Below are 45,112 nucleotides of genomic sequence, written 5' to 3'. Positions count from 1 at the left end.
ATTTTATATACTGTGTGGTTGTGGGGGGCCTGGTTATTTTTGTATAGCAGAGTGTGTTGCGCCATTGCCGCCGTGGGGGCGGGGCAGTTCTTTGCGAACTGCCCCGCCATCACGGGTTTTGCTGGTTGACCGTCCGTCACCACGGGGACGGTTCGTAGTCCTTGAGGAAGCAGCCGTAGAGGTCGATGCCGCGCTCGCCGTCAACGATGGGCTGGTAGACGCGGGCGGCGCCGTCGATCAGGTCCAGCGGGGCGTGCCAGCCCTCGGCGACCATCCGCACCTTCGAATCGTGCGGACGCTCGTCGGTGATCCACCCGGTGTCCACCGCGGACATCAGGATCCGGTCGGTTTTGAGCATTTCCTGGGCGCTGGTGCGCGTGAGCATGTTCAGCGAGGCCTTGGCCATGTTGGTGTGAGGGTGCCCGGCGCCCTTGTAGCGGCGGGAGAACTGCCCCTCCATGGCGGAGACGTTAACGATGTACTTGCGGCGCGCCTCGGAGGCGGCCAGCGCCGGGCGCAGCCGGGAGGCCAGCAGGAACGGCGCGGTGACGTTGCACAGCTGCACTTCCAGCATCTCCAGCGCATCCACGTCGCCCAGGATCTGCGTCCAGGAATTCTCGGTGACCACGTCAGGCACCAGACCGCCGGCGTCGATGGCGGTGCCCGCGGCGATGCGCTCCAGCGAGGCGGAGCCGGCGGTCATCGCCAGGTCCGCGAGCTGCTGCGCATCGTAGCTGCCCAGCGTGCTCGGGGCCAGCAGCGCCGAGTCCTCCAGGCGGAAGGCGCTGGCCAGGGCGCGGGGGTGCTCGGCCGGCGGGTTCGCTTCTCCCCACAGCTCCGGGCCGCCCTGCCCGAAGGCCAGTTCCCCGGCCAGCGGCTGCTGCTCTGATTCGATCAGGTGCTGGTAGGAGTTCGCCGTGCGGCGCACGGTCTGGGCGGCGTTGTTGATCAGGATGTCCAGCGGGCCCTCGGCCGCGACGCGGTCGGCCAGCGAGATCACCTGGGCGGGGTCGCGCAGGTCGATGCCCACGATGCGCAGCCGGTGCAGCCAGTCCGCGCTGTCCTCCAGCGCCGCGAAGCGCCGGGCCGCGTCCTTGGGGAAGCGGGTGGTGATGGTGGTGTGGGCGCCGTCGCGCAGCAGGCGCAGGGCGATGTGCATGCCGATCTTGGCCCGTCCCCCGGTGAGCAGCGCGCGCTTGCCGGTCAGGTCCGCGCGGGCGTCGCGGCGTTCGCGGCCTGCGGCGGCGCAGTCGGGGCACAGGTAGTGGTGGAAGGCGTCCACCGTGGTGTAGCGCTGCTTGCAGATGTAGCAGCCGCGCGGCTTGCGGAATTCCCCGGCGCTCTGTTCCAGGGTCGGAGTGCTCAGATCCAGGCCCAGGGTCTCGTCGTCCAGCCGTTGCGGGGAGCCGGTGGCGGTGCGCTCGATCAGCGCGCGGTCCCCGGCGCTGATCTCGGCGCGCTTCTGGGACTTGCGGTAGCGCTTGGCGGCCTTGAACATGTTGCTGGTCGCGCGGCGCACGGCGATATGCCGTTCGTCCTCGGAGTCCAGTTGATGCACCACGGAGAGCACCTTCAGCGCGGTAGCCAGTTCCTCGGCGGTGAAAAGTTCGGGATCGCCGGCCGCGGCCGGGGAAGTGTGTTCGGTCATCTCAGTCTCGTTAGGGTGCGGCCGGCGGGCGGCTACTTGGCGGCCAGGTCCGCCAGGGTGGCGATGAGCAGGCGGCGTTCGACCACCTTGATGCGCTCGTGCAGGGTCTCTTCGGTGTCGGTGTCCAGAATGGCCACGGCTTCCTGGCGCAGGATCGGGCCGGTGTCCACCCCGGTGTCCGCGATGTGCACGGTGCAGCCGGTCACCTTCACGCCGTAGGCCATGGCATCGCGCACGCCGTGGGCGCCGGGGAAGGACGGCAGCAGGGCCGGGTGGGTGTTGATGTAGGTGCCGTCGAAGGCGTTGATGAATTCCTCACCCACGATGCGCATGAAGCCGGAGGACACCACGTAGTCCGGGGCGTAGGACAGGCACTTTTCGGTCAGCGCGTGGTTCCACTCGCCGCGGTCAGCAAAGTCCTTGAAGTTCACCACGAAGGTCTCGATGCCGGCGGCCGCCGAACGCTGAACCCCGTAGGTGCCGTGCTTGTCGGCGCCCACCGCCGCGATCTGCACATCTGCCAGTTCGCCGCTGGCGACCGCGTCGATGACTGCCTGGAGATTCGAACCGGTGCCGGACACCAAAACCACAATACGCATAGCTTCCATTCTACGGTTGGCGGCAAGCCTGCACCGACCCGGTGCCTGTTGCGGCTTTCGAACTTCGTCACATCGAACCGGCCCCTGTCCATGGGCCGGGCCCGGGCCTAGACTGAATTTCCGGCCGAGCAACCAAGGAGTGGACCATGAGCCAGATCGTCCCGGATGACAAGGACTGGACCTTCGTCCTGCATGAAGTGTGCCCCGAGTGCGGTGTCGACGTGCGCACCCTGTCGGTGCAGGAAACCGTGGCGCAGATGCCGCAGGTGGTCAAGCGCTACCAGTCGGTGCTGGAGCATCCGGGAGCCGCCACCCGCCGCAACCCCGCCCGCTGGAGCGACCAGGAGTACGTGGTGCACGTGGCCGAGATGCTGGAAGTCATGCTCGGGCGCCTGGATTTGATGCTGGAGCAGGCCGACCCGGGCTTTCCGAACTGGGACCAGGATATTGCCGCCGAGCAAGGCCACTACAATACGCTGAGCCCGGAACAGGCGTCGCAGAAGCTGCGCGCGGCGGCCGAGGCCTATGCCGCCAGGCTTGAGAGCATCAGTCCGGAGAAATATTCCCGCAGGGGCATACGCTCAAATGGCGCCACGTTTACGGTGGAAACACTGAACCAGTATGCCTGGCATGACGTGGTGCACCACCTCTGGGATCTGGACGCCTGAACCGATGCGCCTCCGGCGCTAGCCTTCGAGCACCGGGTCGGTTTCGAACAGCGGGGCGATCAGGTAGCCGATGGCGGTGCCCAGGCCGATCTGCAGGGCCAGCGCCCCGGCGGTCACCCAGGCGTGCGGGCCGATCTCGGTCAGCCGGCCGATGGCCAGCGAGCCGGAGGACAGCCACGAACCGGCCAGCGACATCAGGCCGGCCACGATACCGGTGAACACGGCCAGGCAGGCGGTGGAGGCGCCCAGCGCCAGCGCGTTGAACGGGATGCGGCGGGCGAACCAGTCCTCCAGGTGGTTCTCCCCCACACGCAGGAAGTACCAGCCGGCCAGGATGCCTGCCAGCACCGGGATCAGCAGGTAGAGCCACTGGTTGGCCGGCTCGCCGGAAGGCAGCGCCGCCAGCATCGGGATCGAGGGCAGCGGGCCGACGGTGGTTTCCAGCGTGGACAGCGTGCTGCCCGCACCCAGGCTGAACCCGCCGCCGCTGATCCAGGAGAGCACCCAGAACACCGCGTTGGGGATCAGCGCCAGCTGCAGCAGGGTCAGTGCGGCGGACCCGATAGGCCCGGGGCGCAGTTCCTGATAGACGTTGGCGACCTCGGTCCAGTGCAGCCCCAGGGTGATGGTCAGCAGGATGCCGGAGATGCCCACGGCGGCCACGTAGCCCATGAAGCCCGAGACGATCACATGCCAGACGTATGACCCGGCCCAGCGGCGGTGCGGAGAGACGCTGTGCAGGTAGGCGGCGGTGTCCATGCCGAACAGCCGGCCCCAGGAGCCGGCCTCGCGGCGGGCGCCGATGATCAGGCCCAGCGAGGCGATGATCAGCGGGATGAAGGTGGCGGCCAGGATATTGACCCTGCCGTAGTCGTTCGCGACCAGGAAGCCGACGCCGGTGCCGATGGCCCCGTAGGCCAGGATGGCACCCAGCAGGCCCTGCCAGAGCTGGTCGGTGTAGGAGGCGCGGGCAATGCGGCGCCCTGCGCGCAGGCAGAAGAGGAAGGGCAGCAGGCTCAGCCCCAGCGGCATCAGCGTCAGCCAGCCGGTGACCGAGCTCGGATCCGTCTCGGGCCCCAAGTTGAAGACCTCGATGGGCACACCGTGGATGAGCAGCCAGACGAACCCGGCGAACTGCAGGATCGTCTCGAAGGAGTCCTCCAGGAAGCCGCCGCTGAAGTAGACAGCGACCAGCGGCAGGGCAATCAGCGCCAAGGCGAACACGACCGATTGCAGCATCTCGAAGACTCCCTGCAGGGCAAGGGGCATCGGCCAGCCGTTGCGCAGGCGCAACATCACTGCCTTCATGGGTTTCTTTTCGCGGCTCATCATCTTCCATGGTGCCACCATCGGCGCCGACCGATCATGATCGACGCGCAATGATGGCACCTTGGGTAAGGCAGATCGCCTGGGTCAGTAGCTGTCAGGCGTTGCGCCCGAGGCCTCGGCCCGGTAGCTGGCGGCCAGCGCCTCGGTGGAGCGGGCCAGCAGCGCTACGTCCGCGCCGACGCCCACGTATTGGGCCCCGGCTTCGATGTACTTGCGCGCGGTGGCCGCATCGAAGGCGTTCACGCCCACGTACCTGCCGGCGGTGCGGGCCGCGGCAATGGACTTCATCACGCCGGCGACCACCTCGGGGTGGTTCTGCTGGCCGATCACTCCCATGGAGGCCGCGAGGTCCGAAGGCCCGATGAAGATGCCGTCCAGGCCCGCGGTGGCCACGATCGCCTCGACGTTCTCCACCGCTTCGGCGGATTCGATCTGCACCATGACGGTGATGGTCTCCCCGGCCCGGTTCAGGTAGTCGGGGATGCGGTTCCAGCGGGCCGAGCGGGCCAGCGCCGAGCCGACGCCGCGCACGCCGGCCGGCGGATAGTTGCAGGCCGCGACAGCGTTGGCCGCCTGCTGCGCGTCATTGACCATCGGGATGATCAGCGACTGCACCCCCAGATCCAGGTACTGCTTGATGACCACCGGGTCGTTCACCGGCGGGCGCACCACGGGCACCACCGGGTAGCCGCGCACCGCCTGCAGCTGGGCCAGGATGCTGCCCAGGTCGTTGGGCGAGTGCTCGCCGTCGATGAACAGCCAGTCGAAGCCGGCGCCGGCGCAGATCTCTGCGACCAGCGGGGAGCCCGAGCAGACCCACACCCCTGACAGGGCGTGGTCGGCGTCCTTGAGCGCGTCCTTCAGCGAGGCATCGGGTTCTACTCGAAATGGCATGTCACGGTTCCCAGCGGTCCGTAGTCGGCGAAAACGGTGTCGTTTTCGTAGACCCACATCGGACGGGTGAAGGATCCGGCGAGGATGATCTCGCCGGCGTTGAGCTTATCGCCGTGGGCGGCGATCTTGTTGGCCAGCCAGTACACGCCGGCGGCCGGGTGGTTCAGCACGCCGGCGGCGACGCCGGTTTCCTCCACGGTCTGGTTCTTGAACAGGATGCCTGAGACCCAGCGCAGGTCCACGGCTTCCGGACGCACCGGATTGCCGCCGATGACCATGGCGCCCATCGCCGCGTTGTCGGAGATGGTGTCCACGATGGTGCGGCCTTCCATCTCGATGCGCGAATCGAGGATCTCCAGGGCGGGAATGACGTATTCGGTGGCTTCCAGCACGTCGAAGATGTTCGCGTTCGGGCCCTTGATGTCCTTCTTGAGCTTGAACGCCAGTTCCATTTCGATGCGCGGGTGGGTGTACTGGTCCCACTTCACGGTGCACCCGGAGTCCAGGACCATGTCGTCGAAGATGATGCCGTAGTCCGGCTCGGTGATGCCGGTGGCCATCTGCATGGCGCGGGAGGTCAGGCCGATCTTGCGGCCTGCCAGCACACGGCCGTTGGCCTCGGAGCGCTGGCGCCAGAGGTTCTGCACCCGATAGGAGTCCTCGACGGTCATTTCCGGGTAGCGGGCAGTCAGGCGGGGCACCGGGGTACGCGTGACTCCTGCTTGGACCAGTTCATCGGCGATTGCCGTGATTGTTTCCTCGGATAGCATCGACTGCTACACCTTTCACTGGTAGTACAAAGCTGCGCGGGCACCGCCGAACGCCGTCGCGTCGCTGCTCGGCCCACAATCCTTGATGTTATCGGTGTTCAGCAGGCATGGCACATCGTACTAACATTTTCTCCCTGCCCTCGACGAATCCGGTCGAGATGCCGGCAGGCATGGAAAATCCCGCGGGGCACCGGGCTTGGAGCTCGGCGCCCCGCGGGATTCGCGGGTTTCGGGGCTTGCCTAGCTGGCCCCGGAGCGGACGTTGGCCAGCAGCGCTTCGAAGGGCAGGGAGGTCATCTCGTCGTTGGGGTCGGCGGTTTCGCTGACCGACGGGGCGATGGACCGGGTGTCGCCCAGATCGGCGTCGGGCTTCAGCTCCCCGTCGGAGGCCGCCAGGGCCATGGCCACCTCGCGGGCCACGCGCTGCGCGCGGTCGGACAGGGTGCCTGAGATGCCCTGGCCGCCGAAGTCCTCCGAGGTGGCGAAGACCGTGGTGGGCATGACCTGCGCGCGCAGGTAGGCGAAGATCGGCCGCATGGCGTAGTCGATGGCCAGCTGGTGGCGCTGGGTGCCCGCGGTGGCGGCGAGTACTACCGGTTTGCCGCTGAGCGACTTGGGATCCAGGATGTCCAGGAAGGACTTGAACAAGCCGGAGACCGAGGCGGTGAAGACCGGCGTCACGGCCACCAGCACGTTGGCGCCGACCACCGCGTCGATGACCCGTTGCAGGGTTGGCGCCGCGAATCCGGTGAGCATGTTGTTGGTGATGTCGCTGGCGTGCTCGCGCAGCTCGATGTTGGCCACGTCGGCCTGCACGCCGGCGAGCGCCAGCTGCCCGGCGATGGATTCGCCCAGCTGGCGTCCCAGCAGCGAGGAACTCGACGGGCTCCCCAGGCCACCACTGATCACCACAACGGACTTGCTCATGTTCACGCCTTTCCCGAGGTTTAGATGCGTATGCATGTAACAACCCGCAACATCTGGGATCTATTCCCGAGGCCCGAAAAGACTGCCCGCTCGTGCGCGAAAACTGCGAATTTCATTATTGTAACGAGCGAAACGATATTGATACTCTTGTCTCCGTGAGCAAAGACCAGCATGGAACCAATCAGCGCGACATCGAGTCGGGGGTCCGCACCGACTTCCACAACACGATGTCCTACGGCAGCTACCTCGACCTGGAGCGGATCCTCTCCGCGCAGCATCCGGTCAGCGTGCCGGAGCACCACGACGAGATGCTGTTCATCATCCAGCACCAGACCTCGGAGCTGTGGCTCAAGCTCATGCTCCACGAGCTAGTCGAGGCGCGCCGCCTGCTGGGCGCCGACGACATCGGCAAGGCACTGAAGTGCCTGGCCCGCGTCAAGCACATCCAGAAGACGCTGACCGAGCAGTGGTCAGTGCTGGCGACGCTCACCCCGCGCGAGTATGCGCAGTTCCGCGGCTTCCTCGGATCCTCCTCGGGATTCCAGTCCTTCCAGTACCGCGCGGTGGAATTCATCCTCGGCAACAAGCACGCCGGAATGCTCAAGGTCCACGAAGCGGATCCCAAGGCGCACGAGCTGCTCAGCAACCTGCTGAACGAGCCGACCCTCTACGACGTGTTCCTCGCGGCGCTGGCCCGCCACGGCTACGACATCCCGGCAGAGGTGCTCGAACGCGATGTCACCAAGCCGTGGACCTTCCAGGAATCGTTGATCCCGGTCTACAAGGACATCTACGAATCCGAGGACACCTTGTGGAGCCTCTACCAGGCCTGCGAGGACCTGGTGGACGTCGAGGACAACTTCCAGGCCTGGCGCTTCCGCCACCTGCGTGTGGTGCAGCGCACCATCGGCTTCAAGCGCGGCACCGGCGGCTCATCGGGCGTCGACTTCCTCAAGCGCGCCCTGGACCTGACGTTCTTCCCCGAGCTGTTTGCGGTGCGCACCGAAATTGGCAGCTAGCACGCAGCTCGTCGCCTTCACCCTGGATGATTTCGAGGCGCGCACCGGCAGCGCCGCCTCCATCATCCGCACCATCGCGGGCCTGTACCTGCGCCATGAAGCCGCTCCGGTAGCCCGCACCAAGATCCTGGCGCTGGCCACGGCCGCCGGGGTCTCGGCCCCGACCGCGCAGACGGCGATTTCGCGGCTGGCGGACCGCGGCGTGCTGGAGGCCGCCGGGACCTCCAGCCTGCAGGTCACCGCCGCGGCCCACGCGATGTTCGCCCGGGGCGACCGCCGGATCTTCACGCCACGCCAAATGGCGGACGAAGAACTATGGTGCCTGGTGGCCTATTCGCTGCCGGAGACCATGAGACCCCTGCGGCACCAGGTGCGCAAGCACTTCCTGCAGCTCGGCGGCGGCCTGGTCAATGCCGGGCTGTGGATCTTCCCCGGCTACCTGCGCGAGGAAGTGCTCCAGGTCCTCGGCGCGCTGGAGGTCCGCCCCTACGCCACCGTCTTCACCACGCAGACCCCGGACTTCCCCGAGGGCGCCGTGCAGGCCGCACGGCAGTGGTGGGACCTCGGCCGGCTGGAAACGATGCATTCAACCTTCCTGGAGAGCACCGCCGCGCTGGACGCGCAGCCGGCCTCGCCGGCCGCCGCCTACCGCGGCTACGTGGCCATGGTCGACGCCTGGCGGGCGCTGCCCTACCTCGATCCCGGACTGCCTGATGCCATGCTGCCTGGCAACTGGCCCGGCCGGCCCAGCCGCGAACGTTTCCTCGCCCTGTCCCGGGCCTATGGACCCCGCGCGCGGCATTTCGCCACCGCCCTCCTCAAAGGCTAGGCCCACGCGGGCTGGTCCGTGCCGTAGCGCGTCGGCGCCTGCGGATAGTCCAGCTGCGCGCCATTGAGCTCGAAGGGCGGCAGCGCGTAGTCGAGCATGCCGTAGCCGCTCTCCCGGCGGGCGGTCGCTGGGGTTCCGAGCTCCACTGCCGGGGCGGCCGGGCGGCCGAAGTCGAACAGGGCCCGCGCGGTCCTGGCCAGCGAAAACCGCACGGTCCCGGTCCGTTGCCGCTCGGTGCGGGCCCGAAGCAAGGCGATCACCGCGGCCGCAATACCGTATCCGGCGGCGTAATCCAGCCCCTGAACCGGAAGAGCTCCGGGTTTCCCGTCCGGCGTCCGGTACGCGTCCGCGATGCCGGTGGCAGCCTGCACGATGCTGTCGAACCCGCGGCGGGATGCCCACGGACCAGCGAAGCCCCAAGCGCATAGCTGGGCGATGACTAGTTGCGGGTAGCGCTCGCGCAGGCTCTCGGCGGACAGTCCGAGCGTTTCCAAGGCCCCGGGCCGGTATCCCAGGATCACCGCATCCGCCTGCGCCAGCAGCTCGTGGACTGCCGCCAGCCCCGGCGCCGTGGCAAGGTCCAGCACCGTGCTGCGCTTCGCGAATCCTGTGTCGATGTGCTGGTCGGGAAGTTCCGGGATCCGGGGTCCGTCCACGCGCAGCACCTGCGCGCCCAGCAGTGCCAGCGTCCGGGACGCCGTGGGACCGGCGATGACCCGGGTGAAGTCCAGGATTTTCAGTCCTTCCAGGGGCAGCCGGGACTCCGGATGGAACCGCCACACGCCGGTCTCGGGCATTGCGGACAACTCGAACTGCGCCCAGGGTCCTGCCGCTGCCGGCTGCGCTTGCGGTTCGTCGAGCCATTGCTTGCGGCTGCGTACCGCGGCGGCGATGCCTCCGGCGGCCACGATGCGTTCTTGGGCTTCGAAGGCCTCGGACTGCGCGAGCGCGGTAGCCAGCTGCTCAGGGCCGCTGGCATTCATCGCATCCAACAGCGCACGTTCATGGTGCGGGTAGTTTGCATGGGTCCGGATCCATCCCCGGGCGGTCGGGAAGAATCCGGACAGCGGCGCGAAAGCCTGCACCGTGCGCCCCGCGATCTTCAGGTGCCGGAAGGACTCGAAGCCCGCGGCCAGCTGGGACGGCCCACTGCGCAGTTCGCATCGTCCGGCGGACAGCTCGGCGACCGCCTGGCCGACTAGTCCCACGCTGTGGCTCGCCAGCCCTTCCACATCCAGCGCCCCGCACCACCAGCTGCCGGGAGCGCCGCCCCTCGTGCCGGGCCGTTCGAGCAACGCGGATTCTTGGAATCCTGCACCCAGAATGTCCCATTGCAGGGCCGGTTGCGGATGGGTGAAATCGGTTTTCATGACGCCACCATATGCCGCTTTTATACCTTTATATAGCCACCATATGCCGCTTTTATACCTTTATATATAGGTATAAAACGAGTACGCGATTCCAGAGGCTTCCGACGCCTTAAAAGACGAGTCCCACGACCGGCTGAATGCCAATCGTGGGACTCGGGAATCGTTCTGCGAAATTACTTCGTAGGAACGTTCAGGGTCTGTCCGACCATGATCAGGTCTGGGTTGCTCAGCTGGTCGTCATTCAAGACGAACAGCCCGCGCCAGTCCTTGATGTCCAGCTTCTTGGCAATCTTTGCCAGGGTGTCGCCGGACTTCACGGTGTAGTTCTTGCCCGAATCGGTGACGTCGATGTTGAAGCTCACCGGAGCAGGGGCTGCGGCGACGCGCTTGCCCGACGTTGCAGGTGCAACCGACTTGGTCGACTTGACCGACTTGACCGACTGGGTTGGAGCTGCACTGCGCGAAGCAGTGCGCTCGTAGTCGTTCGAGTACGACTTGTACGACTTGGCCTTCTGCGAAGTCTGGGTGCTCGACTTCTTGGCGGTCGAGGTTGCCTGCTTGGTGGCGGTGCCCTTAGGCGAGCCGCTGATGCCAAGCTTGGCGGTGCAAGCTGGCCATGCGCCCCACCCCTGCCCCTGCTGGACCTTGGTGGCCACGCGGATCTGCTCGGCCTTCGACGCGTTATGGGCCGAACCCTTGCCGCCGTAGGCCTTCCAGGTCGACGGCGAGAACTGCAGGCCGCCCGAGTAGCCGTTACCGGTGTTGATGGACCAGTTTCCGCCGGACTCGCACTGGGCCAACTTGTCCCAGGTGCTTGCTGCCGAGGCAGGTGCGGTGGTGGCAACCATGGCGCCGCCGGCAACTGCGAACGCGGCCAGGGTGGCTCCACCGCGACGGACAATCTTCTTAGTCTTCTGCTGGATCATTATTCTCCAGTGCTCTTCCGCACTCAGGCCTTCCAAGACCATCCTTGTGCACCGCTCAGCGTCGCATTTCGACGTTGATTAAGCACTGCCCTGACGAGCGGTTCGGAAGTTCCGGCAGTACCTGTTTCCCCATAACACCGCGAGTGTTATCGAAACGTTATGAAAGACGATAGCGCACCTCCCCGCCACCTTGGCAACTCAGTGAATTCTCAGGGACACTAAAACATGAGGTCAAAGTCAGAAAAAAAATTTAAGAAATCTTCTCCCCAAGCCCTGATTCCCCCATCGAAGCACCCCGAGCGTTATGTTTTCGAAATGGATTCCTGGACCCCAATTGTGATATGGAACCACTTCATTTTGTCTGAGCTATTCAATCCAAGCGGCAAAGGGTTCCCTGCCCGGTATGCCCGACGACACATGCATCTTTTCGATACCGCGCCGCGAGCGGAGAAATGAGTGCCCGATACTGCATAATCCCGTATTTATCCCTAGGCAGGGCGCAGTTGCGGAACGTGCGAATCCGATCTTCTGTAGGCTGAAACCAAGATGCAACGCCAAGAGCCCGGCATTGGGCAACAGAGGAAGCTCATGCCCATGACGAAAAGGTCCGCGAAGGACAGGCTGCGGGAGGCTTACCTCTGCTATCCGCGCGCAGTGCGCGAGTTCTTCAGAAACGATGGACTCGATGGCGGCGCCTCCCTGTCCTTCTACATGGTGCTCGCCATGTTCCCCGGACTTCTCGCACTCATTTCGCTGTTGACGCTCGCGGGCGCCACCGAAAGCGGCACCGAATGGATGCTGGAGGTGCTGCACATGGCCTTGGCCCCGAACGGCGAAGTACTGACCGGCGACTCGAAGCAGCTGCTGGACACGGCCGAACAGCTGCTCGACACCTTGGCTGAACATGCGGCCGGGACAACGCTGGCGATCGTGGCAGGTTCGCTGGGTGCGTTGTGGAGCACCTCGGCCTACGTTGCCGCATTCGGCCGGTCGATGAACCGGCTGTACGGCGCAACCGAAGGCCGGCCCCAGTGGAAGCGCCGCCCGCAGATGTTCCTGATCACCCTGCTGATCGTGGTCTTGGCGGTCATCACCATGGTCCTGCTGGTCGCCTCCGGATCCGTCGCGCAGGCGCTGGGGAACATCTTCGGCCTGGGCGACAGCTTTGTCACGATCTTCAACTTGGCCAAACCTCCCGCACTGCTGGTGGTTTTCCTGCTGGTCCTTGCGCTGCTGTATTACTACACCCCGAACGTGAAGCGCCCGCGCTTCCAGTGGCTCTCGCCGGGCACTGTCACTGCGATGTTCATTCTGGGACTCTCCATGGCAGGCTTCAGCATCTACCTGAGCAACTTCGCCAACTATTCGGCAACCTACGGGGCCATCGGCGGCGTCATCGTGTTGATCGTCGCCTGCTGGGTCAGCAATATCGCCTTGATCCTCGGAGCCTTGGTCGACATCGAATTCATCAGGCTCAGGCAGCTGCGCACCGGAATGCCGTCCGCCGAAGAGGTCCAGTTGCCGCTGCGTGATTCAACGCTGGTGGCCAAGAAGTCCCTGTCCAACTACCGCGACCTGGTCCAGGCCCAGGAAATCCGCATCAAGCACGGCGGCGATCCGCTGCAGGACATGGCGGTGGACCCGGAAGGGAAAACCAAACGCAAGGCCAAGGTCGCGCCGATCGTCCTGGTTGCCGCGGCGGCCTGGGCTGTCACCCGATGGGCGACCAAGAAATCAGTGGGCAAGCATGCCTCAGAAAAGTCCGACTAGGCTGCTCACGGCCCACAGCAACGCCGCAGTCCCCAGCGCCAGCATCACCACAAGCCACAGGGTGGCGAAGGTACCGGTCGCGCGGGCTATCAGGTAGGCATCGGACTGCCCCAGATCGCGCCGCCGCCAGGTGTGCACTCCGATGACCTTGATGAAGTCCTTGACTCCGGCCAGCAGCAGAAAGCCGGCAATCAGCAGCGACAGGTAGACATAGGTGCCGGCCGGGGCGAAGAACACCACGGCCAGGGCCACCGCGGAGGTGACCAGGCAGACCACCACCGCGGGCCAGTTGCGGGCGAAGAACAAGGCCAGCAGGAAGAACAGCGCGTAGATGCCCAGCGCCCGGCCGGCATAACCCTCGGAAATCGCCCACAGCATCACCGCCGACACCCACAACGGCGCCGGATACCCGAAAAGGCCCGAGAAAATGACCGAGAATTTTCCCCGGCCGCGGCTGACCACTTCGCCGGAATGGTCCCATCCCAGACGCAGGCCCATGACGAATCGCCCGGTGAGCATCGCTGAGACAATGTGCCCCATCTCGTGGATGAGTGTTGAGTACAGCCCGGTGATGCGCCAGATGCGGCGCGGCAGGACCAGCAACCCGACGGCGACGGCCAAGGCTGCCCACTGCCAGGCCTGCAGGTCGACAGCAACCGGTTCGGCCAGACGAGCCCATGCTTCGCCGATATTCAGGTTCATTCGCCGCTCTTCCGCTCGGGCTGCGCGAGCCCTGGACTATATTCGGTTCCATTCTTCCAAGCCCGGGCCGGCGAACCGAACCGCACGACACGTGCAGGGAGAAGTTCTATGAATAGTCACAGCTGGCAACCATACGATGGATGAAGCAAAACAACATATCTCACTGGAGGTTCATCGTGTCACGTTTGGCATCAACTGCACTGGCAGTCACCGGTCTGGCTGGCGGCTACGCAACCGGTCGTGCGACCAAGAAGCGTCCACTGGCGGCAGTGGTTCTGGGTGCGGCAGGCGTGGGTGCATTCATGATCTGGAAGAAGGACGCCGGAACCGCGCGGGCAGTCACCCTGGCCTCCGCCTACGTTTCAGGCTTCGGCGCGTCCCACCCGATGGCCAAGTCGATGGGCGCATGGCCTGCAGTCAACACCGTCACCGCAGGCGTCGGTCTGCTCTCGCTGCTCCTGGGCGGCAAGAAGAAAGCCGCTGACCAGTAGGAATCCCAATAATCCTTTTGTCGGGGTCGAGTGCTACGTTGACTAGGTAACTATCTAGTCGGCGAAAGGCACCGGCCCCGTGTTCTTTTTGAACCAGCACTTCGTATACTCGGCCAGCGACCTGTCAATCGCCGTCGACTGCCAGTACCAGTCGCTGTTCCTGCTGGACGTCCGGCTGGAACGCCGAGAGAAGCCGGACGCCGTCACCGACGAAATGCTGCACCGCACCGCGGTGCTCGGCGACGTGCACGAACACCGCGTCCTCGACCAGCTCGTGCAGAGATACGGCGAGTACAACCCGCAGACCGGGACCGGGGTCAAGAAATTCACCGACCGGCCGGAGATGACCGAGCAGTCCCTGCGCCGGGCCCATGAGCAGACGCTGGCAGTGCTGCGCAGCGGTGCCGACGTCATTTTCCAGGCGACCTTCTTCGACGGGTCATTTGTCGGCTTCGCCGACTTCCTGGTCCGCCAGGAAGACGGATCCTGGGCCGTGTGGGACACGAAGCTTGCCCGCCATGCCCGCGTCAGCGCGCTGCTCCAAGTCGCAGCCTACGCGGACCAGATGATGGCCGAGGGCATCGAGGTCCACCCCCACACCACGCTGGTGCTGGGCGACGGCACCCATTCGTCCCATCGCATCGATGAGATCCTGCCGGTCTTCCGCGCGCAGCGCGACCACTTCCTGTCCATGGTGCGCGAGCACCAGGCCTCCGGCCAGCCCGTGGCCTGGGATTCGGACCAGCTGCGCCTGTGCGGCCGATGCAGCCTGTGCGCCGAACAGGTGGAGCAGACCCGCGACCTGCTGCTGGTCGCCGGCATGTCCATGGCCCAGCGCGAAAAGCTGCGCCGCCAGGGCATTTCCACAATCGACCAGCTCGCCGCGCTGGAGCCCGATCCCAAGACCTCGCTGGCCCGCGCCGTGGAGCAGGCCCGCATGCAGGTGGGCGCCGACCCGTTGGCCACCACCATCCAGAACGTGTCCTACCGGGTGAAGTCGGACCAGACCATCACCAGCCTGCCCAACCCCGACCAGGGGGACATCTTCTTCGACTTCGAGGGCGACCCGCTCTACCAGGAACCGCTAGATGATTCATGGGGCCTGGAATACCTGTTCGGAGTGATCGAGAACGACACCGGTAAACCGGTGTTCCGTCCGTTCTGGGCGCACAGCCGGGCCGGCGAACGCCGGGCATTCCTCGACTTCATCGAGTACGTGGAACAGCGGCGCCGCCGCTTCCCGGGCATGAAGATCTACCACTACGCGGCCTATGAGAAGAGCGCCCTGCGCAAGCTCTCCCAGGTCCACATCGCCGGGGAGGACGAGGTGGACCAGTGGCTGCGCGAGAACCTGCTGATCGACCTGTACGACACCGTGCGCAATTCGCTGGTCGTCTCCACCCGCTCCTACTCGATCAAGAAGCTTGAACCGCTGTACATGGGCGAGCACCTGCGCTCGGGCGATGTCACCGACGCCGGCGCCTCGGTGGTCGCCTACGCCCAGTACATGCAGGCCCGCGATTCAGGCGCCGATGCCGAGGCGCAGCAGGTGCTGGATTCCATTGCCGACTACAACGAATACGACTGCCTCTCGACGCTGCGCCTGCGCGACTGGCTGCTGTCCCTTGTCGATTTCCAGCCGCACACGCTGATTCCGGACTCGGCGGTGCCCGAAGCCGTCGAGGAGTACGAGCCGGCCCCGGAGGAGCTGCGCCTGCAGGAGTACCTGGCGGCGCTGCCCGAGGGCGAGGCGCTCGGCGCGGACGACCGCGCCATCGCGATGGTCGCCGCCGCGACAGGCTACAACCGGCGTGAGAAGAAGCAGTACTGGTGGGACCACTTCGACCGGCTCAGCAAAAACATGGACGAGTGGGCCGACGTGCGCGGGGTCTTCATGGTGGATTCGGCGCAGGTGCTCGAAGACTGGCACAAGCCCACGCCGCGGGCCCGCACCGTGACCAGGATTTCAAGGCTGCACGGCACCCTGGCCGAGGGCTCGCTGCTCTCCCCCGGCTCCGGGGTGTTCGCCATGTTCGCCGGCCCGCTGCCCGAAGGCATGGAGGTCGACGACAAGGCGCTGCGCGGCGGCGCCTTCAATGCGACGGTGGTGGAGGTGGGCGAGGGCTGGATCACCATCGCGGAGAAGACCAGCGGCAAGATCCCCGAATACGGGGCCTTCCCGGTCGCGCTCACCCCCGACAAGCCCATTGCCACCAAGAGCATCGACGAGGCGCTGGCGCAGCTCGCCATCGCGGTGGGATCCACTGTCCCGGTGTTGCCGCAGCAGCCGGGCATCGACATCCTGCGCCGCATCCCGCCACGGCTGAAGACCCTGGCCGCGCCGGTGGAGCCGCCCGTGGTGGACGGCAGCGCCCAGGTCTACCAGGCGGTGGTGCGCACGCTGCAGGACCTGGACAACTCGTACCTGGCGGTGCAGGGCCCTCCGGGCACCGGCAAGACGTTCGTCGCCTCCCACGTGATCCGCGAACTGGTGGATGCCGGCTGGAAGATCGGTGTCGTGGCGCAGTCCCATGCGGTGGTGGAGAACGTGCTGCGCAAGGCCATTTCCGCCGGCGTCGACCCGGATCTGGTGGCCAAGGAGGTCAAGCACAAGGACCCGGTGCCGTGGCACGGCACCGACAAGGAGGACCTGGAGCGCGTGCTGTCCGGCCGGGACGGCGCGCTGATCGGCGGCACCGCCTGGACCATGACCGGATCCAGGGTGCCGGCCGGCAGCCTCGATCTGCTGGTGATCGACGAGGCCGGGCAGTTCTCGCTGGCCAACACCCTGGCGGTGTCCCGGGCGGCCCGCAACCTGCTGCTGCTCGGCGACCCGCAGCAGCTGCCGCAGGTGACCCAGGGCTCGCATCCGCAGCCGGTGGACGAATCGGCGCTCGGCTGGCTGTCCAACGGCCGCCCGGTGCTGCCCCGGGAGCTGGGCTACTTCCTGGCCGCCTCGTGGCGCATGCACCCGGCCTTGTGCGCCAAGGTCTCCGCGCTGAGCTACGACCACCAGCTGTTCTCCGCGCAGGCCGCCGGCCAGCGCAGCCTGGCCGGCAGCGCCGCCGGGGTGGAAACCCGGCTGGTGGAGCACCGCGGGAACACCGTCAGCAGCGCGGAGGAAGCCGCGGAAATCGTCGCGCTGGTGCGCGAGCATCTGGGCATGCAATGGTCCCCGGGACAAAACGCCGCCTCCCGCACGCTGGCGGCCTCGGACATCCTGGTGGTCGCCGCCTACAACGCGCAGGTCAACATGGTGCGCGAGGTCCTGGAATCAGAGGGGCTCGGGGACGTGCGGGTCGGCACCGTGGACAAGTTCCAGGGGCAGGAGGCCCCGGTGGTGCTGATGAGCATGGCCTGCTCCAGCGCGGCCGACGCGGCGCGCGGCATCGATTTCCTGCTCAACCGCAACCGGGTCAACGTGGCGATCTCCCGCGGCCAGTGGAAAGCGGTCATCGTGCGCAGCGACCGGCTGACTGACTACCTGCCCTCCAGCCCGGCGGCCCTATCCCAGCTGGGCGCCTTCATGGCGCTCTAGCCCGGCTGGATCCCGCCGTCCGCCGGCCCGGCGCGCGTTCAGCGTGCCGGGTCGATGACCTTCTTGACGTCGAAGAACTCGGAGAGCACCGGACGGTCCCCGCGCAGTTCCTTGTCGAACTGCAGCCCGTCGATGTTGATGCGCATCTGGCGCTGGTAGTCGTCGGTCTGCTGCATCCACGCGCGGATGGTGCCGTCCACGCCGTAGAAGTACTTGAATCCCTGGTCTTCCAGGTATTCGTACCGGCTTCCGGAGTACTTGGCGGTGCGGGCGATGTCCGAGCCGAACGGGTAGATCAAATGCTCGGTCTTGCCCACGATCGGCTCGACTTCTTCCTTCCACAGCTTCATGTCCCGCTTGAAGCGCGCCATGTCCACGGTGCCGGTGGAAATGTGGCCCCAGGAGTGCGAGGCGAAGATCCAGCCCTCGTCCTTCATGGCGTCCGCGACCTCGGTCGCGGCCTTCTGGTCCTTCTTGATGTTCTTGTTTTCCGGGTACTGGCTGGCCGAGGTGCGGTAGCCGAATTCGCCGTTGTACCCGGTCATGGCCACGAGGCCGCGGGCGTCGCGGTAGGAGAAGTCAGGATGCTCCTCGATGAAGTCGTCGAGCATGGTGGTCACGTCGTAGGCTCCCACATGCGTTTTGCCCTTGGCATCGGTGTATTCGTTGCGGACCTTGCCGTCCTTGTCCACCAGCAGCTTGCTCGCGAACCCGTCGCCGTCCATGTACTCGTAGTAGCTCACGTCATCCACCGACAGCACCAGCGGCTGCTTGCCCTTGGGAAGCATGATCTTGCGGTAGGCCATGTTCCCCTTCTTGTCCGGGCCGGCGAAGTCCGCGGGGTTCACCAGCACGAAGTCCCGGGCGTAGAGCTCCTCGATGATCGCGGTGAACTCCTTCTGGGTCACCATGTAGTCCTTGTAGCCCTGGGCTTCGCCGTCCCCGTCGAAGGCGCGGTCGGTGTCGATGACCAGCGAGTGGAAAAACAGGTGCGGGATCTGGTTCGGCTTCTCCCAGGCCACGGTCTGGGACTTTTCCTCTTCCAGCCCCGGGACCAGTTTCTGCAGTTCCTCGCTGGGGTCCTTGGAAGCCATCTTGATGGCGGCCGGGTAGTCGTAGCCGTCGGCCAGCCGGTTGATCTCCGCCTTGGCCTCGGCCACGCGGGCTTCTTCCTGCGCGGCCTGGGCGGAGGCGTCCGGGGCGGCCGACGCGTCGTTCGCCGCGTCCTGCGGGTTGGGTTGCTCACTACTGCATCCGGCGAGCGCCGCCACCAGGATCCCTGCGGCCAGCAACCGTGCGAACTTCATCATCTTCGACCTCCATGCCCGAAACGCGCCGAAAACCAGCAGATACGGCGTTGTCATCGTCTCGTTCCGACACTACACAGGCAGCCCTGCCAAAAACACCGAATGGCAGTTCATTACTCCAATCGATACAAAACTGGCATCTGCCGCGCAGGGGGCGCACATCTGGCGTGAAGCCGGATGCTCTAGAATTAGGAGGTTAGGCGTCAAGAAGATCAAGGAAATGCATGCAGCCCTCGCACCGCGCGAATAGCCTGTGGATCCAGTCCCAGCAGTTCAGAAGCTCGGCGGCGTACCGGCTCTTAACGGCCCAGCCCTGGGCGGTCGCCTTCATCCGCGCCGAGTTCACCGCGGACCGCCCGCGCATCGCGCTGGAACTGTTCCACGCCTCGCTGGATTCCTTCCTGAAAACCGCCCGCACGAGCGACGAGCAGATCCCGCAGACCTACAGTGCGCAGGACTTCGCCGAAACCTGGGTCAAGCAGGGATTGCTGGCCCGTCCGCTGATCGACGGGCGCTTCGTCTACGAGCCCAGCGCCCAGACCCTGCGCACGCTGCGCTTCCTAGCCGATTTCTCCACCGACGACTCGCACCTGAACTCCTCGCGCCTGAACACGCTGCTGTCCTCGCTGGAATCCCTGGCCCACGAAACCGACCCGGATCCCGAGGCGCGCATCCGCGCGCTGGAATCCCAGATCGCCCAGCGCCAGGCGCAGATCGACCAGCTGCGCTCCGGCACCGATCCGGCGGTGCTCTCCCGCACCACCGCGTTGTCCGCGGCCCGCTCGGTGCTGGATCTGGCAGCGAGCCTGCCGGCGGACTTTCGCCGCATGCGCGACGGGGTGCAGGACATGCTGCATTCGTTGCGCGAGGGAATCCTGGACGCCTCCACCGCCAAGGGCGTGGCGGTGGGCCAGGTGCTGGAAGCCGACCGGCAGCTGCGCTCAACCGCCGAGGGCGAGACCTTCCGCGGCTTCACCGAGTTCCTGAATTCCCCCGAAGCCCAGCAGCGTTTCCGCGCGGCGCTGGCCGAGGTGCTGGAACGCGACTTCGTGGACGACCTGGACACCCCCGAACGCCAGATCCTCACCAACCTGCTGCGCGAGCTGCGCCGCCAGGCCGCCGAGGTGCACACCTCCTACGGCAAGCTCTCCGAGTCCCTGCATGCCTTCGTGCAGTCCGAGGACTACAAGCAGGCCGAGCTGCTGCGCCGGGCGGTGCGCGAGGCGGAGGCCGCGATCAGCAAGTCCGCGGGCCTGAAGCCGCGCAGCGGGCTGGCCCCGCTGGAACTGTTCGCCCCGCAGTTCGTCACCCTGCACGGGCTGGGCATCTACGATCCCTCCGACCACGTGGCTCCGCCGCCGCTGGCCCATGCCCCGGAATTCAGCGCCGAGGACATCGTGCGCACCCCCAGCACCCCGGAGGCCGACATGCCGGCGCTGCGCAGCGCGATCGCGCAGCGGCTGCGCGGCGCCGCGCAGGACCCGGTGCCGCTGGATCAGGTGTTCGCGGCCCTGCCCGCCGAGCACCAGCACCTGAATACCATCCGCGCGCTCATCGAGATCGGGCGCACCAACGGCGAGAACCTCGACGAGTCGCAGCTGCTGGGCATCGAATTCACCCAGCTTGATGGTTCCACGCGCACCGCCTACCTGCCCGCCCTGAGCTTCACGAAGGAGCCGCTATGACCTACACCGACTCATATGCCGCACCGATCACCGATCCGCTGTTCGATGGGGATACCGGCAGCTTCCCGCTCCCGCTGCGCCAGCTGCTGGTGCGGCTGCTGCGCGGCCCGTACCTCGACGGCTCCGTGGACGCCGCGGCCTGGCAGCTGCTGCTGGATTCGCAAGGCGCTGTCACCAAGTACTTCTCGGAGATCTTCCTGGCGCTGAGTCTGGACATGGACCGCAAGATCGCCATGCTGGCGCCGGTGGACATCGAGCAGGCGCACACCGCGCCGATCGCCCCGCGCCGCCCGCTCAAGCGCGACGAGACCCTGCTGGCGCTGCGGCTGCGGCTGCTGCTGGAGCAGCAGTCGGGCACCGGGGCCGATGCGGTGATCTCCCGCGCGGGCATGCACGAGATCCTGGCCGAGCACCGCGCCGCCGCCGACCGCGACGACAAGCGCTTCGCCGAGTCCTGCGATGCGGCCATCGCCCGGCTGGGCTCGCTGCGGCTGCTGACCAATACCGAGCTGGCCGACGAGTTCCGCATTTCCCCGGCGCTGGCCATGGCCCTGCCCTTGGCCTCCATCCAGGACATCCCGCGCTACATCGCGGCGATCGACGCCAACGAGGGCGTGCTGAACCTCGCCGAGGCGGAGCCCGACGAGGCCGACGCATCCGAACAGACCGACGCACTGGTGCAGGAGTAGCCGATGAGCATTGAAATGACGCTGCCGCTGGGCGGCGAGATCAACCCCGGCCAGCACCGCCTCTCGCGCGTCCAGCTGGTGAACTGGGGAACCTTCCACGGGCTGCACGACCTGGGGGTGGACCGCGCCGGAACGCTGGTCACCGGCCATCCCGGCGTGGGCAAGTCCACGCTCTTCGACGCCATGGGCCACGTGTTCTTCGCCAGCCCGCGGCTGAACGAGTCGGCCAACGACGCGGCCACCCGCGAGGACCGCCGCACCACCTATTCCTACATGCGCGGACGCAAGTTCAAGACCAGCTCCGGCACCGTGTTCCAGCGCCCCGGCGCCACCTGGAGCGCCGTGCTGCTCAGCTACCAGGACGGCATGGGCAACACCGTCAGCGCCGGCGCGGTCTTCGACCTGCCGGACGCCGGGCTGGAAGGCCAGGTATCCAAGCACTACCTGTTGTGCGAGGGCGCGCTGGACATCGCCGAGCTGGAGAACCACGGCCCGCGCCGCTTCACGGTCTCCTCGCTGTCCAAGGCGCTGGACCCGGCCGAGGCCTTCGACACCCACAAGGCGTTCATCGAACGGCTGCGCCGCCGCCTGGGCGTGGAAAGCGACAAGGCCTTCGCCCTGCTGCGCACCCTGCAGAACGGCAAGGGCCTGGCCAAGGGCGTGAACCAGTTCTTCCGCCACGAGGTGCTGGAGGAACCTGCCACGCTGAAGGCCGCCGCCGCCGCGGTGGAGGACTTCGCGCACCTGCGCGGCATCTACCGGCAGCTGGACACCGCCCGCGCGCAGCGCGACGTGCTGGCCGCCGTGCCGGAGCAGGACCGTGCCTACCGCTCGCTGGCCGAACGGATCGGCGAGACCCGCCAGCTGCTGGAAACCGAGCTGGCGCAGCTCGAAACGCAGGTGCGCCAGCTGGTGCTGCGCAACGACCTGGCGGCGCACCGCACCGAGCATGCGCAGCTCACGGCCAGGCAGGCCGAGCTGGGCGAACGCAAGGCCAAGCTCGATGACCAGCTGCAGTCGCTGGAGGCCGCGCACGACGCGGCCGGCTCCGCCTCGCTGATGCTGCTGGAACGCGAGGCGGACGCCGCCCGCAAGGCGCTGAGCGAGAAGGAGCGCGTGCTGCTCGCCCTGCAGGAGCAGGCCGACCAGGCCGGGCTGGCCTTCGAATTCAGCGCCACCGGGCTGGACGAGCTGCGCGCCAACGCCGCCCGCACCCTGCAGCAGCTGGACTCCATCACCAAGGACGCGCAGACCGTTGAATACGAGGCCATGGCCTCGCTGGTCAACCTGCGCAAGCGCGCTGACACGCTGGCCGAGCAGATCCGCTCCTACCAGCGCCGCAGCACCAACATCGACGACCGCTCGGTCGCGGCCCGGCGCGCCATCGCCTCGGCCTGCTCGTTGCGCGAGGAGCAGCTGCCTTTCGCCGGCGAGCTGATGGACGTCTCCGCCGACTGCGCCATGTGGCGGCTGGCGGCGGAAAAGGCGCTGCACTCGGTGGCCCGCACCATCCTGGTGCCCGGCGAGTTCCTGGCCCAGGTCACCCACGCCATCGACAAGCTCGACGGGCTGGGCAGGGTGCGCTGGGCGGACATCTCGCTGGCCCCGCGCGAGGCCGAAGCAGGCCCGGCCGACCTGGTCACCAAGCTGGACTTCGCCCCGGGCGAGGCCGGCGCCTGGCTGCGCGCGAAGATCACCGCCGACTACCCGCTGGCCTGCGTGGAGAACGACGGGGTCATGCACATCCATCCCAAGGCCATCACCTCGGCCGGCACCATCAAGACCGGCACCGGCCTCTTCGAGCGCGACACCCGCACCCTGCCGGCCTCCGAATACCTGCTGGGCTTCACCAACGAGGCGAAGATCTCCGAGCTGCAGTCCAAGGCCGCGCGCCTGGAAATCAAGGTGCAGGACGCCAAGAAGGCGGCGGATGACCGCAGCGCCGCCAAGGCCAAGGTGCTGGCCAAGGCGCAGCTGCTCGGCGCGCTGATCGAGGACGAGCGCACCTTCGCGCAGCTGGATGCAGCCCCCGCGCTCCAGGCGCTGCGCCGCAGCGAGCAGAAGCTGGGCGACGCGCTCACGCTCTCCGGGGATTCCTCCCGGGTCCGCGCGCAGATCGAGGCCGCCAAGGCCGAGTCCGAGCAGCTGGTCGGAGACCTGGCGCTGGTCCGCTCCCGCGCCGGCGAGCTGGGCCTGCAGATCGAGCGGGCCGAAAAGGTCCTGGCCACCGGTCCCGCGGACAGCGGCGACTGGCTGGAGCGGGTCCCGGCGGCGCTGCGCGGCCACGAGCTGCTCGGCGGGTTGCTGGAAACCATCGGCGCCGGCAGCAGCCCGGCCTCCGAAGAGATCTCCAGCGCCTTTGCCGAGGTCAAGCTGCAGCTGGCGGGCCAGCTGAGCGAGCTGACAGCCCAGCGCCAGGAGATTGGCGGCGCGCTGAGCGAGACCTTCCGCCGTTTCGCCCGCGAATTCGGCGGCTCCCACGCGCAGACCCACGGCACCTCCCCGGAGGCCGCGGAGCACTACGCCCAGCTGCATGAGCAGATCGTCGCCGACGGCCTGCCGCACCACGAGGCGCAGTTCCGCGAATACTTCGCCAACCGCTCCTACGAACGTTTCAGCGACCTGCTGCAGCTGCTGGACGAGGAGCGCCGGATGATTTCCGAGCGCATCAAGCCGCTGAACCAGATCCTCGGCGAGGTGGCCTTCGAGCACGGCTCGCTGCTGCGCCTGGAGGTGGAAAGCTCCATCCCGGTGGAGGCCGCCACCTTCCGCAAGGACCTGAAGAACGCGCTGCAGGACGCCTACACCACCAAGGACGAGGGCAAGCTGGCCAGCTCCTACCAGGCGCTGGAGGCGCTGGTCTCGGCGCTGAGCGACCCGGGCCTTTCGGCCTGGCGTTCAACGGTGCTTGACGTGCGCCAGCATGTGGTGATCAGCTGCAACGAGCACAAGCCGAACGGCGAGGTGGAGACCGGTCTGGAACCTGGCACCCTTTCCGGCGGCGAGGGGCAGCGCTTCACCTCGTTCATCATGGGCGCCGCGCTGGCCTACCAGCTCGGCTTCGCCACCGCCGGGTTCACGTCCTTCGGCACGGTGATGATCGACGAGGCGTTCATCCAGGCCAACTCCGAATATGCCGCGGCGGGCATCCGCGCGCTGCAGGAATTCGGTTTCCACCTGGTGCTGGCAGCCCCGGAGGACAAAATCGACCTGAGCCGCCACCTGGGATCCATCACGGACATCATCAAGCATCCGGGATCCAACATCTCGGGCTTCGTCACCACCGGCCGGTCCCCGGCCATGGCCACCACCATCACGCTGCGCTAGCTGCGCGGCACAGCGCGGGGCCCGCAGGACGTTCCGCCACGCATCCGGCAAAGCGTCCTGCGGGCCCTTGCCTGCCTTCGGCGTGGCTACTGCATCTGTTCCCGGATCCGCTGCGGGATCATGCTTACCCGGGTGACCAGCGTCTGCGGGGCGAACTCGGGATCGATGCATTCGTCCCAGTACTCCAGGTGCTTCTCATCGAGCCAGTGCGCCGAGTCGCGGACCTCGGTACCGCCGTGGCCCTGGATGCTGTACCAGTACAGGTATTCGGCCCCGTCCAGCGTCTCGCTGAAAATCGTCTCGACGTACATCCGCTCCCCCTCCAGAGTTTCCAGCACCGCCGGCATATTGGAATTCAGGAACTGCAGCCATTGGTCGACTCGTTCGGTTTTGCCTGGTTTCACGCGAAATCGCATCAGCTCAATGTTCATTGAACCAACGGTATACGAGCAACGCCCGGGTCCGATGACGTGAAGTCATCGGCCCCGGGCGTCTGCCTGCCGGTCGCGAGGCGCCGGGCTACTCGGTCGCCAGCCCCTGGACCGGGGAGAGCTTCGCGGCGCGGCGTCCCGGGGTCACCGAGGCCAGCAGGGCGGCCACGATGCTGACCACCAGCACCAGGCCCAGCTGCAGCCACGGGATCTCGTAGGACATCTCGCCGACCGCAGAGAGCGTGGCATGCGCGCCGAGCAGTCCGTAGACCACGCCGAGCACCAGACCCAGCAGGGCCGCCACGCCGCCGATCAGCACGGCTTCCTGGGCCAGCATGGCCCGCAGCTGCTTCTTCTTCAGGCCCAGGGCCCGCAGCAGCGAGTTCTCGCGGGTGCGTTCGAGCACCGAGAGGCTGAGCGTGTTGGCCACGCCGATCAGCGCGATCAGCACCGCCACGGCCAGCAGGGCGGACACGATGGCCAGCAGCACGTCGATGACCTGGGAGAACATGGCGTTCTGCACCACGCCACCGTCGATCATGTACGACTCGACGTTGGCCACATCGGCGATCTGCTCCACCAGGGCGGTGATGTCGGCGTTGGACAGGTCGGGGGCCGCCTTGATCAGCACGCCGCCGTACTCGTTCTCCGAGTCGGCCAGCTTCAACGATTCCAAGGTGTCCTTGGTGACCAGGTACTGGTACAGCGCCGCGGAGGACACCTTGACGTCCAGTTCCCTGCCGCCGACGGTCAGCTTCTTGGGCTGTTCTTCTGTGCCGGTGTTGAAGCGGATGATCTGCCCGTCCGCCGGCACGATGCTCTGGTCCAGCACGGTCTTGGAGAAGCCCTGCGGATCGACGCCCATCAGCTGTACCGGGGCTTCGTCCTCCCGGCCCTTGATTTCCGCGGTGCCGGCCACGAAGGTCGAGGTTTCCTCGATGCCGTCCAAGGAGGCCAGCTCGCGGGCCAGTTCCTGGGTCTTCGCGTCGTCGACCTGGCGCTCATACAGCGAGAGGGTCAGATCCACGGGGAACTCTCCGGCCAGGGAAGTGTTCAGGCTGGCCTTGGCCGTCTGTCCGCCGACCATGATCATGGAAACCAGAGTGACGCCGATCAGCAGGGCCGTGGCGGTGGCGGTGGTGCGGCCCGGGTTGCGCACTGCGTTCAGGGCGGCGAGCTTGCCAGCCACCGAGCGCCCGGCCACCAGCTTGCCGATGCCGAAGACGCTGGCCGGGACGAACAGCGATGCGAGCATCAGGATGCCCGGGAAGGAGAGCAGGCCGCCGAGGAAGGCGATGGGCAGCGAACCGTCGATCGCTCCCCAGGCCAGCAGCCCGGCGCCGGCCAGGCCCAGCAAGATCCCGATGACGATGCGCAGCTTGCCGGCGCGGTTTTTCACGCTCGCCGCGTCGAAGGGACGCAGGGCCGCCAGCGGGGCGAGCTTCATGGCGCGGCGGGCCGGCAGGCTCGCGGCGATGACGGTCATTGCGATGCCCACGACCACCGGGATCACCAGGCCCTTGGCATCCAGCGCCAGCGTGGCGTAGGACAGGCTCGGCACCATCACGTGCAGCAGCTGGATCAGGCCTGCCATCAGCGCGACGGCCAGGGCCACGCCGATCGCCGAGGCGACGATGCCGATGACCAGGGCCTCGATGAGCACGGAGCTGCGGATCTGCTTGCGCTTGGCGCCCAGGGTGCGCAGCAGCGCCAGTTCGCGGGTGCGCTGGGCGATCACCACGTTGAAGGTGTTCACCACGACCAGGCCGGTGACCACCAGGGCGACCAGGGCGAACACCAGCAGCACCACGGTGAGCTGGTCGGTGCCGTCCGTCAGCATGGCGACGTCCTTGATGACCTTTTCATCGGCGGTCAGTACCGAGACGTCCCTCATCTGGTGCTCGGCGAAGTACGCGGCCAGCGCCTGCTGGGCGGCCGGGAGGGAGTCCTTGGCATCGATCACGATGTTCTGGAAGGAACCGGAATCGCCGGCGATCTTCGCCCAGACGGATTCCGGCAGGCCCACCATGGCGTAGCCGGAGAGCTGCGGATCGGTGCTGGTGCGCTGGATGCCCACCACCTTCATGTCCTTGGTGGACTCGGAGGTGGTCAGGCCGACGGTGTCCCCCACCGAGACCTTCATGCGATCGGCGTGCTCGTCGTCGAGGATGACCTCGTCGGCGTTCAGCGGGGCACGGCCTTCGAGCAGCTCCATGCCGCCGAGGTTCTGCTCGGCGGACACCGGCTGGAGCAGCACGCCATAGCCGTCGTCCGCGGTGTGCAGTTCACCGGTTTCGTAGGCGGTGCCGTAGGCGGTGGAGATCTCCGGGAGCTTGCGGATGTCCTCGACCTGTTCCATGGCCAGTTCGGTGTACTCGAAGTCGGGATCGTCCTCGGGCACCAGTTCCCAGTCCTGGAAGGCGACCAGGTCGGCGTTCTTGTAGGTGTCGCCCAGCGAGTTCTTCAAGGTCGCGCGGGTCGAGGTGTTCACGGCCAGGGTGGCCGCGAGGAAGGCGGTGCCGATGGCGACGGCCAGGACCACGGCGATATAGCGCCGTGCATAGGTCTTGATATTGGCGAGGGCTACGTGCAGCATCGACTACTCCGCCAGCGAGGCCAGTGCCTCGGTCACGGTGGCCACGGTCGGGTCATCCAGCTGGCCCACGATGCTGCCGTCCTTCATCAGCAGCACGGTGTCCGCGTAGGAGGCGGCGGCCGGGTCGTGGGTGACCATGATGATGGTCTGGCCCATTTCGCGGGTCGAGGTGCGCATCAGCGAGAGCACCTCGGCCCCGGTGCGGGAGTCCAGGTTGCCGGTGGGCTCGTCGCCGAAGACGACCTCGGGGCGGGTGAGCAGGGCGCGCGCCACGGCGACGCGCTGCTGCTGGCCGCCGGAAAGCTCGTGCGGCTTGTGGCTCAGGCGGTCGCGCAGGCCCAACGCGTCGATGACGGTGTTGAACCATTCGCGGTCGTGGCTCTTGCCGGCCAGCGACAGCGGCAGCAGGATGTTGTCCTTGGCGTTGATGGTCGGGACCAGGTTGAAGGACTGGAACACGAAGCCGATCTGCTCGCGGCGCATCATGGTCAGCTCGTCGTCGTTCAGGTTCATCAGGTCGCGGCCGCCGATGATGATCTCTCCGGCGTCCGCGGTGTCCAGCCCGGCCAGGCAGTGCATCAGCGTGGACTTGCCGGAGCCCGAGGGGCCCATGATGGCGGTGAAGCGGGAACGGGCAAAGGCGACGTCTACTGTCCGCAGCGCCTCCACGCGGGTGCTGTCATGTCCGTAGCTTTTGGTCAGACCTCGGGCGCAGACCGCGTATTCGGTAAGGGGCAGAGTTTCAGATGTCATGTTCCAAGACTATAAAAGGCCAAGAGAAACCCGTATCGGCCGACAGGCCGGTCTTGGATGCCGCCGGCTCATACCTGGGTATGAGCCGGCATCCTGGACGCTGGTTCCGCGGGTGCGCGCCGCCCGGTCAGCACCCTGTATGGCGCTCGGTGACGCTGTGCGATTCCGGTTCGATCTGGAAGGTCGAGTGCTCGATGCTGACCTCGAAGTGCGCTGCCACGCACTGCTGCAGGTTGCGCAGCAGGCCCCCGGCAGCGTCCGCGTCGAACATCTCGTTCTTGACCACCACGTGCGCGGTGAGCACCGGCAGGTTGGAGGCGATCTGGCTGGCGTGCAGGTCGTGCACGGCGAGCACGCCCGGCTGGCCTTCCAGGTGGGTGCGCACCGCGCCCAAGTCCAGGCCGCGCGGGGTGGATTCGAGCAGGATGTGCGTGGTTTCCTTCAGCAAGGTGGCGGCGCGGGGCACGATCAGCGCGCTGATCAGCAGCGCAGCCACGGAATCGGCGCGCATCCAGCCGGTCAGCGCGATCACCACGGCCGCGACGATCACGGCGACCGAACCCAGCGCGTCATTGACGACTTCCAGGAAGGCCGCGCGCATGTTCAGGTTGTGGCCCCGTCCCCCGGCGATGATCAGCATGGAGGCGATGTTGCCGAGCAAACCGATGATGCCGAAGACCAGCAGCCCGGCGGGCTGGACCTCCGGCGGGTCGAAGAGCCGCTGGACCGCGTCCACCGCGGCGTAGATGCCCACGGCCAGCAGCAGCGCCGACTGCAGGGTCGCGGAGAGCACCTCGGCCCGGCGGAAGCCCCAGGTGCGTTTCATGGTGGGCTTGCGCATGATCAGGTTGGCAGCGGTCAGCGCCATCAGCAGCCCGGCGGTGTCGGTGAGCATATGCGCCGCGTCCACCAGCAGGGCCAGCGAGTTGGTCATGATCGCGCCGATGACCTCCGCGACCAGGATGCTGGCGGTGATGCCCAGCGCCCAGGCCAGCCGGGTCCGGTTGGTGGCGGAATGGTCGTGGGAATGCTCGTGGGAGTGGTCGTGGCCCATGGAGCTACACCCCGCCTTCCGGAGAGGGGTGGCCCTCATGCCACTGGTGGTTGCGGTTGGCCGGGCGCCCCAGGCGCAGCGCCTGGCTCTGCACGGCGGCCAGGTCCTGGGCGTGGCTCAGGGAGTACAGGCTCGCGCGGCCCTGGCTGCGGACGCTGACCAGGCCGCTGTCCTTCAGGCAGGAAAGGTGCGCGCTGACGGTGCTCTGCGCCAGGCCCAGATGCTCGGTGAGGTCTTTGACCTTGTGCTCACCGGTTTTCAGGTGCTCAAGGATCAATAGCCGCGTGGGGTCGGCCAGCGCATGGAACAGCGCCGCGAGCTGCAGGCGCTGCTGGGCCTCTTCCATTGCATCGATCTGTGACTCTATTATCGCCATATGACGATGATAGCATTTCAGGCCGCCGCGCAACAGGGTCGCTCAATCCCGGCGCCATCTGCCAATGGCAAGATGGAGGAATGAGCAACGACCTGATCATTGGCGATGACGGGCTGGCCCGGCCGCTGTGGGCTTCGAGCAACGAGATGCTGCGCCGGTACTACGACACCGAATGGGGCATGCCGATCACCGACGAGACCGGGCTCTTCGAGCGGCTGAGCCTGGAGTGCTTCCAGTCGGGCTTGTCCTGGGCGATCATCCTGTCCAAGCGCGAGGCGTTCCGCGACGCCTTCGCGCAGTTCGACCCGGAAAAGGTCGCCCTGTTTTCCGAAACGGATTTCGAGCGGCTCATCGAGGATCCGCGCATCGTGCGCAACCGGTTGAAGATCCGCGCCACGATCGCCAATGCGCAGGCCACCCTGGCCCTGCGCGACGAGGGTGGGCTGGCGCAGCTCATCTGGTCGCACCAGCCGGAGCAAACCCCCAGACCGCGCGCCATGTCGGAGATCCCTACGCAAAGCGAGGAGTCCAAGGCGCTGGCCAAGGAATTGAAGAAGCGCGGCTTCAAGTTCGTGGGGCCGACCACCATGTTCGCCCTCATGGAAGCCGTGGGCATGGTCGACACCCACCTGCTCGGGTCCCATCGCCGCGGCACCTCCGGGATCTGGCCCCGGTAGGCTTCCCGCCGCGCGGTGTCGGCCGCGACGGCATAAAAAATGAAACCTGCCAGGGTGTGCGATCCCGGCAGGTCTCATTTTTCTGCGACTCGGCTGACTGAGCAGGTCAGCCGCTTCCCTATTCCCCTTATTTCAAGCCGGCTAAGCCGACCACCAGAGCAGGATGAGCATTTCCTGGCTCGCGGTGAACAAGCCGATTCGCATCGGTCAAGTTTGCAGCTTCTCCCGACCACACACGGGAGAAGCTCTTGAATAAGCATAACCCGGCAGTGGGCAATAACGTCAACCCCTGCATGCTAATTTAATAAAAATTAACTTAGGTGACTCTAACTTCTCTGGAGCGGAGCTTCTTCGAAGATCTGGCCGACCGGGCTGCGCTTCTCCGCCTGGAAGTCGTCTTCCGCGCGACCGAAGGCCCAGTAGGCGGAAAGCGACATGTCACGGCGGTCCACGCCGCGCTCGTTGTAGAAGTAGCCACGCAGCTTCTTGGTCACTTCGCGCTCGCCATGGGAGAAGACCTGCACCGTGCCCTCGGGCCACGGGTAGTCGCGCACCACGGACTCCAGCTTGGTGTTCTCGGGGGTGAAGGCTCCGTTGCGGTGAACCCAGCGGATCTCCACGCCGGCCGGGGCCTTGAGGTCCATCTCGTCCTCGGCGGCGGAAACCTCGATGATCGCGACGCCTCGCATGTGCTCGGACATGGATTCCAGCGCCGCGGCAATGGCCGGGATGGCCGTCTCGTCGCCGACCAGGAAGTGGAAGTCGAATTCCTCCTTCGGGTAGTACAGGCCGCCGGGGCCGGAGAAGCAGACGGTGTCGCCGATCTGGGCGTCCCGGGCCCAGGGGCCGGCCAATCCTTCGTCGCCATGGACCACAAAATCCACCTGGATGGTTCCGGCTTCCGCGTCGCTGCTGCGCACGGTGTAGGTGCGCCGCACCGGCAGGTCCTGCATGTCCAGCTTCTCGCGCAGCTCATCCATGTCGTAGGGAGGAGTTAGACCGAGCTCCGGCTTGGCGAACAGGATCTTGATGTAGCGGTCGGTGACCGGCTTGTCGACGAAGGTCTCGAAGCCCGGGCCGCCGAGGGTCAGGCGCACCAGGTGCGGAGCAATCTGCTCGCGCTTCATGACCTGCAGTACGGTCTGCGGACGGGCAGCGCGCCCGCCACCCTGCGGGCGTTCGGCTTGGGGATTGGCCACGGTAGCACTTCCTATCTGAATAAGACTAGATAACTCAATCCTAATTCACCCAAGCCGTGCGCCCTACTTTGCGAAGGTCGGCGCCCCTTCGAACGCCGCGAGCCCCTGGCGCTCGGCCTCGCTCAGGCGCTGGACGCGGCCCACCGCCGGGTCGAAATAGGCCAGGGTGGTGGCGGCCTTGACGCAGAGGTAGTCCTCGATGGGGTCGCGGAATTCGTAGCAGATCTCGAAGCTGGCCGGCTTGATGTTGGCCACCCACAGATCCACGTTCACCGGGACGTTGCGGTATTCCAGCGGCCGCGAATAGCGCACGCGGTGCTCGACCACGAGGATCTGCACCCCGGCAGGCACCGCGGAGAAGATATCCGCCTTCGGGTCCATGCCCGGCGCCCCGGTGCCGCCCGGCACGCCGAACCCGGCGATGCGCGCCTCCTCCATCAGCCTGATCAAGTTCACGTTGTTCACGTGGCCGTAGGCGTCCATGTCGCCCCAGCGCATGGGCACCTGGACCCGCAGCGGTGCACCGCTCATTAGTCTTCCTCCTGGAAATCGGTATCGAAATCGACCAGCCCGAGCCGGGCCAGCCCCTGGAGGATCCGCGCCCCGTCGGGCTCATAGACCCAGGGGATCCCCGGCGTGGTGCGCCACAGCTCCTGCGAGCGGCCGCCGGCCAGCACCGCCTCGGAAGGGGTCAGCTGGCGGATCACGATGGCGCGCACGTGCTCCGGGTAGCGGCGGGCGAACTCGGCGTAGATCGCCGGGTCGTGCTGCCCGTCATCGCCGATCAGCACCCAGGAGATGTTCGGGAATTCCTCGGCCAGCCGGCGCAGCTGGTCGACCTTGTGCTGCTGGCCGCTGCGGAACCAGGCCCGGTCGGTCGGCCCCCAGTCGGTCAGCAGCAGCGGTCCGCGCGGGTAGAGGTTGCGCGACATGAAGCGCTGCAGCGTCTGCGCGACGTTCCACGCACCGGTGGACAGGTAGATGGTGGGGCTGTGCGGGTGCTCCTTGAGGATGTACTGCATCATCACCGCCATGCCCGGGGTTGCCACGCGCGCATGCTCGGAGAGCACAAACGAGTTCCAGGCGGCCAGCAGCGGGCGCGGCAGCGCGGTGACCACCACGGTGTCGTCCACGTCGCTGATCACGCCGAAGCGCTGGCTCTCGTCGATGACCAGGATTTTCGCGCTGGCGTCATCGCCGTCGTGGGCGCGCAGCGAGACCTCGTGCCACCCGGGGTCCAGGTCCACCGCCAGCTTCGCGTCGATGACCCCGCCGCGGTCGGCCTGCACCTCGAAGCGCTGGCCCGCCACCTCGATGGAGACCTTGCCGCCCGGCAGGATCGGGGACGTGAAATTCCGGAAACCGCGGATGCCGTCGGCGATGACCTGCGCCTGGTGGTGGCCGTCCTCGAAGGCGCCGGGCTTGGCGAGCACCACCCGCGCGAGCACGCGGATCCAGCCGCCGGCGCTGCTGGCGTAGCCGTAGCCGAGGTAGGGCAGGATGACCGGACCCAAGCCCTTGCGTTCCGCGTTGCGGACCCTCCAGCGGTGGTAGCCGTCCTCGAACCGGGAGGCGACATGGCGCGCAACTCCGTCGCTTGCAGCGTGACTCATGCTCCAAGTCTTTCATGCCTGCCGTCGGCAGGCTTGACCAATCACAATGTGTCGCAGACCTTGCGGTTTTCTACTTTACGTAGAAAGATCAGAGTATGAAATACGATCACGACAACAACCATCCGGTCCTCGTCCTGAACGAGGAGCAGTCCTGGGAACTTCTGGCCCATACCTCGCACGGTCGCGTTGCCACCTCCGTCGCAGGTGATGTCGATATCGTCCCGGTCAACTACGGGGTCCACAAGGGCAAGCTCTTCCTGCGCACCGCACCGGGCAACAAGCTGGCATCCATGACCATCAACGACAAGGTGGCCTTCGAAGCCGACGGGATCCTCGCCGACGAAGCGTGGTCCGTTGTGGTGCACGGCTCCGCCGAGGTGCTCGAGCACGAGGCCGACATCCAGGAAGCCCGCGAAAGCGGCGTGAGCCCTTGGGTTCCGACGCAGAAGGACTTCTGGATCCGCATCCACGTCCGCTCCATCTCCGGGCGCCACTTCCAGCTCGGCGAGCAGCCCGAGGTCGGGCAGTAGGCGCCAGCAGCCATTAAACGCAAGACCCGCAGCACCGGTTGGCGCTGCGGGTCCTGCGTATGCCCGAAACGGGCGGGGGCTCAGCCCTTGTACGGGTAGAAGCCCTCGCCGCTCTTGCGGCCCAGCTTGCCGGCCTGGACCTTCTCGACGATCAGGGCGTGGGGCTTGTCCGCCTCCAGCCCGGTCTCCTCGAACGTGGCCTGCGCGATGAAGTCCACCACATCCAGGCCCACCAGGTCCATCAGCTCGAACGGGCCCATCGGGTGGCCCAGCGCGGTGCGGGCAGTGGTGTCGATGTCCTCGATGCTGGCCACCCCGGCCGCGGCCAGGTCCAGCGCCTCGCGGTTGATGGCGCCCATCATGCGGTTGGCGATGAAGCCCGGGATCTCCTTGTTCACCAGCACCGGCTGCTTGGCCAGGCGCTTGGCGACCGCAGTGACCGCCTCTACGGTGGCGTCGCTGGTCTGCTCGTTGCGCACGACCTCCACGCACTTCATGACCAGGGCCGGGTTGAAGAAGTGCATGTTGCACACCAGTTCGGGGCGTCCGCTGGCCGCGGCGATGCGCGAGGAAGGCAGGGTCGAGGAGTTGGTCGCCAGGATGGCGTGGGCCGGAGCGGCCTGGCCGAGCTGCGCGAAGATCTGCTCCTTGATGTCCAGGCGTTCCACCGCGGCCTCGATGACCAGATCCGCCTGCGCGGCGGAGCTGGCCAGGTCGGTGGACTGGGTCAGCAGCCCCAGCGCCCGATCGGCCTCATCCTGGCTCAGCTTGCCCTTGGCCACGCGGGAGGCGGCCCAGCCCTCCAGCTCGGTGCGGGCTGCGGCCAGGGCCTGCTCGGAAATGTCCTGCAGGATGGTCGTGTAGCCTCCCAGCGCGCAACTCATGGCAATTTGCCGTCCCATGGTTCCTGCGCCAATTACCAGAATGCGTTCGATCGTCATTGATTCCTCTGTTTTCTGCTCGGGTACTGTTACGTCACTAGCCGCGCAGGTACACCGTGGTGGTGTGCGTGTAGAACTCGCGCGCGGCGGCGCCCTGCTCCTTGGGACCATAGCCTGAGGCCTTGGCTCCGCCGAACGGAACGTGCGGGTCGGCACCCGCTGATTCCGAATTTACATGCAAAATCCCCACATCGAGAGTCTGTTGCGCGGCCAGCGCCACAGACAGGTCGCGGGTGAACAGCGCCAGGCTCAGCCCGAACTGAGAGTCCTCCGCGGCCTCGAAGGCCTCCTCGGTCCCGTTCACGCGCACTACGGAAAGCACCGGAGCGAAGAATTCCTCGCGCCAGGCGGTGTTCGCGCGTCCGGCCGGCCCGGCCGGCAGTTCCAGGATGGTCGGCGCCATGAAGCTACCGCCGTTCGGAGCCTTGCCGGAGTAGGCCACGGTGGCGCCTTCGGCGATCGCCTTGTCCACCCCGGCGCGCACCGAGACCGCGGCCTTGGCGTCCACCAGCGGGCCCATGTGCACGGAAGGATCCAGCGGATCGCCGGTCACCCAGGAATCCAGGCGGCCGGTGAGCTTGGCCAGGAACTCCTCGGCAATCGACTCGTCCAGGATCAGCCGGCTGGTGGCGGTGCACTTCTGACCGGTGGAGCGGAAGGCGCCGAACAGCACCTGCTCGCTGGCCAGGTCCAGGTCCGCATCAGCCAGCACCACGGAGGCGTTCTTCCCGCCCATTTCAGCCTGCACCGGGATGCCGCGGGCGGCGCCGGCGGCGCACAGCCGACGGCCCACCCCGGTGGAACCGGTGAAGCTCAGCGCGTCAAGGTGCTCGTGCTCCATGATCGCATCGCCCAGCGAGCCCGGTCCGATGACCAGGTTCAGCACGCCGGCCGGCAGGCCGGCGTGGGCCAGGGCCTCCACCAGGCGCACCGCCAGCAGCGGCACCAAGCTGGCAGGCTTGAACACCACGGTGTTGCCGAAGACCAGCGCCGGGGCGATCTTCCAGGCCGGGATGGCGATCGGGAAGTTGAACGGGGTGATTACGCCGACCACGCCCAGCGGCTTGTGGGTGACCATGATCTGCTCCCCGGCGCGCGGGGACTGGTACACGGTGCCGGCGGCGCGCTCGGCCTCCGCGGCGTAGTAGGTCAGTATCTGCGCGGCGCGCAGCACCTCGCCCACGCCTTCGGCCTTGGTCTTGCCTTCCTCGGCGGAAAGCTGCTCGCCGAAGCTGGCGGAGTTCTCCTGCAGGTAGGCGGCCGCCTTGACCAGGATCGCCCCGCGGGCGGCCATCGGGGTGGCCGCCCAGGACTTCCGGGCCGCTTCGGCGGCCTGGAATGCCTGGTCGATCTGGTCCGCGCTGGCGGCGTTGCCGGAGGCCAGGACCACGGCGGAGTCCGAGGCGCTCTGCGTGGTGATCATGCCGCCTTCGCCTTGCACCCAGACACCGTTGATGTACTGGTCGAGCTGGGCGAGCAGGTTTGCGGAGGTCGATAGGGTCATCGAAATATGCCTTCTCTCGTGCGGTTCGGCCGGTTTAGCGGAAGGCCGGAACGCCGGTCAGCTTGTTGCCCAGGATCAGGGTGTGGACCTCGTCGGTGCCCTCATAGGTGCGCACGGATTCCAGGTTGTTGGCGTGGCGCAGCGGCGAGTAGTCGAGGGTGATGCCGTTGCCGCCCAGGATGGTGCGGGCCTCGCGGCAGATCTCGATGGCTTCGCGGCAGTTGTTCAACTTGCCCACGGAGATCTGGTGCAGGTCCAGGGTGCCGGCGTCCTTCTGGCGGCCGATGTGCAGCGCCAGCAGGAAGCCCTTGTTGATTTCCAGTGCCATGTCCACCAGCTTCTGCTGGGTCAGCTGGTAGCCGGCCAGCGGCTTGTCGAACTGCAGGCGCTCCTGCGAGTACTTCAGGGCGACCTCGAAGGCATCGCGGGCGGCGCCCATGGAGCCCCAGATGATGCCGTAGCGCGCTTCATTCAGGCAGGAGAACGGACCCTTCAGGCCCTTGACCTCGGGCAGCACTGCCGAGCCCGGCAGGCGCACGTCGACCAACTCGATTTCGCACTGGATCGAGGCGCGCATGGACAGCTTCGGCTCGATCGGGGTGGCCTTGTAGCCCGGGGTGCTGGTCGGCACCACGAAGCCGCGGATGCCCTCGTCGGTCTGCGCCCAGATCACTGCGACCTTGGCGACGTTGGCCAGGCCGATCCAGCGCTTGGAGCCGTTCAGCACCCAGTCGTCGCCGTCGCGGCGGGCGAAGGTCTTCATGCTGGACGGGTCCGAGCCCGCGGTCGGCTCGGTCAGGCCGAAGCAGCCGATGGCCTCGCCGGCGGCCATCTGCGGCAGCCACTCCCGCTTCTGCTCCTCGGAGCCGTGCTTGTAGATGGCGCTCATGGCCAGCGAACCCTGCACCGAGACGAAGGTGCGCAGGCCCGAGTCGCCGGCTTCCAGCTCCGCTCCGGCCAGGCCGTACTCCACGGCCGAGCGTCCGGCGCAGCCGTAGCCGTCCAGGTGCATGCCCAGCAGGCCGAGCTTTGCCATTTCCGGCACGATCTCCAGCGGGAAGACTGCGTCCTCGTACCAGCGGGCGATGTTCGGCTTGATGCTCTCGTTGACGAAGCCGCGCACCGAGTCGCGCAGGGCGAGCTCTTCGCTGGTCAGCAGCGCGTCGAAGTTGATCAGGTCTGCCGGGTCCAAAACGCGTTCTGCCAGTGCCATGGTGGTCTCCTTGAAGAGGTGTTGAAACGTGGGGTTCGGCGTCTTGCCGTCCCGTTGGCCGGGACTGCGTCACACACCGTCGAATTGCTTACCTCTGAAATTACGCAACAATTGTGATTCGCGCCTTAGACATTCTGTACAAGAGGATCCGGTTTGTCGGATACTTTTTCTATGATCACACTTCTTCAGCTCGGCACCGCCCTCGCGTCGGACCTGGAGCCCGGTCCATCGGGCCGCTACAGCACCACCCCGATTGCCGGCGTCCACGTCTCCGAGCTGGAGGACCCGACCCCGTATCTTTCGGGCGGCGAGCTGCTGCTGACCACCGGGATGATTTTCGCCCGCGGCCAGGTCGACCCGGCCGTCTACGTGCGGCGGCTTCAGGAGAAGTCGGTCAAGGTCCTGGGCATCGGGCTGGGGCCCTCGCTCACCGCCATCCCGCCGGCGCTGGCCGCGGCCTGCGCGGAAGCGAAACTGGAAGTGGTGGTGGTCCCGGACCAGGTGCCGTTCCAGAACGTTTCGCGCGCCTACTGGAATCTGGCCATGCGCAGCAGCAATGCCGACCTGATGGATTCGCTGGGCACCCAGACCGCCATGGCGCGAGCTGCCATGCGCCCCGACGCGGTTCCCGCGGTGGTGCGCGGGCTGGCGCAGTCGCTGGGCGGCTGGGCGGCCTACGTGCCGCGCTTCGGCGAGGGAGAAACCGTCTGGCCCCCGTCCGCCGAGCAGTTCATGCCCAAGGTGCGGCGGGAAACGCACCGCATCGACAAGCTGGAGGCGCCCAGCACCGCGACCTTCGAGATCCTGAACCAGCCGGTGGTGCTGTATCCGGTGCTGGTCAATGCGCAGGTGTACGGGGTGCTCTCGCTCGGTCCGGGCCGGCGGCTGACCCCGGCGGACCGGCAGGTCATCACGACGGTTTGCGTGCTGCTGGCCATGCGCTCGCGCCAGCGCGAGCAGCAGGCCGAGTCCACCGCGGTGCTGGGCAGCGCGGTGGCCAAGCTCGCGGTGCGCGGGCAGCTGGAAGCGGCCAGGATGCTGGCCGAGGATTCGGGACTGCCCGATGTCCCCTCGACGCTGCGGTTGCTGGCGTTGCGCGCGCAGGGAAGCATCCCGGTGTCATTCGCCGCCGAGTCGGCCCGCGGGCTGCTGGGCCCGGAACCCTACGACCTGGGGCCGGCGTTGAAGGCCACGCCCTTCGTGTTCGAACACGAGTCGTCCTTGATTGCCCTGCTTGACGCGTCGCTGGTGGCCCCGCTGGGCGAGCGCCCCTTCGATGATCTGGAGGGCACCGAGTTCCAGGTGCTTGGCTTCTCCCCCGAGAACCAAAACCAGATCCCTGAAACGGCCGCCGTGCTCTCCGCCCAAATCCACGGAGCGCAGATCCCCGCCATCTTCCAGGCGCTGCGCGCGGCGATTGCGCGGGCGCCGAAGGGCATGCTGACGCATCTGGGTTCCAGCGACGAATCCAAGGCGTCCAACTGGGTCAAGGCGCTGCACGAGTATGCCAGGGCGGACCTGGTGGCCACGGTGACCAGCTACCTGCGCCATCGCGGCACCTGGGAAGAGGCGGCCCGGGAACTGGGGCTGCACCGCAACACGCTGCGCTACCGGATGCAGCTGGTGAATTCGCTGATCGGCGTGGATGTGGATGACCCGGACGTTTCAGCGCACCTGTGGCTTGCGCTGCGGCACGCTGAAACGCACGGATTCTAGGAACCGGCCCTAGACGGTAGCGGCGGCCCCCAGCCATCCGCGCACCACGTCATTGTGCTCGCCGAGCTTGGGCGGGGCCTGGCGCGGGGTGTCCAGCGCCGGGGTCCAGATGGCCGGGTGGCGCACCTGTTCGCCGACCGCGGCGCCCTGCGCGTCCAGCACTTCGATGGTGGGCTCCAGGCCCAGCAAGGCGGCGTAGTCCAGGCCTTCGGCGATGTTCGCGACCTTGCCGGCCGGCACGCCGACCTCGGTCAGGCGGCTTTGCCAATTGGCGCCGGTGTCGGCGCGCAGGGCCTGTTCCAGCAACGGGATGAGCTCCTCGCGGTGCGCGACGCGCTGGGTGTTGGTGGAGAACTTCGCATCGCCGCTCAGCTCGGGAACCCCGAGCTCGGCGCACAGCTTGACGAACTGGCCGTCGTTGCCGCAGGCCACGGCCACCGAGCCGTCCTGGCAGTCCAGCAGCTGGTAGGGAACGATGGACGGGTGCGCATTGCCCATGCGCCCGGCGATCTTCCCCGCGCCGAGGTAGGCCTGGCCCTGGTTGGCCAGCGCGCCCTGCAGGCTGGAGAGCAGGTTGACCTCGATGTGCGCACCGCGGCCGGTCTTCTGCCGGTTCTGCAGCGCCGCGAGGATCGCGATGGTGGCGTCCTTGGCGGTGAGCACGTCAACCAGCGCCACGCCGGCCTTCATCGGGTCCGCATCAGCTTCGCCGGTAATGGACATCAGCCCGCCCAGGGCCTGCACGATGAAGTCGTAGCCGGGGATCTTGGATCCGCCCGCCGACCCGAAGCCGGTGATCGAGGCGTAGATCAGCGACGGGTTCAGCTCCGAGAGCTCCTCGTAGCCCAGGCCCATCTTGTCCATGCCGCCGGTGATGAAGTTTTCCACCAGCACGTCGGCCTTGGAAACCAGGTCTCGGGCGACCTCGCGGTCCTGCTCGTTGCGCAGGTCCAGCGCGATGGACTGCTTGTTGCGGTTGACCGATTCGAAGTAGGTGGCGCCGGTCGCGGAGAATGGCGGGCCCCAGCTGCGGGTGTCATCCCCGGTTTCCGGGCGTTCGACCTTGATGACGCGCGCACCCAGGTCGGCGAGCGTCATGGTGCTCAGGGGTCCGGCGAGAACCCGGGAAAAGTCAGCGACGACAATTCCTTCCAATGGTCGAAGTCCGCTCATGATGCTCCCCTACTCGTTGATTTCGTCCTTCTCTACCCTAGGTGTGCGCGCCGTCACGAGCTTGGGTTGTTCTGCCCAAGTTCTTGTGAAGAATGCACAAAAGCTCGGACGGTTTACCGTCGCACAGACGCCCGGCGGCGGCTACGGGGCTGCCGGTTCGGGGTGCAGCGCGTCGCGGATCAGCTGCGAGCTGCGCTCATTGCCGAAGCTGAAGGAGCCGGTGGCGTCGATCCGGCCCAACACCTCGGTTCCGGCCGGCGTGGATTCAAGCCGCCAGTCGGTTTCCTTGTCCATGTTGAACAGGTTGACGAACAGCGCGCCGTCCGCATGCGCCTGGAACATCATCGTTTTCATCCAGCCAGCCTGGGTGATCCAGTCCTCGGCCTCGGCGTAGAACGGCGGGCTCTGCGGCCACTGGAACACCCAGGAGCCCCAGGCCTCGGCGCATTCACCTCCCGCGGTGAAGAAGGATTCGCCGCGCGAGGCCGAGGCGACCTCCGCGATGCCCCACGGCTTGCCGCCGGCCAGCTGCTTGAGCTGCGCCACCGGCACGCCGAAGACGTCGTCGTAGGACTGCCAGTTGCAGTTGACAACGGGGTCGTTGGCGTCGGCCCAGTTGAATCCGTCCAGCGCCAGCATGTCCACGGAGTCGGCGCCCGGGTAGACCGAGGCGAAGTCGACGGGTGTCCCATCCGGGGCGGATCCGGCCACCAGCGGGTTCCAGACCAAAGCGGCCTCCGGCGCCCAGCGTTCCTTGAGCTGGTACACGTGCCGGAACATCCGCACGTAGTCGGCGGCGGTGTTCCCGCCGTTCACCCCGACGGACCAGGGACGGATGGCGTCGTTCATTTCCGGGGCGAAGCGCACCAGGATCGGCTGGTTCGCCGCGTACTTCTGGGCCTGCTTCAGCCAGGAGACCAGATAGTCGTCGTGGCTTCCAGCCGCGATGGCCGCCGGGCGGTATTCCGGCTGGTCCACGCTGCGGTTCTCCCAGTCGTAGGGTTCCCAGGCGATCAGCAGGGCCGCGTTGCGCCGCGCGGCTTCGGCCGCGTAGTCCGCGGGGAATCCGGGTTGGTTGGCGAAGTCCACATAGGTGGAGAGCATCCCGTTCGCGGCCCCGAGCTCGGCTTCGTCCCCGGGCACGTCGCCGAGCTGCGCGGCGGCCCACCCGATGACCGTCTGGCAGGTGTCCGGATCGGCGGTCCCGCTGCACCCCTGCGGCGCTTCGGTGGCCTGCGCCGCCGGAACGGCGGCGAGGCACAGCGTCGCGGCAAGCGCGGCGGCGCTGATCCGGCGGAATGTTGGAAAACGTGGGTGCGGCACGGCAGTTCCTTTCCTGGGCGGCCCCGCCCGGTTCGGAAGGGCTCTGCGGTGGTCGCCGGAACGGGAGCGTCCCGGCGCAGGTCCTAGATGGTCTTGCGCAGCGGGACTTCCTTGATGAACAGGATGCAGATGAAGGCGATGGCCGCGACCGCTGCCGAGACCAGGAAGACCAGCCCCGTGGCTTCCCCGTAGGCGGATTCGACCACGCCGCGCACTGCCGGCGGCATGCCCGACAGGTTCAGCGAGTCTCCGGAACCGCCCTTCGAGGTGTCAACGCCCAGCTTCGCCAGGCCCTCGGAGACCAGGGAGGCCACCTGGGTGGCGAGCATCGCGCCGAGGAACGCGACGCCGGCGGAACCGCCCACGGAACGGAAGAATGCCACCGAGGAGCTGGCCGCGCCGATGTCGGTGACCTTCACGGTGTTCTGCACCGCGAGCACCAGGTTCTGCAGCATGAAGCCCATGCCCACGCCGTTCAGGAACATGCCGATGGCCAGGATCCAGTACTCGGTGTCGTGGTGCATGAAGCCCAGCAGGCCCAGCCCGGCCACGTTCAGCAGCGAGCCGATGACCAGGTAGATTTTCCAGCGTCCGAAGCGGGTGATCATCTGGCCGGAGAATACGGAGCCGCAGTAGTTCCCCGCGATCATCGGCAGCGTCATCAGCCCGGCCGCGGTGGGTGTGGCTTCCCGGGCGATCTGGAAGTACTGCCCGATGAACGCCCCGCTGCCGAACATGCCTACGCCGATCGCCACGGAGGCGATGATTGCCAGCGAGGTGGTGCGGGTGGTGATGATCTTCAGCGGAATGATCGGTTCCACGGCGCGCGATTCGACCAGCAGCAGGGCCGCGGTGAGCACCGCGACGCCGCCGAGCATGGTGTAGGTCTGCCAGGAGTTGTAGGCGAAGAACTCGTCCTTGCCCACGTAGGACACCCAGATCAGCAGCGTGGAGACCGCCACCGTCAGCAGCAGCGCCCCGCCCCAGTCGATGCGCACCTTGCGCTTCTGGTGGCTCAGGTGGAGGGTTTTCTGGATCAGGATCATGGACAGCACGCTGATCGGGATGCCGAAGAAGAAGCACCAGCGCCAGCCCAGTGGCGAGTCGACGATGAATCCTCCCAGCAGCGGGCCGGCCGCGGTGGACACCGCCATGACGGCGCCGAAGTACCCGGAGTAGCGTCCGCGTTCGCGCGGGGCGATGACCGTGCCGATCACCGCCATGCCCATGGCCGTCAGCCCTCCCATGCCGATCCCCTGGATCACGCGGGCGGCCAGCAGCACCGGAATGGACCAGGCCATGCCCGCCAGGAAGGATCCGAGGATGAAGACCAGGATGCCCGCCTGCAGCATCTTCTTCTTGTTGAACAGGTCCGCCATCTTCCCCCAGATCGGGGTGGTGGCGGCGTTGGCCAGCAAGGTGGTGGACAAAACCCAGTTGAAGTCGGTCTGCGATCCGCCGAGCTTGTCCATAATGGTGGGCAGCGCGATGGCGACGATGGTGGCGGCGAGCATCGCCGCAAAGAACGAGGCCAGCACGCCGGCGATGGAGCGCAGCACCTCGCGCTGGGTCATCTGCGGGGTGTCGGCGGCCGCCTCGGTCAGGTCGGTCGGGCCCGCGGCCCGCGGAGTCCGGTTAGCCATCCGAGCCGCTTCGCGGTTCTTCGGCCTGCAGCTCGCGGTGTTCATGGATGCCCTGGATCATCGAGTTGTTCAGTTCGCCCAGCGCGTCGGCGATCAAGGTCAGGCGGTCGTTGTCCCAGTCGGGCAGTAGCGGGCGCAGACGTTCGATGCGCAGCTGGGCCCGGGCTTCGAGCCGGTCGCTGCCGGCTTCGGTCACCCACAGGACCTGGCGGCGTGCGTCCAAGTCGCTGGGCCGCTTGTCCACCAGTCCAGCCTGCTCCAGTTCGGCCAGATGCCGGCTCATCGCCGCCGTGCCGATGCCCAGATGGCTGGCGAGGTCGGCCGCGTGCGTGGGCTGGCGCATGTCCAGGGTCTTGAGCACATGGTGCGAAGCGTTGGAGACTTCGGGATCGGTCTGGTCCAGGTGCGAGAAGGAACGCAGCAGCCGCGAGGTCCGCGCCAGCTCGTCCAGCAGGCGTCCGAGCAGCTCGGTCGGAGCCTTGTTCACTGGCCACTGCACAATATATCGCCTGCCTATCTTCGGGGGTTCCACTCAACTCTAAGTTTAGATAGTTGCCTTGGTCAACGTTTTCTGGGTCTCACTCCCGATAGGCTGGAGTCGTGATTGATCTTTCCGAAGCGCACCTGGAATCCTCCGCCGAAACCCTGAGAAGCGCCGCGCTGGCCGCCGGGAGGCAGGCCGCCGAGCTGCTGCGCGGCGCCTTCCGCGGCGGCGTGCGGGTGGAGGAGAAAACCAACACCCACGACCTGGTCACCGCGATCGACCGGCAGAGCCAGGAACTGATCACCCGTTCGCTGCGTGCAGCGGTTCCAGGTTCCTGGGTACTGGGCGAGGAACAGGTCGAGGCGGAAGCCGGCACCGCCGCGCCGGGCGCCGTGCAGTGGATCGTGGATCCGATCGACGGCACCAGCAACTTCGTGCACGGCATTGCCTTCTTCTGCGTGTCCATCGCGGCGGCTGTCGACGACCGGCTGGTCGCCGCGGCGATCATTGACCCGGTTTCCGGGGACGAATTCAGCGCCGATCTGTCCCACGCCTACCTCAACGGGCAGGTCCTGAGCCCGGCCGCGCGTCCGGAGCAGGCGCGCGCGAACCTGATGACCGACTACCCCGGTGCCGAATCGCTTCAGGCCGACGGCCCGCTGGCCCTGGAGCTGCTGGGCGGGTGGATCCGTGATTTCGCGACGGTACGCCGCAAGGTGTCCGCCGCGCTGGCGCTGGCGCATGTGGCCGCCGGATGGAGCGATGCGACCATCGGGTTCGACACCAAGGTGTGGGACGTGGCCGCCGGCGCGCATCTGGTGCGCATGGCCGGCGGCAGCTACCGGGGGCTGGGCTATGGATCCGAGCCGGCGGCGGACCACCTGTGCCCGGGATTCATCGCCCAGGGGCCGGGCGCCGACTACCCCTCGCTGTCCCGGGCGGCCCAGCGGATGCATGCACTGCGCACCGCCGGGTCCGCGATGTAATCTGACAACTCCAAAGATCTTGCGCAAACCCCTCGGAATTCGAGATTCCCGGTCGTACGATACGAGTATGGAACCACTATTCCACCGGAACGCACACTCCGCCGTGCGTCATCACGGGGGCGGAGGGTTGATCCTGGGAGGGATCGGAGTGATGATTCTCTTCGGTGCTTTCGCAGTGATGTTGGCATCCCAGAGTCACACGCAGGACTGGGTGCCGCTGCTCATCGGCGTCAGCCTGGGCTTCTCAACGATGATGTTCGGCATCGTCTACCATTTCACGCACTGAGCACCATACTGGGAACACCAATTACAGTGCAGAACGCGGCCAGGGGCGGCACCCGTACGGGTGCCAGTCTCTTATACACAACTCACCCAGCCCCCGTACTCCATATAGTAAATCTCGGTGTTACCA

General features: G+C 66.7%; 39 protein-coding genes. 14 read left to right on the top strand and 25 right to left on the bottom strand.

Going from position 1 to position 45,112, the window contains the following annotated elements; all coding sequences use genetic code 11:
* Positions 1-136 precede the first annotated feature (136 nt).
* Together RF641_RS16795 and purN are read right to left on the bottom strand one after the other, a co-directional pair.
* Positions 137-1,648 carry an SDR family NAD(P)-dependent oxidoreductase gene (locus tag RF641_RS16795; protein WP_424573673.1) on the bottom strand — a complete coding sequence of 504 codons (1,512 nt, stop codon included), beginning with the start codon at positions 1,646-1,648 and terminating at the stop codon, positions 137-139.
* Between the two features lie 32 nt (positions 1,649-1,680).
* Positions 1,681-2,247 carry a phosphoribosylglycinamide formyltransferase gene (purN, locus tag RF641_RS16790; RefSeq protein ID WP_047118333.1) on the bottom strand — a complete coding sequence of 189 codons (567 nt, stop codon included), beginning with the start codon at positions 2,245-2,247 and terminating at the stop codon, positions 1,681-1,683.
* Positions 2,248-2,393: 146 nt separating this feature from the next.
* On the opposite strand from purN, the gene RF641_RS16785 reads away from it, so the two are divergent.
* On the top strand, positions 2,394-2,915 hold the full coding sequence (locus RF641_RS16785) for a DinB family protein (RefSeq protein ID WP_424573672.1): 522 nt from the start codon (positions 2,394-2,396) through the stop codon (positions 2,913-2,915).
* An 18-nt stretch (positions 2,916-2,933) separates the two neighbouring features.
* Here the strand turns inward: RF641_RS16785 and RF641_RS16780 are convergent, their stop codons facing one another.
* From RF641_RS16780 to RF641_RS16765, 4 genes are all read right to left on the bottom strand, one after another.
* Complete coding sequence (locus tag RF641_RS16780; RefSeq protein ID WP_286163524.1) at positions 2,934-4,244, bottom strand: cell division protein PerM; 1,311 nt, start codon at positions 4,242-4,244, stop codon at positions 2,934-2,936.
* Between the two features lie 84 nt (positions 4,245-4,328).
* Positions 4,329-5,138, bottom strand: a complete 810-nt coding sequence (locus RF641_RS16775) for an HpcH/HpaI aldolase family protein (RefSeq protein WP_424573671.1) — start codon at positions 5,136-5,138, stop codon at positions 4,329-4,331.
* The gene (gene hpaH / locus RF641_RS16770) at positions 5,123-5,908 is read right to left on the bottom strand and encodes a 2-oxo-hept-4-ene-1,7-dioate hydratase (protein ID WP_047118331.1); all 786 of its coding nucleotides are present in this window, start codon (positions 5,906-5,908) and stop codon (positions 5,123-5,125) included. Before hpaH ends, RF641_RS16775 begins: the two co-directional genes overlap by 16 nt.
* Positions 5,909-6,148: 240 nt before the next feature.
* The gene (locus RF641_RS16765; protein WP_424573670.1) at positions 6,149-6,835 is read right to left on the bottom strand and encodes a CE1759 family FMN reductase; all 687 of its coding nucleotides are present in this window, start codon (positions 6,833-6,835) and stop codon (positions 6,149-6,151) included.
* A 155-nt stretch (positions 6,836-6,990) separates the two neighbouring features.
* Here RF641_RS16765 and kynA point away from each other — a divergent pair, with 155 nt between their 5' ends.
* On the top strand, positions 6,991-7,854 hold the full coding sequence (gene kynA, locus RF641_RS16760) for a tryptophan 2,3-dioxygenase (protein WP_053797411.1): 864 nt from the start codon (positions 6,991-6,993) through the stop codon (positions 7,852-7,854).
* A complete protein-coding gene (locus tag RF641_RS16755) occupies positions 7,844-8,683 on the top strand; it encodes a PaaX family transcriptional regulator C-terminal domain-containing protein (RefSeq protein ID WP_424573669.1) in 840 nt (279 codons plus the stop codon). Before kynA ends, RF641_RS16755 begins: the two co-directional genes overlap by 11 nt.
* Here the strand turns inward: RF641_RS16755 and RF641_RS16750 are convergent.
* Both RF641_RS16750 and RF641_RS16745 read right to left on the bottom strand, forming a co-directional pair.
* Positions 8,680-10,053 carry a CoA transferase gene (locus RF641_RS16750; protein WP_424573668.1) on the bottom strand — a complete coding sequence of 458 codons (1,374 nt, stop codon included), beginning with the start codon at positions 10,051-10,053 and terminating at the stop codon, positions 8,680-8,682. The two genes, RF641_RS16755 and RF641_RS16750, sit on opposite strands and share 4 nt — an antisense overlap.
* Positions 10,054-10,226: 173 nt before the next feature.
* Entirely contained in the window at positions 10,227-10,979 is a 753-nt protein-coding gene (locus RF641_RS16745) for a transglycosylase family protein (protein WP_424573667.1), read from the bottom strand.
* A gap of 594 nt (positions 10,980-11,573) precedes the next feature.
* Here RF641_RS16745 and RF641_RS16740 point away from each other — a divergent pair.
* Positions 11,574-12,749 (top strand): YihY/virulence factor BrkB family protein, encoded by a 1,176-nt coding sequence (locus RF641_RS16740; protein WP_424573666.1) that lies wholly within the window; start codon positions 11,574-11,576, stop codon positions 12,747-12,749.
* Here RF641_RS16740 and RF641_RS16735 read toward each other — a convergent pair.
* Positions 12,732-13,451 (bottom strand): M50 family metallopeptidase, encoded by a 720-nt coding sequence (locus RF641_RS16735; RefSeq protein ID WP_424573665.1) that lies wholly within the window; start codon positions 13,449-13,451, stop codon positions 12,732-12,734. The two genes, RF641_RS16740 and RF641_RS16735, sit on opposite strands and share 18 nt — an antisense overlap.
* A 176-nt stretch (positions 13,452-13,627) precedes the next feature.
* Here RF641_RS16735 and RF641_RS16730 point away from each other — a divergent pair, with 176 nt between their 5' ends.
* Both RF641_RS16730 and RF641_RS16725 read left to right on the top strand, forming a co-directional pair.
* Positions 13,628-13,942: a hypothetical protein gene (locus RF641_RS16730; protein WP_113606868.1), complete on the top strand. Its 315-nt coding sequence runs from the start codon at positions 13,628-13,630 to the stop codon at positions 13,940-13,942.
* A gap of 79 nt (positions 13,943-14,021) precedes the next feature.
* Positions 14,022-17,480, top strand: coding sequence for a TM0106 family RecB-like putative nuclease (locus tag RF641_RS16725; RefSeq protein ID WP_424573664.1), 3,459 nt, complete (start codon positions 14,022-14,024; stop codon positions 17,478-17,480).
* A 38-nt stretch (positions 17,481-17,518) separates the two neighbouring features.
* Here the strand turns inward: RF641_RS16725 and RF641_RS16720 are convergent, their stop codons facing one another.
* The gene (locus RF641_RS16720) at positions 17,519-18,790 is read right to left on the bottom strand and encodes a polysaccharide deacetylase family protein (RefSeq protein WP_231735998.1); all 1,272 of its coding nucleotides are present in this window, start codon (positions 18,788-18,790) and stop codon (positions 17,519-17,521) included.
* A gap of 221 nt (positions 18,791-19,011) precedes the next feature.
* Between RF641_RS16720 and RF641_RS16715 the strand changes: the two genes are divergently transcribed.
* Genes RF641_RS16715 through RF641_RS16705 form a run of 3 tightly spaced genes read left to right on the top strand, consistent with a single transcriptional unit; the run spans position 19,012 to position 24,488 of the window.
* Entirely contained in the window at positions 19,012-20,472 is a 1,461-nt protein-coding gene (locus RF641_RS16715) for a DUF3375 domain-containing protein (RefSeq protein ID WP_424573663.1), read from the top strand.
* On the top strand, positions 20,469-21,161 hold the full coding sequence (locus RF641_RS16710; RefSeq protein WP_047118322.1) for a DUF4194 domain-containing protein: 693 nt from the start codon (positions 20,469-20,471) through the stop codon (positions 21,159-21,161). The genes RF641_RS16715 and RF641_RS16710 overlap by 4 nt, the downstream gene beginning before the upstream one ends.
* 3 nt (positions 21,162-21,164) lie before the next feature.
* Positions 21,165-24,488 (top strand): ATP-binding protein, encoded by a 3,324-nt coding sequence (locus RF641_RS16705; RefSeq protein ID WP_424573662.1) that lies wholly within the window; start codon positions 21,165-21,167, stop codon positions 24,486-24,488.
* Positions 24,489-24,574: 86 nt separating this feature from the next.
* Here the strand turns inward: RF641_RS16705 and RF641_RS16700 are convergent, their stop codons facing one another.
* From RF641_RS16700 to RF641_RS16680, 5 genes are all read right to left on the bottom strand, one after another.
* Entirely contained in the window at positions 24,575-24,919 is a 345-nt protein-coding gene (locus RF641_RS16700) for a DUF6176 family protein (protein WP_113606872.1), read from the bottom strand.
* Between the two features lie 88 nt (positions 24,920-25,007).
* Positions 25,008-27,515, bottom strand: coding sequence for an FtsX-like permease family protein (locus tag RF641_RS16695; RefSeq protein WP_424573661.1), 2,508 nt, complete (start codon positions 27,513-27,515; stop codon positions 25,008-25,010).
* Positions 27,516-27,518: 3 nt separating this feature from the next.
* Positions 27,519-28,268, bottom strand: coding sequence for an ABC transporter ATP-binding protein (locus RF641_RS16690; protein WP_047118318.1), 750 nt, complete (start codon positions 28,266-28,268; stop codon positions 27,519-27,521).
* Positions 28,269-28,395: 127 nt separating this feature from the next.
* The gene (locus tag RF641_RS16685; RefSeq protein WP_047118317.1) at positions 28,396-29,322 is read right to left on the bottom strand and encodes a cation diffusion facilitator family transporter; all 927 of its coding nucleotides are present in this window, start codon (positions 29,320-29,322) and stop codon (positions 28,396-28,398) included.
* A 4-nt stretch (positions 29,323-29,326) separates the two neighbouring features.
* On the bottom strand, positions 29,327-29,698 hold the full coding sequence (locus RF641_RS16680) for an ArsR/SmtB family transcription factor (protein ID WP_047118316.1): 372 nt from the start codon (positions 29,696-29,698) through the stop codon (positions 29,327-29,329).
* Positions 29,699-29,778: 80 nt separating this feature from the next.
* Here RF641_RS16680 and RF641_RS16675 point away from each other — a divergent pair, with 80 nt between their 5' ends.
* Positions 29,779-30,375 carry a DNA-3-methyladenine glycosylase I gene (locus RF641_RS16675; RefSeq protein WP_047118315.1) on the top strand — a complete coding sequence of 199 codons (597 nt, stop codon included), beginning with the start codon at positions 29,779-29,781 and terminating at the stop codon, positions 30,373-30,375.
* A 326-nt stretch (positions 30,376-30,701) separates the two neighbouring features.
* Here RF641_RS16675 and RF641_RS16670 read toward each other — a convergent pair whose 3' ends face one another.
* The 3 genes from RF641_RS16670 to RF641_RS16660 all read right to left on the bottom strand — a co-directional run bounded on the left by RF641_RS16670 (position 30,702) and on the right by RF641_RS16660 (position 33,187).
* On the bottom strand, positions 30,702-31,574 hold the full coding sequence (locus RF641_RS16670) for a siderophore-interacting protein (protein ID WP_342352846.1): 873 nt from the start codon (positions 31,572-31,574) through the stop codon (positions 30,702-30,704).
* Positions 31,575-31,637: 63 nt separating this feature from the next.
* Positions 31,638-32,105: an acyl-CoA thioesterase gene (locus tag RF641_RS16665; RefSeq protein WP_047118314.1), complete on the bottom strand. Its 468-nt coding sequence runs from the start codon at positions 32,103-32,105 to the stop codon at positions 31,638-31,640.
* The gene (locus RF641_RS16660; protein WP_424573660.1) at positions 32,105-33,187 is read right to left on the bottom strand and encodes an App1 family protein; all 1,083 of its coding nucleotides are present in this window, start codon (positions 33,185-33,187) and stop codon (positions 32,105-32,107) included. Before RF641_RS16660 ends, RF641_RS16665 begins: the two co-directional genes overlap by 1 nt.
* A 95-nt stretch (positions 33,188-33,282) precedes the next feature.
* Here RF641_RS16660 and RF641_RS16655 point away from each other — a divergent pair, with 95 nt between their 5' ends.
* The gene (locus RF641_RS16655) at positions 33,283-33,717 is read left to right on the top strand and encodes a pyridoxamine 5'-phosphate oxidase family protein (protein WP_047118312.1); all 435 of its coding nucleotides are present in this window, start codon (positions 33,283-33,285) and stop codon (positions 33,715-33,717) included.
* Positions 33,718-33,797: 80 nt separating this feature from the next.
* On the opposite strand, the gene RF641_RS16650 is transcribed toward RF641_RS16655, so the two are convergent.
* The 3 genes from RF641_RS16650 to RF641_RS16640 are packed head-to-tail and all read right to left on the bottom strand — an operon-like array spanning position 33,798 to position 37,375.
* On the bottom strand, positions 33,798-34,658 hold the full coding sequence (locus RF641_RS16650) for a 3-hydroxyacyl-CoA dehydrogenase family protein (protein ID WP_047118311.1): 861 nt from the start codon (positions 34,656-34,658) through the stop codon (positions 33,798-33,800).
* A gap of 37 nt (positions 34,659-34,695) precedes the next feature.
* Entirely contained in the window at positions 34,696-36,162 is a 1,467-nt protein-coding gene (locus RF641_RS16645; protein WP_047118310.1) for an aldehyde dehydrogenase family protein, read from the bottom strand.
* Positions 36,163-36,196: 34 nt separating this feature from the next.
* Positions 36,197-37,375 carry an acyl-CoA dehydrogenase family protein gene (locus RF641_RS16640; protein ID WP_047118309.1) on the bottom strand — a complete coding sequence of 393 codons (1,179 nt, stop codon included), beginning with the start codon at positions 37,373-37,375 and terminating at the stop codon, positions 36,197-36,199.
* Between the two features lie 171 nt (positions 37,376-37,546).
* Here RF641_RS16640 and RF641_RS16635 point away from each other — a divergent pair, with 171 nt between their 5' ends.
* Positions 37,547-39,091, top strand: coding sequence for a helix-turn-helix domain-containing protein (locus tag RF641_RS16635; protein ID WP_120990145.1), 1,545 nt, complete (start codon positions 37,547-37,549; stop codon positions 39,089-39,091).
* Positions 39,092-39,100: 9 nt separating this feature from the next.
* Here the strand turns inward: RF641_RS16635 and RF641_RS16630 are convergent, their stop codons facing one another.
* From RF641_RS16630 to RF641_RS16615, 4 genes are all read right to left on the bottom strand, one after another.
* Positions 39,101-40,264, bottom strand: coding sequence for a CaiB/BaiF CoA transferase family protein (locus RF641_RS16630; RefSeq protein WP_424573659.1), 1,164 nt, complete (start codon positions 40,262-40,264; stop codon positions 39,101-39,103).
* 141 nt (positions 40,265-40,405) lie between these two features.
* Positions 40,406-41,587 carry a hypothetical protein gene (locus RF641_RS16625; protein WP_424573658.1) on the bottom strand — a complete coding sequence of 394 codons (1,182 nt, stop codon included), beginning with the start codon at positions 41,585-41,587 and terminating at the stop codon, positions 40,406-40,408.
* Between the two features lie 83 nt (positions 41,588-41,670).
* Positions 41,671-43,230, bottom strand: coding sequence for an MFS transporter (locus RF641_RS16620; RefSeq protein WP_424573657.1), 1,560 nt, complete (start codon positions 43,228-43,230; stop codon positions 41,671-41,673).
* Positions 43,223-43,717 carry a MarR family winged helix-turn-helix transcriptional regulator gene (locus RF641_RS16615; RefSeq protein WP_424573656.1) on the bottom strand — a complete coding sequence of 165 codons (495 nt, stop codon included), beginning with the start codon at positions 43,715-43,717 and terminating at the stop codon, positions 43,223-43,225. Before RF641_RS16615 ends, RF641_RS16620 begins: the two co-directional genes overlap by 8 nt.
* A 113-nt stretch (positions 43,718-43,830) precedes the next feature.
* Here RF641_RS16615 and RF641_RS16610 point away from each other — a divergent pair, with 113 nt between their 5' ends.
* Together RF641_RS16610 and RF641_RS16605 are read left to right on the top strand one after the other, a co-directional pair.
* Positions 43,831-44,700, top strand: a complete 870-nt coding sequence (locus RF641_RS16610) for an inositol monophosphatase family protein (RefSeq protein WP_424573655.1) — start codon at positions 43,831-43,833, stop codon at positions 44,698-44,700.
* Positions 44,701-44,767: 67 nt separating this feature from the next.
* On the top strand, positions 44,768-44,986 hold the full coding sequence (locus RF641_RS16605; protein ID WP_146955929.1) for a hypothetical protein: 219 nt from the start codon (positions 44,768-44,770) through the stop codon (positions 44,984-44,986).
* Positions 44,987-45,112: the final 126 nt, after the last annotated feature.

Source organism: Arthrobacter sp. 'calajunan' (assembly GCF_046940185.1).
Taxonomy (GTDB): domain Bacteria; phylum Actinomycetota; class Actinomycetes; order Actinomycetales; family Micrococcaceae; genus Glutamicibacter; species Glutamicibacter soli.
Note: the sequence above shows the minus strand (reverse complement) of the source record. Positions and strands in the feature narration are given on the sequence as shown.

What these genes read in the sequence shown, in the direction of transcription:
- RF641_RS16795 (WP_424573673.1), bottom strand. Translation starts at nt 1,648, where the DNA reads ATGACCGAACACACTTCCCCGGCCGCGGCCGGCGATCCCGAACTTTTC.
- purN (WP_047118333.1), bottom strand. Translation starts at nt 2,247, where the DNA reads ATGCGTATTGTGGTTTTGGTGTCCGGCACCGGTTCGAATCTCCAGGCA.
- RF641_RS16785 (WP_424573672.1), top strand. Translation starts at nt 2,394, where the DNA reads ATGAGCCAGATCGTCCCGGATGACAAGGACTGGACCTTCGTCCTGCAT.
- RF641_RS16780 (WP_286163524.1), bottom strand. Translation starts at nt 4,244, where the DNA reads ATGAGCCGCGAAAAGAAACCCATGAAGGCAGTGATGTTGCGCCTGCGC.
- RF641_RS16775 (WP_424573671.1), bottom strand. Translation starts at nt 5,138, where the DNA reads ATGCCATTTCGAGTAGAACCCGATGCCTCGCTGAAGGACGCGCTCAAG.
- hpaH (WP_047118331.1), bottom strand. Translation starts at nt 5,908, where the DNA reads ATGCTATCCGAGGAAACAATCACGGCAATCGCCGATGAACTGGTCCAA.
- RF641_RS16765 (WP_424573670.1), bottom strand. Translation starts at nt 6,835, where the DNA reads ATGAGCAAGTCCGTTGTGGTGATCAGTGGTGGCCTGGGGAGCCCGTCG.
- RF641_RS16750 (WP_424573668.1), bottom strand. Translation starts at nt 10,053, where the DNA reads ATGAAAACCGATTTCACCCATCCGCAACCGGCCCTGCAATGGGACATT.
- RF641_RS16745 (WP_424573667.1), bottom strand. Translation starts at nt 10,979, where the DNA reads ATGATCCAGCAGAAGACTAAGAAGATTGTCCGTCGCGGTGGAGCCACC.
- RF641_RS16740 (WP_424573666.1), top strand. Translation starts at nt 11,574, where the DNA reads ATGACGAAAAGGTCCGCGAAGGACAGGCTGCGGGAGGCTTACCTCTGC.
- RF641_RS16735 (WP_424573665.1), bottom strand. Translation starts at nt 13,451, where the DNA reads ATGAACCTGAATATCGGCGAAGCATGGGCTCGTCTGGCCGAACCGGTT.
- RF641_RS16720 (WP_231735998.1), bottom strand. Translation starts at nt 18,790, where the DNA reads ATGATGAAGTTCGCACGGTTGCTGGCCGCAGGGATCCTGGTGGCGGCG.
- RF641_RS16715 (WP_424573663.1), top strand. Translation starts at nt 19,012, where the DNA reads ATGCAGCCCTCGCACCGCGCGAATAGCCTGTGGATCCAGTCCCAGCAG.
- RF641_RS16710 (WP_047118322.1), top strand. Translation starts at nt 20,469, where the DNA reads ATGACCTACACCGACTCATATGCCGCACCGATCACCGATCCGCTGTTC.
- RF641_RS16705 (WP_424573662.1), top strand. Translation starts at nt 21,165, where the DNA reads ATGAGCATTGAAATGACGCTGCCGCTGGGCGGCGAGATCAACCCCGGC.
- RF641_RS16700 (WP_113606872.1), bottom strand. Translation starts at nt 24,919, where the DNA reads ATGAACATTGAGCTGATGCGATTTCGCGTGAAACCAGGCAAAACCGAA.
- RF641_RS16695 (WP_424573661.1), bottom strand. Translation starts at nt 27,515, where the DNA reads ATGCTGCACGTAGCCCTCGCCAATATCAAGACCTATGCACGGCGCTAT.
- RF641_RS16690 (WP_047118318.1), bottom strand. Translation starts at nt 28,268, where the DNA reads ATGACATCTGAAACTCTGCCCCTTACCGAATACGCGGTCTGCGCCCGA.
- RF641_RS16685 (WP_047118317.1), bottom strand. Translation starts at nt 29,322, where the DNA reads ATGGGCCACGACCACTCCCACGAGCATTCCCACGACCATTCCGCCACC.
- RF641_RS16680 (WP_047118316.1), bottom strand. Translation starts at nt 29,698, where the DNA reads ATGGCGATAATAGAGTCACAGATCGATGCAATGGAAGAGGCCCAGCAG.
- RF641_RS16675 (WP_047118315.1), top strand. Translation starts at nt 29,779, where the DNA reads ATGAGCAACGACCTGATCATTGGCGATGACGGGCTGGCCCGGCCGCTG.
- RF641_RS16665 (WP_047118314.1), bottom strand. Translation starts at nt 32,105, where the DNA reads ATGAGCGGTGCACCGCTGCGGGTCCAGGTGCCCATGCGCTGGGGCGAC.
- RF641_RS16660 (WP_424573660.1), bottom strand. Translation starts at nt 33,187, where the DNA reads ATGAGTCACGCTGCAAGCGACGGAGTTGCGCGCCATGTCGCCTCCCGG.
- RF641_RS16655 (WP_047118312.1), top strand. Translation starts at nt 33,283, where the DNA reads ATGAAATACGATCACGACAACAACCATCCGGTCCTCGTCCTGAACGAG.
- RF641_RS16650 (WP_047118311.1), bottom strand. Translation starts at nt 34,658, where the DNA reads ATGACGATCGAACGCATTCTGGTAATTGGCGCAGGAACCATGGGACGG.
- RF641_RS16645 (WP_047118310.1), bottom strand. Translation starts at nt 36,162, where the DNA reads ATGACCCTATCGACCTCCGCAAACCTGCTCGCCCAGCTCGACCAGTAC.
- RF641_RS16640 (WP_047118309.1), bottom strand. Translation starts at nt 37,375, where the DNA reads ATGGCACTGGCAGAACGCGTTTTGGACCCGGCAGACCTGATCAACTTC.
- RF641_RS16635 (WP_120990145.1), top strand. Translation starts at nt 37,547, where the DNA reads ATGATCACACTTCTTCAGCTCGGCACCGCCCTCGCGTCGGACCTGGAG.
- RF641_RS16630 (WP_424573659.1), bottom strand. Translation starts at nt 40,264, where the DNA reads ATGAGCGGACTTCGACCATTGGAAGGAATTGTCGTCGCTGACTTTTCC.
- RF641_RS16620 (WP_424573657.1), bottom strand. Translation starts at nt 43,230, where the DNA reads ATGGCTAACCGGACTCCGCGGGCCGCGGGCCCGACCGACCTGACCGAG.
- RF641_RS16605 (WP_146955929.1), top strand. Translation starts at nt 44,768, where the DNA reads ATGGAACCACTATTCCACCGGAACGCACACTCCGCCGTGCGTCATCAC.